Source organism: Mesorhizobium sp. M0166 (assembly GCF_040322255.1).
In the GTDB taxonomy this organism is placed as follows: Bacteria; Pseudomonadota; Alphaproteobacteria; order Rhizobiales; family Rhizobiaceae; genus Mesorhizobium.
The window spans coordinates 56,962-111,601 of sequence record NZ_JAMYTD010000017.1; the positions used below are offsets into that span (position 1 = coordinate 56,962).

At 61.9% G+C, this 54,640-nt stretch carries 60 protein-coding genes, 1 tRNA gene and 1 pseudogene (2 of these 62 running past the window's edge); 41 read left to right on the plus strand and 21 right to left on the minus strand.

Features of this window, described 5'->3' with window-relative positions:
* On the minus strand, positions 1-381 hold the 5' portion of the coding sequence (locus tag NKJ46_RS19250; protein ID WP_352666508.1) for a hypothetical protein. 15 nt of this gene lie to the left of the window's left edge; only the first 381 of its 396 coding nucleotides appear in the window; the start codon lies at positions 379-381; its stop codon lies off the left edge, out of view.
* Between the two features lie 301 nt (positions 382-682).
* On the opposite strand from NKJ46_RS19250, the gene urtA reads away from it, so the two are divergent.
* From urtA to NKJ46_RS19280, 6 genes are all read left to right on the plus strand, one after another.
* Positions 683-1,993 carry an urea ABC transporter substrate-binding protein gene (gene urtA, locus NKJ46_RS19255; protein ID WP_376704326.1) on the plus strand — a complete coding sequence of 437 codons (1,311 nt, stop codon included), beginning with the start codon at positions 683-685 and terminating at the stop codon, positions 1,991-1,993.
* A gap of 100 nt (positions 1,994-2,093) precedes the next feature.
* Entirely contained in the window at positions 2,094-3,710 is a 1,617-nt protein-coding gene (urtB, locus tag NKJ46_RS19260) for an urea ABC transporter permease subunit UrtB (RefSeq protein ID WP_352666510.1), read from the plus strand.
* Positions 3,707-4,939, plus strand: a complete 1,233-nt coding sequence (gene urtC / locus NKJ46_RS19265) for an urea ABC transporter permease subunit UrtC (protein ID WP_352666511.1) — start codon at positions 3,707-3,709, stop codon at positions 4,937-4,939. The genes urtB and urtC overlap by 4 nt, the downstream gene beginning before the upstream one ends.
* 7 nt (positions 4,940-4,946) lie before the next feature.
* A complete protein-coding gene (gene urtD / locus NKJ46_RS19270) occupies positions 4,947-5,693 on the plus strand; it encodes an urea ABC transporter ATP-binding protein UrtD (RefSeq protein ID WP_352666513.1) in 747 nt (248 codons plus the stop codon).
* A gap of 70 nt (positions 5,694-5,763) precedes the next feature.
* On the plus strand, positions 5,764-6,459 hold the full coding sequence (urtE, locus tag NKJ46_RS19275) for an urea ABC transporter ATP-binding subunit UrtE (protein WP_352491592.1): 696 nt from the start codon (positions 5,764-5,766) through the stop codon (positions 6,457-6,459).
* 217 nt (positions 6,460-6,676) lie between these two features.
* The gene (locus NKJ46_RS19280; RefSeq protein ID WP_352666514.1) at positions 6,677-6,877 is read left to right on the plus strand and encodes a hypothetical protein; all 201 of its coding nucleotides are present in this window, start codon (positions 6,677-6,679) and stop codon (positions 6,875-6,877) included.
* 46 nt (positions 6,878-6,923) lie between these two features.
* Here the strand turns inward: NKJ46_RS19280 and NKJ46_RS19285 are convergent, their stop codons facing one another.
* The 9 genes from NKJ46_RS19285 to NKJ46_RS19325 all read right to left on the minus strand — a co-directional run bounded on the left by NKJ46_RS19285 (position 6,924) and on the right by NKJ46_RS19325 (position 14,581).
* Positions 6,924-7,730, minus strand: a complete 807-nt coding sequence (locus NKJ46_RS19285) for a DUF72 domain-containing protein (protein WP_352666515.1) — start codon at positions 7,728-7,730, stop codon at positions 6,924-6,926.
* Between the two features lie 28 nt (positions 7,731-7,758).
* The gene (locus NKJ46_RS19290) at positions 7,759-8,229 is read right to left on the minus strand and encodes a GNAT family N-acetyltransferase (protein ID WP_352666517.1); all 471 of its coding nucleotides are present in this window, start codon (positions 8,227-8,229) and stop codon (positions 7,759-7,761) included.
* Entirely contained in the window at positions 8,226-8,636 is a 411-nt protein-coding gene (locus tag NKJ46_RS19295) for a DUF302 domain-containing protein (RefSeq protein WP_352666519.1), read from the minus strand. The genes NKJ46_RS19290 and NKJ46_RS19295 overlap by 4 nt, the downstream gene beginning before the upstream one ends.
* The gene (uvrA, locus tag NKJ46_RS19300) at positions 8,636-11,557 is read right to left on the minus strand and encodes an excinuclease ABC subunit UvrA (RefSeq protein ID WP_352666520.1); all 2,922 of its coding nucleotides are present in this window, start codon (positions 11,555-11,557) and stop codon (positions 8,636-8,638) included. Before uvrA ends, NKJ46_RS19295 begins: the two co-directional genes overlap by 1 nt.
* A 700-nt stretch (positions 11,558-12,257) precedes the next feature.
* A complete protein-coding gene (locus NKJ46_RS19305) occupies positions 12,258-12,554 on the minus strand; it encodes a hypothetical protein (RefSeq protein WP_352666522.1) in 297 nt (98 codons plus the stop codon).
* An 87-nt stretch (positions 12,555-12,641) separates the two neighbouring features.
* Positions 12,642-13,247 carry an ATP-dependent Clp protease proteolytic subunit gene (locus NKJ46_RS19310; protein WP_254817374.1) on the minus strand — a complete coding sequence of 202 codons (606 nt, stop codon included), beginning with the start codon at positions 13,245-13,247 and terminating at the stop codon, positions 12,642-12,644.
* Between the two features lie 26 nt (positions 13,248-13,273).
* On the minus strand, positions 13,274-13,798 hold the full coding sequence (locus NKJ46_RS19315) for an SRPBCC family protein (protein WP_352666524.1): 525 nt from the start codon (positions 13,796-13,798) through the stop codon (positions 13,274-13,276).
* A complete protein-coding gene (locus tag NKJ46_RS19320) occupies positions 13,795-14,109 on the minus strand; it encodes an ArsR/SmtB family transcription factor (protein ID WP_352666526.1) in 315 nt (104 codons plus the stop codon). The genes NKJ46_RS19315 and NKJ46_RS19320 overlap by 4 nt, the downstream gene beginning before the upstream one ends.
* An 82-nt stretch (positions 14,110-14,191) precedes the next feature.
* On the minus strand, positions 14,192-14,581 hold the full coding sequence (locus tag NKJ46_RS19325) for a cupin domain-containing protein (protein WP_352666528.1): 390 nt from the start codon (positions 14,579-14,581) through the stop codon (positions 14,192-14,194).
* A gap of 209 nt (positions 14,582-14,790) precedes the next feature.
* On the opposite strand from NKJ46_RS19325, the gene NKJ46_RS19330 reads away from it, so the two are divergent.
* Both NKJ46_RS19330 and NKJ46_RS19335 read left to right on the plus strand, forming a co-directional pair.
* Complete coding sequence (locus tag NKJ46_RS19330; RefSeq protein WP_352448761.1) at positions 14,791-15,303, plus strand: single-stranded DNA-binding protein; 513 nt, start codon at positions 14,791-14,793, stop codon at positions 15,301-15,303.
* Positions 15,304-15,426: 123 nt separating this feature from the next.
* The gene (locus tag NKJ46_RS19335; RefSeq protein ID WP_352666530.1) at positions 15,427-15,852 is read left to right on the plus strand and encodes an OsmC family protein; all 426 of its coding nucleotides are present in this window, start codon (positions 15,427-15,429) and stop codon (positions 15,850-15,852) included.
* 8 nt (positions 15,853-15,860) lie between these two features.
* Here NKJ46_RS19335 and NKJ46_RS19340 read toward each other — a convergent pair whose 3' ends face one another.
* The gene (locus NKJ46_RS19340) at positions 15,861-16,490 is read right to left on the minus strand and encodes a MarC family protein (protein ID WP_023674869.1); all 630 of its coding nucleotides are present in this window, start codon (positions 16,488-16,490) and stop codon (positions 15,861-15,863) included.
* 74 nt (positions 16,491-16,564) lie between these two features.
* Positions 16,565-17,095 (minus strand): hypothetical protein, encoded by a 531-nt coding sequence (locus tag NKJ46_RS19345; protein ID WP_352666532.1) that lies wholly within the window; start codon positions 17,093-17,095, stop codon positions 16,565-16,567.
* 86 nt (positions 17,096-17,181) lie between these two features.
* Between NKJ46_RS19345 and NKJ46_RS19350 the strand changes: the two genes are divergently transcribed.
* Positions 17,182-18,009 (plus strand): helix-turn-helix transcriptional regulator, encoded by an 828-nt coding sequence (locus NKJ46_RS19350; protein ID WP_352666534.1) that lies wholly within the window; start codon positions 17,182-17,184, stop codon positions 18,007-18,009.
* Positions 18,010-18,157: 148 nt separating this feature from the next.
* The gene (gyrA, locus tag NKJ46_RS19355) at positions 18,158-20,944 is read left to right on the plus strand and encodes a DNA gyrase subunit A (RefSeq protein WP_352666535.1); all 2,787 of its coding nucleotides are present in this window, start codon (positions 18,158-18,160) and stop codon (positions 20,942-20,944) included.
* A 56-nt stretch (positions 20,945-21,000) separates the two neighbouring features.
* On the opposite strand, the gene NKJ46_RS19360 is transcribed toward gyrA, so the two are convergent.
* Positions 21,001-21,153, minus strand: coding sequence for a hypothetical protein (locus NKJ46_RS19360; protein ID WP_254817366.1), 153 nt, complete (start codon positions 21,151-21,153; stop codon positions 21,001-21,003).
* A gap of 196 nt (positions 21,154-21,349) precedes the next feature.
* On the opposite strand from NKJ46_RS19360, the gene coaD reads away from it, so the two are divergent.
* The 8 genes from coaD (at position 21,350) to NKJ46_RS19400 (ending at position 26,742) form a co-directional block, all read left to right on the plus strand.
* Complete coding sequence (gene coaD / locus NKJ46_RS19365; RefSeq protein WP_352666537.1) at positions 21,350-21,850, plus strand: pantetheine-phosphate adenylyltransferase; 501 nt, start codon at positions 21,350-21,352, stop codon at positions 21,848-21,850.
* Between the two features lie 76 nt (positions 21,851-21,926).
* Positions 21,927-22,517 (plus strand): peptidylprolyl isomerase, encoded by a 591-nt coding sequence (locus tag NKJ46_RS19370; RefSeq protein ID WP_352491575.1) that lies wholly within the window; start codon positions 21,927-21,929, stop codon positions 22,515-22,517.
* Between the two features lie 29 nt (positions 22,518-22,546).
* Complete coding sequence (locus tag NKJ46_RS19375) at positions 22,547-23,059, plus strand: peptidylprolyl isomerase (RefSeq protein WP_254817363.1); 513 nt, start codon at positions 22,547-22,549, stop codon at positions 23,057-23,059.
* Positions 23,056-23,454 carry a hypothetical protein gene (locus tag NKJ46_RS19380; RefSeq protein ID WP_352666539.1) on the plus strand — a complete coding sequence of 133 codons (399 nt, stop codon included), beginning with the start codon at positions 23,056-23,058 and terminating at the stop codon, positions 23,452-23,454. The genes NKJ46_RS19375 and NKJ46_RS19380 overlap by 4 nt, the downstream gene beginning before the upstream one ends.
* Before the next feature lie 12 nt (positions 23,455-23,466).
* Positions 23,467-24,552, plus strand: coding sequence for a tRNA preQ1(34) S-adenosylmethionine ribosyltransferase-isomerase QueA (gene queA, locus NKJ46_RS19385; RefSeq protein WP_352666541.1), 1,086 nt, complete (start codon positions 23,467-23,469; stop codon positions 24,550-24,552).
* The gene (locus NKJ46_RS19390) at positions 24,542-24,811 is read left to right on the plus strand and encodes a hypothetical protein (protein ID WP_352448773.1); all 270 of its coding nucleotides are present in this window, start codon (positions 24,542-24,544) and stop codon (positions 24,809-24,811) included. The genes queA and NKJ46_RS19390 overlap by 11 nt, the downstream gene beginning before the upstream one ends.
* A gap of 8 nt (positions 24,812-24,819) precedes the next feature.
* Positions 24,820-25,950: a tRNA guanosine(34) transglycosylase Tgt gene (gene tgt / locus NKJ46_RS19395; RefSeq protein WP_352666542.1), complete on the plus strand. Its 1,131-nt coding sequence runs from the start codon at positions 24,820-24,822 to the stop codon at positions 25,948-25,950.
* Between the two features lie 66 nt (positions 25,951-26,016).
* Positions 26,017-26,742: an SDR family NAD(P)-dependent oxidoreductase gene (locus NKJ46_RS19400; RefSeq protein WP_352666544.1), complete on the plus strand. Its 726-nt coding sequence runs from the start codon at positions 26,017-26,019 to the stop codon at positions 26,740-26,742.
* A gap of 12 nt (positions 26,743-26,754) precedes the next feature.
* On the opposite strand, the gene NKJ46_RS19405 is transcribed toward NKJ46_RS19400, so the two are convergent.
* Positions 26,755-27,174 (minus strand): DUF4864 domain-containing protein, encoded by a 420-nt coding sequence (locus NKJ46_RS19405; protein ID WP_352666546.1) that lies wholly within the window; start codon positions 27,172-27,174, stop codon positions 26,755-26,757.
* 241 nt (positions 27,175-27,415) lie between these two features.
* Here NKJ46_RS19405 and NKJ46_RS19410 point away from each other — a divergent pair, with 241 nt between their 5' ends.
* The 15 genes from NKJ46_RS19410 to glpK all read left to right on the plus strand — a co-directional run bounded on the left by NKJ46_RS19410 (position 27,416) and on the right by glpK (position 43,834).
* Positions 27,416-27,652, plus strand: a complete 237-nt coding sequence (locus NKJ46_RS19410; RefSeq protein ID WP_023674883.1) for an Lrp/AsnC ligand binding domain-containing protein — start codon at positions 27,416-27,418, stop codon at positions 27,650-27,652.
* Between the two features lie 172 nt (positions 27,653-27,824).
* Positions 27,825-29,237, plus strand: a complete 1,413-nt coding sequence (locus tag NKJ46_RS19415) for a circularly permuted type 2 ATP-grasp protein (RefSeq protein WP_352666547.1) — start codon at positions 27,825-27,827, stop codon at positions 29,235-29,237.
* 152 nt (positions 29,238-29,389) lie between these two features.
* Complete coding sequence (locus NKJ46_RS19420; protein ID WP_352666548.1) at positions 29,390-30,331, plus strand: alpha-E domain-containing protein; 942 nt, start codon at positions 29,390-29,392, stop codon at positions 30,329-30,331.
* 61 nt (positions 30,332-30,392) lie between these two features.
* The gene (locus NKJ46_RS19425; protein ID WP_352666549.1) at positions 30,393-31,187 is read left to right on the plus strand and encodes a transglutaminase family protein; all 795 of its coding nucleotides are present in this window, start codon (positions 30,393-30,395) and stop codon (positions 31,185-31,187) included.
* 31 nt (positions 31,188-31,218) lie between these two features.
* Positions 31,219-31,950 (plus strand): proteasome-type protease, encoded by a 732-nt coding sequence (locus NKJ46_RS19430; protein WP_352448780.1) that lies wholly within the window; start codon positions 31,219-31,221, stop codon positions 31,948-31,950.
* A 58-nt stretch (positions 31,951-32,008) separates the two neighbouring features.
* Positions 32,009-33,421 carry a pyridoxal phosphate-dependent decarboxylase family protein gene (locus NKJ46_RS19435; RefSeq protein WP_352666552.1) on the plus strand — a complete coding sequence of 471 codons (1,413 nt, stop codon included), beginning with the start codon at positions 32,009-32,011 and terminating at the stop codon, positions 33,419-33,421.
* A 128-nt stretch (positions 33,422-33,549) separates the two neighbouring features.
* The gene (locus NKJ46_RS19440) at positions 33,550-34,317 is read left to right on the plus strand and encodes a DeoR/GlpR family DNA-binding transcription regulator (RefSeq protein ID WP_023674889.1); all 768 of its coding nucleotides are present in this window, start codon (positions 33,550-33,552) and stop codon (positions 34,315-34,317) included.
* A gap of 125 nt (positions 34,318-34,442) precedes the next feature.
* Positions 34,443-35,969 carry a glycerol-3-phosphate dehydrogenase gene (gene glpD / locus NKJ46_RS19445; protein ID WP_352666554.1) on the plus strand — a complete coding sequence of 509 codons (1,527 nt, stop codon included), beginning with the start codon at positions 34,443-34,445 and terminating at the stop codon, positions 35,967-35,969.
* A gap of 39 nt (positions 35,970-36,008) precedes the next feature.
* The gene (locus NKJ46_RS19450) at positions 36,009-37,088 is read left to right on the plus strand and encodes an ABC transporter ATP-binding protein (protein WP_352666556.1); all 1,080 of its coding nucleotides are present in this window, start codon (positions 36,009-36,011) and stop codon (positions 37,086-37,088) included.
* A gap of 9 nt (positions 37,089-37,097) precedes the next feature.
* Positions 37,098-38,165: an ABC transporter ATP-binding protein gene (locus NKJ46_RS19455; protein ID WP_352455722.1), complete on the plus strand. Its 1,068-nt coding sequence runs from the start codon at positions 37,098-37,100 to the stop codon at positions 38,163-38,165.
* A gap of 1 nt (position 38,166) precedes the next feature.
* Positions 38,167-39,033, plus strand: a complete 867-nt coding sequence (locus NKJ46_RS19460) for a carbohydrate ABC transporter permease (RefSeq protein WP_023674893.1) — start codon at positions 38,167-38,169, stop codon at positions 39,031-39,033.
* A 1-nt stretch (position 39,034) separates the two neighbouring features.
* Positions 39,035-39,949: a carbohydrate ABC transporter permease gene (locus NKJ46_RS19465; RefSeq protein ID WP_352666557.1), complete on the plus strand. Its 915-nt coding sequence runs from the start codon at positions 39,035-39,037 to the stop codon at positions 39,947-39,949.
* A gap of 173 nt (positions 39,950-40,122) precedes the next feature.
* Positions 40,123-40,389, plus strand: a complete 267-nt coding sequence (locus NKJ46_RS19470; protein ID WP_031193610.1) for a DUF2160 domain-containing protein — start codon at positions 40,123-40,125, stop codon at positions 40,387-40,389.
* Between the two features lie 78 nt (positions 40,390-40,467).
* Complete coding sequence (locus NKJ46_RS19475) at positions 40,468-42,195, plus strand: ABC transporter substrate-binding protein (protein ID WP_352471681.1); 1,728 nt, start codon at positions 40,468-40,470, stop codon at positions 42,193-42,195.
* Positions 42,196-42,340: 145 nt separating this feature from the next.
* The gene (gene glpK, locus NKJ46_RS19480) at positions 42,341-43,834 is read left to right on the plus strand and encodes a glycerol kinase GlpK (RefSeq protein ID WP_352666559.1); all 1,494 of its coding nucleotides are present in this window, start codon (positions 42,341-42,343) and stop codon (positions 43,832-43,834) included.
* Between the two features lie 78 nt (positions 43,835-43,912).
* Here glpK and NKJ46_RS19485 read toward each other — a convergent pair whose 3' ends face one another.
* On the minus strand, positions 43,913-44,386 hold the full coding sequence (locus NKJ46_RS19485; RefSeq protein WP_352666561.1) for a BA14K family protein: 474 nt from the start codon (positions 44,384-44,386) through the stop codon (positions 43,913-43,915).
* Between the two features lie 308 nt (positions 44,387-44,694).
* Between NKJ46_RS19485 and NKJ46_RS19490 the strand changes: the two genes are divergently transcribed.
* A tRNA-Lys gene (locus tag NKJ46_RS19490) sits at positions 44,695-44,770 on the plus strand.
* A 75-nt stretch (positions 44,771-44,845) separates the two neighbouring features.
* Here the strand turns inward: NKJ46_RS19490 and NKJ46_RS19495 are convergent.
* The 5 genes and pseudogenes from NKJ46_RS19495 to NKJ46_RS19515 form a co-directional block, all read right to left on the minus strand.
* Positions 44,846-45,148: a hypothetical protein gene (locus NKJ46_RS19495; RefSeq protein ID WP_352666562.1), complete on the minus strand. Its 303-nt coding sequence runs from the start codon at positions 45,146-45,148 to the stop codon at positions 44,846-44,848.
* A 139-nt stretch (positions 45,149-45,287) separates the two neighbouring features.
* Positions 45,288-46,411 (minus strand): annotated as a pseudogene (gene dprA, locus NKJ46_RS19500) (DNA-processing protein DprA).
* Positions 46,408-46,995: a glycerol-3-phosphate 1-O-acyltransferase PlsY gene (gene plsY / locus NKJ46_RS19505; protein ID WP_352666564.1), complete on the minus strand. Its 588-nt coding sequence runs from the start codon at positions 46,993-46,995 to the stop codon at positions 46,408-46,410. The pseudogene dprA and the gene plsY overlap by 4 nt, the downstream one beginning before the upstream one ends.
* Positions 46,996-47,053: 58 nt before the next feature.
* Entirely contained in the window at positions 47,054-48,340 is a 1,287-nt protein-coding gene (locus NKJ46_RS19510; protein ID WP_352666566.1) for a dihydroorotase, read from the minus strand.
* Entirely contained in the window at positions 48,340-49,302 is a 963-nt protein-coding gene (locus NKJ46_RS19515) for an aspartate carbamoyltransferase catalytic subunit (protein ID WP_352666568.1), read from the minus strand. Before NKJ46_RS19515 ends, NKJ46_RS19510 begins: the two co-directional genes overlap by 1 nt.
* A gap of 155 nt (positions 49,303-49,457) precedes the next feature.
* Between NKJ46_RS19515 and NKJ46_RS19520 the strand changes: the two genes are divergently transcribed.
* From NKJ46_RS19520 to NKJ46_RS19530, 3 genes are all read left to right on the plus strand, one after another.
* Complete coding sequence (locus NKJ46_RS19520) at positions 49,458-51,086, plus strand: DNA alkylation response protein (protein ID WP_352666570.1); 1,629 nt, start codon at positions 49,458-49,460, stop codon at positions 51,084-51,086.
* A 159-nt stretch (positions 51,087-51,245) separates the two neighbouring features.
* Positions 51,246-51,800 (plus strand): hypothetical protein, encoded by a 555-nt coding sequence (locus NKJ46_RS19525; protein ID WP_352666571.1) that lies wholly within the window; start codon positions 51,246-51,248, stop codon positions 51,798-51,800.
* The gene (locus tag NKJ46_RS19530) at positions 51,800-52,111 is read left to right on the plus strand and encodes a DUF6105 family protein (protein WP_352491551.1); all 312 of its coding nucleotides are present in this window, start codon (positions 51,800-51,802) and stop codon (positions 52,109-52,111) included. Before NKJ46_RS19525 ends, NKJ46_RS19530 begins: the two co-directional genes overlap by 1 nt.
* Here the strand turns inward: NKJ46_RS19530 and ruvX are convergent.
* The gene (ruvX, locus tag NKJ46_RS19535) at positions 52,078-52,563 is read right to left on the minus strand and encodes a Holliday junction resolvase RuvX (RefSeq protein ID WP_352624902.1); all 486 of its coding nucleotides are present in this window, start codon (positions 52,561-52,563) and stop codon (positions 52,078-52,080) included. The two genes, NKJ46_RS19530 and ruvX, sit on opposite strands and share 34 nt — an antisense overlap.
* Before the next feature lie 116 nt (positions 52,564-52,679).
* Here ruvX and NKJ46_RS19540 point away from each other — a divergent pair, with 116 nt between their 5' ends.
* From NKJ46_RS19540 to NKJ46_RS19555, 4 genes are all read left to right on the plus strand, one after another.
* Entirely contained in the window at positions 52,680-53,387 is a 708-nt protein-coding gene (locus NKJ46_RS19540; protein WP_352666573.1) for a metal-dependent hydrolase, read from the plus strand.
* A gap of 24 nt (positions 53,388-53,411) precedes the next feature.
* Positions 53,412-53,828, plus strand: coding sequence for a hypothetical protein (locus NKJ46_RS19545; protein ID WP_352666575.1), 417 nt, complete (start codon positions 53,412-53,414; stop codon positions 53,826-53,828).
* Between the two features lie 76 nt (positions 53,829-53,904).
* The gene (gatC, locus tag NKJ46_RS19550; RefSeq protein ID WP_352666613.1) at positions 53,905-54,192 is read left to right on the plus strand and encodes an Asp-tRNA(Asn)/Glu-tRNA(Gln) amidotransferase subunit GatC; all 288 of its coding nucleotides are present in this window, start codon (positions 53,905-53,907) and stop codon (positions 54,190-54,192) included.
* Between the two features lie 7 nt (positions 54,193-54,199).
* Positions 54,200-54,640, plus strand: the 5' portion of a protein-coding gene (locus NKJ46_RS19555) for a GNAT family N-acetyltransferase (protein ID WP_352666576.1). The gene runs 18 nt beyond the window's last position; 441 of the gene's 459 nt are visible here — the first part of the coding sequence; its start codon is at positions 54,200-54,202; its stop codon lies off the right edge, out of view.

The following is a 54,640-nucleotide window of genomic DNA, read 5'->3' on the forward strand; positions in this document are numbered from 1 at the left end:
GGTCGAGGCGGTAAAGGCGCCGTCTGGCTGCTTCATGATGATGTCGAAGGACGGGGTAGTTCCGCTTTCCAGCGTCGCCTGCGTAAGCGAGATCGAGTTGCCGCCACTGGTGTAGCCGCCCAGCGGACCTAGCCAGGTGATCACGCCGTCTGCATCCATCTGGTAATTGTAGCTTTGCGGCGCGATGCCGAAGCTCACCGGACCGCTATAGACGTTTCCCTTGATGGTGATGTCGCCGAGGCTGAGGAACATGCCAAGCAGATAGACTTCGCAATGATAGGAGCCGTCCGGCAGCTTGCCGTCGCTGAAGCCGGCGCGCGCTACGGTCGTCGTCGCCAGCAGAAGAATGGCGGTGAAAGTGCAAGAAGTTCTGAAGGCCATGGCGTCGCTCGCTTAAGGGTTCGAACTTGCCTCATTTCGCTGCGGCGCTGCAATCCTCGCCAGCGCTCATATGATGCTGCTCAAAACTCGGGCATTGGCCTGTATGTGAGTAAAACTTAGGCTGATATGGGTGATCCTTTCTCGTTTCGAACATGGCAGGCGAGGTTCATCTCCTGCGGCTAATACATTAACCGACTGACAGAGCTGGGAAATCTCAAATCCTCCGAGCTTGCTCCCGTGATTGGCACAGCCGTTGCATGGTCTGTTCCGATGCAGTTAACCAGCTTGGGAGTTTAAAAGTATGAGGGGCAGTTTCTCGACAATAGCAAAAATGTTTTCGGCCGGCGTGGTCACCGCCGGCCTGCTGATGAGCGTTCCCGCCAAGGCGGCCGACGACACCATCAAGGTCGGCATCCTCCATTCGCTGTCGGGAACCATGGCGATCTCGGAGACGACCCTGAAGGACGCCATGCTGATGCTCATCGAAGAGCAGAATGCCAAGGGTGGCCTGCTCGGCAAGAAGCTCGAGGCGGTGGTCGTCGATCCGGCTTCGAACTGGCCGCTGTTCGCCGAAAAGGCGCGCGAGCTGATCTCGAAGGACAAGGTCGCGGCGGTGTTCGGCTGCTGGACCTCGGTGTCGCGCAAGTCGGTACTTCCGGTGTTCAGCGAACTCGACAACATCCTGTTCTACCCGGTCCAGTATGAGGGCGAGGAAAGCGAGCGCAATGTGTTCTACACCGGTGCGGCGCCGAACCAGCAGGCCATTCCGGCCGTCGATTATCTGATGAGCGAGGATGGCGGTTCGGTGAAGCGCTGGGTGCTCGAAGGCACCGACTACGTCTACCCGCGCACCACCAACAAGATCCTCGAGGCTTATCTGAAAGCAAAGGGCGTTGCTGCGGAAGACATCATGGTCAACTACACGCCGTTCGGCTTTTCCGACTGGCAGACCGAAGTCTCGGCGATCAAGAAGTTCGGCTCGGCCGGCAAGAAGACCGCTGTCGTCTCGACCGTCAACGGCGACGCCAACGTGCCGTTCTATAAGGAGCTCGGCAACCAGGGCATCAAGGCCGAGGACATCCCGGTCATGGCCTTCTCGGTCGGCGAGGAAGAGCTTGCCGGTCTCGACACCGCGCCGCTGGTCGGCCATCTCGCCGCCTGGAACTATTTCGAAAGCGTCGATACGCCCGAGAACGAGAAGTTCATCGCCGACTGGCACAAGTTCATCAAGAACGACAAGCGCACCACCAACGATCCGATGGAAGCCCACTATATCGGCTTCAACATGTGGGTGAAGGCGGTCGAGAAGGCCGGTACCACCGATCCGGACAAGGTCATCGACGCCATGGTCGGCGTCTCGGTGCCGAACCTGACCGGCGGCTATTCGACCATGATGCCGAACCATCATATCACCAAGCCGGTGCTGATCGGCGAAATCCAGGCCGACGGCCAGTTCGAAACCGTCTCACAGACGCCGGGCCTCGTGATGGGCGACGAGTGGTCCGACTACCTGCCTGACTCCAAGGACCTGATCTCCGATTGGCGCGCGCCTCTGTCCTGCGGCAACTTCAACGTTGCCACCGGCAAATGCGGTGGCAAGGGAACCAACTGATCCTCCCGGTCTGTCCTCCCAGACCCGCAAGCCTCCGGGCAGGCTCCTCCTCCAGCCTGCCCGGAGGCGACATTCAACCTTCAACAGCCACCAGAAACCAATGATCCTGATCCGCGCGATTGGCCTGATGCTGCTGCTCCTCCTGGGGACGCTGGCGCCGTCGAACGCCAGCGAGGCAGATTTGCGCGCCGTCGTCGCCAAATTCGCCACCACCGCCAATTTTCCGGCGATCGAAGCCGTGGTGCGCGAGCTTGCGGCATCCGGCGATCCAGCCGTAGAACGGCCGCTTGCCGCGCTTGCGGAGGGCAGCCTTTACGTCCGCAAGGCCGATTCACTGGTCTTTGTCGGCAAGGAGAGCGGCGGCGGCATCGAGCTGCTCGATGCGCTCACCGGCGAAAGATCGGGCGAAGTTGCCAAGGCCGACATCACCAAGATTAAGGTCAACAATACGCTGCGCCGCGTCATTCGCGATGCATTGGGCACGCTGACGCTTGGCTCCAAGGACCCGGCCGTGCGCATTGCCGCCGCCGACACCATGTTCAAGACGCCGGACGCGGCGAACATCGAGCCGCTCGACACCGCGATCGCCAATGAGAGCGTGGCAAGCGTCAAGGCGCTGCTCGAACAGGCACGCGCCGCCTCGGTTCTCGTTTCAGACAGGCCGGAGGCCGACAAACTGGCGGCGATCGCGCTCATCGGCGCGCGCGGCGACCGCGATGCGGTGTCGCTGCTCACGTCGGTGGAGGCCAATTCCGAAGGTGCGGTGAAGGACGCGGCGACGGCGGCGATCGCCAACATCAATTCGACGCTGGCGCTGTGGGATGCCGGCCAGAATGTCTGGTACGGCATATCGCTCGGATCGGTGCTGCTGCTGGCGGCGATTGGCCTGGCCATCACCTTCGGCGTCATGGGCGTCATCAACATGGCGCATGGCGAGATGGTCATGCTCGGCGCCTACACGACCTTCGTTGTGCAGGAGGTGATCCGCAATTCCTTTCCCGGCCTGTTCGACTGGTCGCTGGTCATTGCCCTGCCGCTGGCCTTCCTGGTGGCGGCGCTCGTCGGCCTTGTCATCGAGCGCGGGCTGATCCGCTACCTCTACGGTCGGCCGCTGGAAACCCTGCTGGCGACGTGGGGGGTCTCGCTGATCCTGCAGCAGGCCGTGCGCACGATCTTCGGGCCGACGAACCAGGAAGTCGGCAATCCGTCATGGATGTCCGGTTCGTTCGATATCGGCCAGCTTGCAGTGACCTGGAACCGGCTCTGGATACTGGTATTCGCGCTCTGCGTGTTCGCGGTGCTGCTTTATGTGATGAAGCGCACGCCCTGGGGCCTGCAGATGCGCGCCGTCACCGCCGACCGCCGCATGGCCGCGTCGATGGGCATCAGGACGCCATGGGTCGATGCGCTGACCTTTGCATTGGGGTCCGGCATAGCTGGCATTGCCGGCGTCGCGCTCAGCCAGATCGACAATGTCTCGCCCAATCTCGGCCGCGGCTACATCATCGACAGCTTCATGGTCGTCGTCTTCGGCGGCGTCGGCAATCTCTGGGGCACGCTGGTCGGTGCCTTCTCCCTTGGCATCGTCAACAAGTTCCTCGAACCCTACGCTGGGGCAGTCCTCGGCAAGATCGTCGTCCTGGTTCTCATCATCCTGTTCATCCAGAAACGCCCGCGCGGCCTGTTCGCGCTCAAGGGCAGGTCGGTGGAAGCATGATCACGGGACGCTTCTTTGCCGCCGGCGCCGACCGCCGCGTCGCCATCACCATCTTCATCCTGCTGGCGGTCGCCATCATCGTGCCGCTGCTCAATCTTGCGGTCTCGCCGACAAGTGCGTTTTACGTGCCGTCCTATATCGTCGCGCTCACCGGCAAATACCTCTGCTACGCGCTGCTCGCCTTGGCGCTCGATCTCGTCTGGGGCTATTGCGGCATCCTCTCGCTCGGCCACGGCGCTTTCTTCGCGCTCGGCGGCTATGCGATGGGCATGTATCTGATGCGCCAGATCGGCTCGCGCGGCGTCTACGGCAATCCGCTGCTGCCGGATTTCATGGTGTTCCTGAACTACAAGGAATTGCCATGGTTCTGGTATGGTTTCGACCATTTCTGGTTCGCGGCGATCATGGTGCTTGCGGTACCTGGCCTGCTCGCCTTCGTCTTCGGCTGGTTCGCCTTCCGCAGCCGCGTTACCGGCGTCTATCTGTCGATCATCACCCAGGCGATGACCTATGCGCTGCTGCTTGCCTTTTTCCGCAACGATATGGGCTTCGGCGGCAATAACGGCCTGACTGATTTCAAGGACATTTTAGGCTTCAACGTGCAGGCCGACATGACACGGTCGGCGCTGTTCGCGGCCAGCGCCGTCATGCTGGCGTTTGCCGTCTTCGTCACCTGGGCAATCGTCGGTTCCAAGTACGGCAAGCTTTTGATGGCGGTGCGCGACGCCGAAAGCCGCACACGCTTCCTCGGATGGCGGGCGGAGAACGTCAAACTGTTCGCATTCACCGTGTCGGCGGTGATGGCCGGCATCGCCGGTGCGCTTTACGTGCCGCAGGTCGGCATCATCAACCCTGGCGAATTCGAGCCGTCCAATTCGATCGAGGTGGTGGTGTGGGCGGCCGTCGGCGGGCGCGGCACCATCGTCGGGCCGATCATCGGCGCGCTTCTGGTCAATGCCGGTAAATCCTGGTTCACCGGTGTGCTGCCGGAATTCTGGCTGTTTGCGCTAGGCGGACTGTTTGTCGCCGTCACGCTGTTCCTGCCCAAGGGCATCATCGGCATGTGGGATTCCTGGCGCGGCAACGCCAAGGCGCTGCGGGCGGCCTCGGTCGCCGAGGAAGCCGGCATCGATCCTGACACGCCGGTGCCGCCGAAAACCGATCGCTCGGCGGCGAGAAGGCCGGGCGACTGGTCGGCCTCCGGCGCCGAACCGCAGCCGGCGGAGTGATGGCCTGATGTCGAAGAGCAACACCATCCTCTATCTCGACGGCGTGTCGGTTTCCTTCGACGGGTTTCGCGCCATCAACAACCTTTCGCTGGTGCTCGACAAAGGCGAGATGCGGGCGATCATCGGCCCCAACGGCGCCGGAAAGACGACGATGATGGACATCGTCACCGGCAAGACGCGACCCGATGCTGGCGAGGTTTTCTTCGACGGTGAGGTCGACCTGACCAAACACGACGAGGCCGAAATCGCCATGATGGGCATCGGCCGTAAATTCCAGAAGCCGACCGTCTTCGAAAGCCACACGATCGAGGACAATCTGATGCTGGCGCTGAAAGGCCCGCGCTCGATCTTCCCGGCACTGTTCCATCGTCGCTCGGCCGCGGACGTGCGGCAGATCAACGACATTCTCGGCATCATCCGGCTTGGCGACAAGCGTGACGAGCTCGCCGCCAATTTGAGCCACGGCCAAAAGCAATGGCTCGAGATCGGCATGCTTCTGGCGCAGGATCCGAAGCTGCTGCTGGTCGACGAACCGGTTGCCGGCATGACCGACGCCGAGACCGAGGAAACCGCGCGGCTGCTCAGAGACATCGCGCGCGACCATTCGGTCATCGTCGTCGAGCACGACATGCATTTCGTGCGTGAGCTCGGCGCCAAGGTTACCTGCCTGCACGAAGGCTCGGTGCTTTCCGAGGGCAGCCTCGACTTCGTCTCGGCCGACGAACGCGTCGTCGAAGTCTATCTGGGGAGATGAGCATGGTCTGGCGCGTTCCGTTCCATCATTTCGACCTTTCGTTCTTCACGCGTTGGAGAAAGCGCTGACCATGCTCGAAGTTTCCAATGCCACGCTGCACTACGGCGCTGCCCAGGCGCTGCGCGGCGTCTCGCTGAAGGCCGGGGCGGGCAAGATCACCTGCGTGCTCGGCCGCAACGGCGTCGGCAAGACCAGTTTGATGAGATCGATCGTCGGCCATCATCGGCTGACGAGCGGAAGCGTTGCCTTCGAGGGGAAGGCGCTCGACCGGAGCGCGGCGTATGATCGCGCCCGGTCGGGCATCGCATTCGTGCCGCAAGGCAGGGAGATATTTCCGCTGCTTACGGTGCGGGAAAACCTCGAATCAGGTTTTGCGCCGTTGAAGCGCTCCGATCGCAACATTCCCGGTCACGTCTTCGAATTGTTTCCGGTGCTGAAGCAGATGCTCGCGCGCCGCGGCGGCGATCTTTCCGGCGGCCAGCAGCAGCAGCTTGCTATCGGCAGGGCGCTGGTGATGCGGCCGAAGCTGCTGGTGCTCGATGAGCCGACCGAAGGCATCCAGCCGTCGATCATCAAGGATATCGGCCGCGCCGTCCGCTATCTGCGCGACCAGGCCGGTATCGCCGTGCTTTTGGTCGAACAATATCTCGATTTCTGCCGGGAATTGGCCGACGAGGTCAACATCATGGACCGCGGCCAGATCGTCCATACCGGCCCCGCCGAGGATCTCGACCGGGCGGACGTCCGCAAATTCCTGACTGTCTGAATTCTTATTGATTCCATTACTTTGCAACTCTGGCGCGCTGCAGATTGCGTGCTAGATTTTGCTTGGCCTTGGTGAGTCGGCCGCTTTCCGTACCAGTTTCAACTTGGCAGATCAGGGGAAGGCGCGGCTCGCGTCGGCATGCTTGCGCGCAAGCCGTTCCCTTCCAGCGGTCTGTTGTCGTCTAACATTTCGGGTGCTTGGGAGCCAGGGCCAGTCGATGGAGCGCTATGTCGAGGACTACCAGAAACGACGGCTCACGGAGCGCGTCGACATCCTGACAGCCATTAACATTCTGAAATCGCAAGGATATGAACACGACGAACTCATCGCGGAGATCACCAAGGTCTTCTATGTCGATCTTGATGCCTTTAACGAGATCCTCAGGGTTGATCGCCGTCCGGACGAGCGCGCCGCATAGCCGGTAGTTTCGGACCCGGCCAGGCAGACCACCGACAGCGGGGGCGTCAGCCGGCGACCCGCTTCATCAGCGCGATGGCGCCGAATGGAGCGCGGACTTTGCCCTCTGTGATGAAGTAGACGAACACATCGCGTGGCTTGACCGGCGCGTCGGTTGAAGGATCGGCGCGTGACAGGTCGGCCGGCACCTTGCCTTCCGCCCAGGTTTTTGCGCGCGCCGCCCATTCGTCGAGCGCCTTTGGCGTGTAGCAATCGGGATTGTCGTCGCTGCCGGTCTGCAGCCGCGCATAGATGAAATCGCCGGTGACGTCGGCAATCCCCGGATATTTGGCGTGGTCGGCATAGACGATGGCGGCCTTGTGCTTTCGCGCCAAGGCGGCGAACTCCGGCACGACGAAGCTGTCGTTGCGCACCTCGACCGCGTGGCGCAGCGCAACGCCGTCCTGCTTTTCCGGCAACAGCTTGAGGAAGGCCTCGAAGTCGTCCGGGTCGAATCTCTTGGTCGGCGCGAATTGCCACAGGATCGGCCCGAGCTTGTCGCCAAGTGCCGCGACGCCCGACCCGAGGAAGCGCATAATCGATTCCCCGGCCTCGCCGAGCACCCGGCGGTTGGTGACGAAGCGGTTGCCCTTCAGCGAATAGACGAAACCATCCGGCGCCTCGTTGGCCCATTTGACGAAGGTCGGCTCCTTGAAGCTCGAATAATAGGTGCCGTTGACCTCGATAGTGGGCACCTGCCGGCTGGCATAATGCAGTTGCTTGGCCTTCGACAATTTGTCCGGGTAGAAGGACGTGTCCCACGGCTCGAAGGTCCAGCCGCCCATGCCGGCGCGGATTGTTCCTGATTGAGTCATGGTCGTCCTCCCGGTTTGCAGAAAAGGATCACGCGATGGCGGTCGTCTCGATAGCTTTCGCCATGTCGACGACCGTCCATCCCGGCCGATATGGATTGGGCCGGCGACCCGTTTCGCGAAAGCCGTAGGCCTTATACAACGAAACGTTCCGTTCCATTTTGGTATTGGTGTAGAGTCGGATTTCAGGCAAGCTCCACAGGCGCGTCTGTTGCTCGGCCCAGTCGAGCAGCCCGATGCCGAAACCCTTGCCCTGAAAGGCGGGCGCAACGGCGACGCTGAAGATCATTGTATGGTCCGCATGTCGTTCGAGAACGATCAAGCCGGCCGGCTGTCCGTCCTGCTCCGAAAGCCAGACCTCGCCGCGTTCTATGCGCGGCGCATAGTCTTCGGTGACGGGGATCGGCGGCGCTTCGAACAGGGCAGTGTAGGGCGCGTAGGCGTCGGTGGTGAGCGAGATCACCGTGAGGAGATCATCGGCCCGAGCGGCTCTCATGATCAAAACTGGCCCGCGCCGGCAGCGGCCGCAATCACCTTGTCCATGCCGGCCGCTATCGCGGCAACGGCATTGCGACTGCTGTCGCCCAAGCCGTGGCGCTCAGCGAGCCGGTGTGCGTCATTGTAGGAGAGCCAGACCTTGCCTTGCTCGTCCTCCCAGGCCAGTGCCTTGACCGGCAGATCGATACCGGCAAGCTGCCGGTCCTGCATCAGTGGCGTACCGCCTTTCGGATTGCCGAAAATCAGGAGCTGGGTCGGACGCAGGGAAGCTTCGACACTGCGCGCACCAGCGGCGTGATCGATGCGGGCGAAGACCAGCAATCCTGCACGTTCCACAGTCTCGACCAGGCGATCGATGGTTTCGGTCACGCCGAAATGGCTTTCGACCGTGATGAGACCGTTCTTTGCCATCACTCCGCCGCTTCGCGCTTGCCTCCGGGGCGCCGCTCCAGCAATTCCCTCAGGAACTGCCCGGTATAGCTGCGCTTTTCGCGGACGATGTCCTCAGGCGTGCCGGACGCCACCAGCTCGCCGCCGCCGTCACCACCTTCGGGGCCAAGATCGAGAACCCAGTCAGCGGTCTTGATCACCTCTAGATTGTGCTCGATGACGACGACCGTGTTGCCCTGGTCGACCAGCTCGTGCAGCACTTCAAGCAGCTTGGCGACGTCGTGGAAATGCAGGCCGGTGGTTGGCTCATCGAGAATGTAGAGCGTCTTGCCCGTCGCCTTGCGCGACAGTTCCTTGGCAAGCTTGATGCGCTGCGCCTCGCCGCCCGACAAGGTCGTTGCCTGCTGGCCAACATGGATGTAGCCGAGGCCGACCCGTTTCAGCGTCTCCAGCTTGTCGCGCACGCCGGGCACGGCAGCGAAAAAATCGACGCCTTCCTCGACCGTCATGTCGAGAACGTCGGCGATCGACTTGCCCTTGAACAGGACGTCCAGTGTCTCGCGGTTGTAGCGCTTGCCGTGGCAGACGTCGCAGGTAACGTAGACGTCGGGCAGGAAGTGCATCTCGATTTTGATGACGCCGTCGCCCTGGCAGGCCTCGCAGCGGCCGCCCTTGACGTTGAACGAGAAGCGGCCCGGCTGGTAGCCACGCGCCTTGGCCTCCGGCAGGCCGGCGAACCAGTCGCGGATCGGCGTGAAGGCGCCGGTATAGGTGGCGGGATTGGAGCGCGGGGTGCGCCCGATCGGCGACTGGTCGATATCAATGACCTTGTCGAGGAATTCCAGCCCCTCGACGCGGTCGTGCTCGGCCGGATGCTCGCGCGAGCCCATGATACGGCGCGACGCCGCCTTGAACAACGTCTCGATCAGGAAGGTCGACTTGCCGCCGCCGGATACGCCCGTGACGGCGGTAAACGTGCCGAGCGGGATTTCGGCGGTGACGTTCTTCAGATTGTTGCCGCGCGCGCCGACGACCTTCAGCCGGCGGTTCTTCCTGGCCTCACGCCGCGCTGCCGGCGTTGCCACTTCGAGCTCGCCCGACAGATATTTGCCGGTGATCGAAGCGGGCGTCGCCATGATCTGCTGCGGCGTGCCCTGGGCGATGATGTGGCCGCCATGAATGCCGGCGGCCGGGCCGATATCGACGACGTAGTCGGCATGCAGTATGGCGTCCTCGTCGTGCTCGACGACGATCACCGTGTTGCCGATGTCGCGCAGATGCTTCAGCGTATCGAGCAGGCGGGCATTGTCGCGCTGGTGCAGACCGATCGATGGCTCGTCCAGCACGTAAAGCACGCCGGTCAGGCCGGAGCCGATCTGCGAGGCAAGACGGATGCGCTGGCTCTCGCCGCCCGAAAGCGTGCCGGAGTTGCGCGACAGCGTCAGATAATCGAGCCCGACATCGTTGAGGAAGCGCAGCCGCTCGCGGATTTCCTTGAGCACGCGCACCGCGATCTCGTTCTGCTTGTCGTTGAGCGAAGCGGGCAGATCGGTGAACCACTGGTCGGCCTTGCGGATCGACAGCTCGGTGACCTCGCCAATGTGCTTGCCGGCGATCTTGACCGCGAGCGCCTCGGCCTTCAGCCGATAGCCGCGGCACGCCGGGCACGGTGTGGCCGACATGAAGCGCTCGATCTCCTCGCGCATCCAGGCGGATTCGGTTTCTTTCCAGCGGCGCTCGAGATTGGGGATGACGCCCTCGAAGGTTTTCGTCGTCTTGTAGGAGCGCAGGCCGTCATCGTAGTGGAAGGTGATTTCGCGCTCGCCGGTGCCGTGCAGGACGGCTTGCTTTGCCTCGTCGCTCAGATCCTTGAACTTGTCGCCGAGCTTGAAGCCATAGGCAACGCCCAGCGCTTCCAGCGTTTGCGCATAATAGGGCGAGGTCGACTTCGCCCACGGGCTGACGGCGCCGGCGCGCAGCGAGACATTCTCGTCGGGCACGACCAGGCTGGCATCGATGGCGCGCTGGCTGCCGAGCCCGTCGCAGGTCGGGCAGGCGCCGAACGGATTGTTGAAGGAGAACAGCCTGGGCTCGATCTCGGGAATGGTGAAACCGGATACCGGGCAGGCGAACTTTTCCGAGAACAGCATGCGTTCATGCGTCTCGTTCTTCGATTTGTTGACCGAATCCTCGCCGGTCTGGCTGGCGTCGAGCGGCTTGTCGGCAAATTCCGCTACCGCCAGTCCGTCTGCAAGCTTCAGCGCGGTCTCGATGGAATCGGCGAGCCGCGTCGCCAGATCGCCGCGCACGACGATGCGGTCGACGACAACGTCGATGTCATGCTTGTACTTCTTGTCCAAGGCCGGCACGTCGGCGATCTCGTAGAAGACGCCATCGACCTTGACGCGCTGAAACCCCTTCTTCTGCAGCTCCAGCAGTTCCTTGCGGTACTCGCCTTTGCGGCCGCGCACCATCGGCGCCAGGATGAACAGCCGGGTGCCTTCCTCGACTGCAAGCACCCGGTCGACCATCTGCGAAACCGTCTGGCTCTCGATCGGCAGGCCGGTGGCCGGTGAATAGGGTACGCCGACGCGGGCGAACAAAAGCCGCATATAGTCGTAGATCTCGGTGACGGTGCCGACCGTCGAACGTGGGTTCTTCGAGGTGGTCTTCTGCTCGATGGAGATGGCCGGCGACAGGCCGTCGATCTGGTCGACGTCCGGCTTCTGCATCATTTCGAGGAATTGCCGTGCATAGGCCGAAAGGCTCTCGACATAGCGGCGCTGGCCCTCGGCGTAGATGGTGTCGAAGGCAAGCGACGACTTGCCCGACCCCGACAGGCCGGTCATGACGATCAGGCTGTCACGCGGCAGGTCGAGATCGACGTTCTTCAGATTGTGTTCGCGTGCCCCGCGAATGGAGAGATATTTATGGTCGGCCATCGCCGGTCGCCGCCTCAGAATCTGGAATTCGTGGGATGGGCGGGTTTTCCCGACCATCCCCTATGTAGGTAATTTCGCCGCCTTTTCGAGAGACGCCACAACTCTCGACCAAAGCGTTTAACCGCCTTTCGCGCGAACGGGCAAGCGGAAAGAACAAAGGCCGAACACGCTCCTGACAAAAGCTGCCCGTACAGCCGGCTTCACAAAGCGCGTCTCGCGATCACATTTTTCGGTAATCGGCTATTCAAGGTTGACGTCAATGCGTCACGGGGGCAGACTCCAGACGTCAACGAAGCCGGCCGTCTTTCGATGGCCTCGCGGCCTGGGGCTAGCCTGCGAGACGCCGCGGGTTTGCGATGAGCGCTTCGACGACGACAGTCGCAACGAACAGAAGGAGAGCAGAGGCATGACTCCACCGGATAGTTCCTTGAGGCTCCACGTGTCGCTGGAGCCGCGGCAGGTATAAGTGGCCAGGTCAGGCGTTTTGCGCGCTACCTGCCAACGTTGACTTGCCGATCCCCACAACAATCAGAGACTGCTAGTCGGATCGTCGGCTGAACGCCGCGAAGCATCCGAAATGAAAAGCCGGCATGAAACTCCCGGCAATTTGGATTTCAGATCCAAGAAGCCCCGTCAGTTGCACAAGCAATGGCGGGGCTGTTCGTTTGAAGCGCACATTTGTGGTGCATACCAGGCGAACTTACCGGCTGGGGGGCCTGATCCCGCCGGTAGCGACGTCGATGGTTATGCTGCCGGAAATGCGAACGTCGGTATCGCCGATCTTGAACGTGCCGTTGCCGCTGCTTGGAACCGCGTCGTCTGGCTCAGGCTGCGGGGTAGGCTCGGCGATGCGATAGTCGCCGGTCACGCCGGGCAGGGCGCCCTTTTGCGAAGACGTCGAATTATCTTGGGCAAATGCCATGTCCACCAGCATGTTCGTGCCGGCCACGGTAGCGATAGCAAGGCATAACAGGCTGGATGAACGGCTGGCAGTCATCGCCGGAGTATAGTGCCGTGATAGCGGCAAGACCAGACCGATGGCGCTGAAATTGCAGGCGCCCGATCGTCCGCCGGCCCGGCTCGTTCATGCGGCCTGCTTGCGAGTGTCGAAAACATGGTCGACGAGGCCCCAATCCTTGGCCTCCTGCGCAGTCATGAAAAAGTCGCGGTCGAGCGTGCGTTCCACTTCTTCGTAGGTGCGGCCGCAATGGTGGGCGTAAAGATCGGTCATGCGCCGCTTGGTGCGAAGGATGCCCTCGGCATGGCGCTGGATATCGGAGGCTTGGCCCTGGAAGCCGCCGAGAGGCTGATGCAGCACGATGCTGGTGTTGGGTAGCGCGATGCGCCGCCCCGGTGTGCCGGCCATCAAAAGGAACGAGGCCATCGAGGCGGCGAAACCCATACAAACGGTGGAGACCGGGCAGCTGATATACTGCATCGTATCATAGATGGCGAAACCGCTGGTCACCACGCCGCCCGGCGAGTTGATGTAGAGCGAGACCTCCTTGTCGGGATTGTCGGATTCCAGCGACAGAAGCTGGGCGCAGACTAGCGCCGAGGTGCCGTCGTCGATCGGCCCGTTGATGAAGACGATGCGCTCGCGCAGCAGCCGCGAAAATATGTCGAAGGCACGTTCGCCGCGGCTCGACTGCTCGATCACCATCGGAACCAAATTGGCAAGGCCGCTCATTATTTTTCTCCGTAGGCTGATCGTGTTCAGGCCGCGCGCAGAAGGAGGCGCGGGGTGTTTGCGGCGATCTGCTTGTGCCTGGGAGCACGCGCTTCAAACGAGAGTCGGCAACCGGCGCATGCCATCGCGATCTCCGGCACTGCTGCCCGAGCAAAACCATCATGGACGATGCGCAGATGCGTGCCGCCGGAAACGGTGCGGTCGAGGGTAAAGGTGACGATGCTGTCCACTGGGTTGTCGCTCATTGGGCTGTCCAGGGGGCTGCCGGGCGGCACCTGCGTATCGCCGGGCGCCGGCCGCTCCCGCCAGGAATAGCGCAGCAGCCGTCCTGGATCTGCGTCGAGGATTTCGCACTCGATCGGCGCATTCGGCGCTTTAAAGGCAAAGCGGTTGCCGATTTCGGGCTTGATGTCGTTCGGCATCATCCAGGCCGCGAGCAGGTCCGGCACCGTCAGCGCCCTCCACACTTTTTCCGGCGGCTCGGGCAGTTCGCACTCGAACTCGATCTTGTCTGCGGCCATTTCCGCGCGTTCTTTGCCTCGGCTGGTCATTGGTCCATGTCCTTCAACACCGTCTTGAGCCTTTCGATGCGCTCTGGCCAGAACGCACGGTAGCGTTCGATCCAGCCGAGCAGCGGCGCAAGCCCCTTCGGATCGGCGCGGTAATAGGCGTTGCGGCCGGCCCGCCGCTCGATGACGAGGCCGGCGCCGCGCAGCACGGCGAGATGCTGCGATACCGCCGGCTGCGATACCGGCATGTCAGTGCGCAGTTCAGACACCGTCATCTCGCCGTCGGCGAGCCGCTCATAGACGGCGCGACGCGTTGGATCGGCCAGTGCCCGAAAAATGTCTGCTTCGATCATGCTAAAAGCATAAGTCGATACTTATCGGTTTGGCAAGTCGCGTTTCGAGGACAGGCAGTGTTTTTTTACGACGGGCGAGATTTTACAAACGCGTCGGAAGCCAGCGTCTCACCATGTCTGGAGATCCGTTAAATGTCGCCTCGAAAACGGGTGACGCGAGCACGGCACGGATATGAAGCAGTTCGGAGCCGACGTTTCGGAAGCCATGTTGCCTGTGCGCGGCAACAACAAGCGACTGTCCGGCAGTCAAGACGAGATGCTCATCATCGATCCACATCTCGGCCCTGCCGGCGATGACGGTAAGCACTTCCTCGACCGGGTGCCAATGTGTCGGGGCGCCAACCGTGGGTTCGACCCATTGTTCAAATATGCAAAGTTGAGTTGCGCCGTTGCAGGCCGAGACATGCATGCGGGTCTTTACTCCCGTTCGCCATTCTTCTTGCGGCTGATCGTCATGCTCGACCATCTTCATTGAGTTCGCCTCGATCTCAGGGTTCGTGGAAATTCGACGCCAGGACACTACTTGTTACTGACATCTATTGACAGTGCAGGGCCTTTAACCTAGAACGAATAGAGAACAAAAACCTTGTGGGAAAAGGCAGCCACATCAGGCAGGGATTATCCATAGCCTGTAAGGTGCAGCGACAAAATTTTGGTTTCGGATGAGCGCGGAGAAGTGTCATGGCGGGTAGTGTCAACAAGGTCATTCTGGTGGGCAATCTCGGGGCGGACCCTGAAATCCGCCGCCTGAATTCGGGTGACCCGGTCGTCAACATCCGCATCGCGACGTCGGAAAGCTGGCGCGACAAGACATCCGGAGAGCGCAAGGAAAAGACCGAATGGCACAATGTCGTGATCTTCAACGACCAGATCGCCAAGGTGGCCGAGCAGTATCTGAAGAAGGGCATGAAGGTCTATGTCGAGGGCCAGCTGCAGACGCGCAAATGGCAGGACCAGACCGGCAATGACCGCTATACGACCGAAATCGTGTTGCAGAAATTCCGCGGCGAGCTGCAGATGCTCGATGCGCGGGGCGAGGGCGGCGGCCAGGTCGGCAACTATGCCGGTGGTGGTGCGAGCCGCGGTTCCGATTTCGGCCAGTCCGGCCCGGGCGAAAGTTTCAATCGCGGTGGCGCCAACAAGGGCGGCGGCGGTGGTTCGTCGCGCGAGCTGGACGACGAAATTCCGTTCTGATTTCTCGGGGCGGACTGCCCTTGCGGCGAAAAGCGCCGGCATCTTGGCCACGAAATGGCGTCCCGAAAATCTGTCTTGGATTTTCGGGACGTTGTGCGTTTGAGCGGTGAAAGGACGTATCAGTTGAAAGCAAGGGTCAAATGGGTCGAGGAGCGCACTTTCATTGGCGAGTCCGCCAGTGAGCACAAGCTGGTGCTAGGCACTGCGTTTGGGCCGGAGGGCAAGACACCGGGGCCGAGCCCAATGGAACTGGTGCTGATCGGCACCGGCGGCTGCTCGGCCTATGACGTGGTCCATATCCTGGAAAAGGGGCGCGAGGCAGTTGAAGATTGTGTGGTCGAACTCGATGCCGACCGTGCAGAAGCCGATCCCAAGGTGTTCACCCGCATCCACATGCATTTTGTCGTCAAGGGCCGGGCGCTGTCACACGACAAGGTGAAGCGGGCAATCGGGCTTTCGATCGAGAAATACTGCTCGGCCTCGGCAATGATGGCCAAGACTGCCGAGATTACCCACGACTTCGAAGTCATTGAAACGACGGCGAAGTAGGGCAGCTCCTAAGTCGCCATCAGCGCCTTGATGCCGTCGGCGACGAACTGTACGGCGAGCGCCGCCAGGATGACGCCGAGCAGCCGCGTCAGGATCGAACGGCCGGTTTGGCCGAGGATACGGTCGATGCGCTCTGACAGCACGAACACCAGGTAAGTGATGACGAGGCAGATGGCGATGATGCCGACAAGGGCTGTCTGCGCGCCCAAACCCTGAAACGAGCTTGAGAGCAGGACGGTCGCCGAAATCGCGCCGGGACCGGCAATAAGCGGGATCGCCAGCGGAAAGGCGGCGATGTTGTGGATCATGTCCCTGGTGATGGCGACGTCGCCGATCTTCTCCTTGCGGTCCTGCCGGCGCTCGAACACCATTTCGAAGGCGATGAAGAACAGCAGAAAGCCGCCGGCGACGCGGAAGGCCGGCAGGGTGATGCCGAAGACCGACAGGATCGACGCGCCGGCGATTGCGAACAACGCCATCACCAGGAAGGCGATGACCGAGGCGCGCACGGAGACCTGGTTGCGTTCCTCGCGGTTCATGCCGCGGGTCACGGCGAGGAAGAGCGGCGCCAGGCCGGGCGGATCGATCGTCACAAGTATGGTGACGAAGGCGTTGAACAGGCTGTCGAAGCTCGGCATGCTGACCCTCCCCGCCGGCAATGCCGGATATCGGGATTGGTAGAGCAAAGCGGAGCCAGTGGAAACCGTGCGGATCACGGGCTCGCGGCGCGCCGCGCCAGGAACTCGACTTCGAGACGCCAGGTGGCGCCGTCGTCCTGTGAGCGTTCGCCCAGCCAGCGGAACGAATTTTCGGTGATGCGCGAAAAGCTCCAGCGCACAGCAGATCCAGTGCCGTCTGCGCCTTGCTGGATGATGGTGTCGCCCTCGGCACGGCCGAGCTGGCGGCTGTAGTACTGGCTGCGCGGATCGCTCCAGAAGATGTGCCAGGCGTCGACGTCGGGGTCGTAGACGCGCAAAGTCGTGCCATAAAAGGTCCATTTGCCGAGCGACGGCGAGGCGCCAGCGTCACGGGCGGGCAGAATCCATACGTCCTGGATGGCCCGGCCTTCGAGCACCCAGCCGAAATGCACCTCGCCGCGCCCGGTCAGCACCTGGCCGTCCTCGAGATGGCGCGTGGCGTCGAACGTCCAGGCGCCGACGAAGCGGCCGTAAAGGTTCAGTTTCTCGGCAAGGGCCGGTACGGGTCCATCGCTGTGCAGGGCCTTGGCAAAGGAATTGGACATGGCTTCGCTCTCATCTTGTCAGGAGACCGGCAAGCATAGAGGCCGACAGGGGTTCTGCGCTTGGGAAAAATTGCTATATTTCGGCGATGGCGACGAGCGCGCACAGGCTTGCGTCGGGCCGAGGCTGGCAGGTGTCGGATGTCATCTGCACCGCCAGCGCCGCCGACAGGCCATTCGAGGAGGAGCATCGGGATTTCTGCATTGCCGCCGTAACCAGCGGCACCTTCCGCTATCGTGCGCGCCAGGGCACGGCGATGCTGGCGCCGGGCGCGCTCCTGCTCGGCAATCCCGGCACATGCTATGAATGCGGGCATGAGCATTGCGCTGGCGACCGCTGCCTCTCCTTCCATTTCGGACCGGCCTATATGGAGCGGATCGTCGCCGACGTGCCGGGCGCGAAGACGCTCGATTTCGGCACGCCACGCCTGCCGCCCTCGCCGGCGCTGGTGCCGCTGCTCGCCGAAGCGGAGGCGGCGCGCGAGATGGCTGACACCGGCTCGTTCGAGGAACTCGCGCTGCGCATTGCCGGTGCAGCGGTAACAGCGGCTTGCAGCGCCACGGATCGGGGACGGACGCCGAGCCGCCGTGACCAGAAGCGTGTTGCCGAAGCGGTGCGGCGACTCGAACTCGATGCCGACCGGCCGATCTCGCTTGCCGAACTCGCCGACGAGACCGCTACCAGCCCCTACCATTTCCTGCGCACCTTCCGGCACGTCGCCGGCATGACGCCCTACCAGTTCCTGCTGAGAGCGCGGCTGCACAGGGCAGCCGTGGGGCTGCGGACGTCGGATCAGACGATTTCGGCGATCGCCTTTGCAGCGGGATTCAACGATCTATCAACCTTCAATCGTCGTTTCCGGCGGCTGATGGGCGAGGCGCCGGGTACTTATCGCGCCCGCCGGCGACGCCCGTGAAAGGGTGCCACGGCCATATCGTCGCAATTGGTTTATCCTTTTGAATTTGCCGCTAAAAACCACACTGGAAAACGGCCGCGATTGTTGGAGTTTCGGGCCGGCTTCCTATATAAGCACCAAGTGATTCCTGATTAGATTGTGATCCGATTTGACCGACCAAAAGACACCGCGCGGCGCCGACGGCGGCCCCACCGGCATCGAGCCGATATCCATCATTGAGGAGATGCAGCGCTCCTATCTCGATTACGCCATGAGCGTGATCGTCAGCCGTGCGCTGCCGGACGTGCGCGACGGCCTCAAGCCGGTGCATCGCCGCATCCTCTACGCCGCCTATGAGAGCGGCTATCACTGGAACCGCAAATATGTGAAATCGGCACGCCCGGTCGCCGACGTGATGGGTAAATACCATCCGCACGGCGACGCCTCGATCTACGACGCTTTGGTGCGCATGGCACAGGATTGGTCGCTGCGCGTGACGCTGATCGACGGGCAGGGCAATTTCGGCTCGATCGACGGCGATCCTCCGGCGGCGATGCGCTACACGGAATCGCGGCTGACCAAGGTCGCGCATGAGTTGCTGGAAGACATCGACAAGGACACCGTCGATTTCCAGGACACTTACGATGCGTCGGGCAGCGAACCGAAAGTCCTGCCGGCGCGCTTCCCGAACCTGTTGGTCAACGGCTCCGGCGGTATAGCAGTCGGCATGGCCACCAACATCCCGCCGCACAATCTGGGCGAGGTCTGCAACGGCGCCATTGCCCTCATCGACAATCCGGCGATCGACCTTCCGGCGCTGATGGAGATCATTCCGGGGCCGGATTTCCCGACCGGCGGCATCGTGCTTGGCCGTTCCGGCATCTACAGCGCCTATTCGACCGGCCGCGGCTCCATCGTCATGCGCGGCCGCGTCAACGTCGAGGCGCGCGGCAACGACCGTGAATCGATCGTCATCACCGAGGTTCCCTATCAGGTGAACAAGGCGTCGATGATCGAGAAGATGGCCGAACTGGTGCGCGACAAGCGCATCGAAGGCATTTCCGACATTCGCGACGAGAGCGACCGCCAGGGCTACCGCGTCGTCATCGAGCTGAAGCGCGACGCGGTCGCCGATGTCATCCTCAACCAGCTTTACCGCTTCACGCCGCTGCAGACGTCGTTCGGCGCCAATATGGTGGCGCTGAACGGCGGCAAGCCGGAATTGCTGACGCTGACCGACATGCTGAAGGCGTTCGTCGCCTTCCGTGAAGAGGTGATCAGCCGGCGCACGAAATTCCTGCTGCGCAAGGCGCGCGACCGTGCCCATGTGCTGGTCGGCCTTGCCATCGCCGTTGCCAACATCGATGAAGTCATCAAGCTGATCCGCACGGCGCCAGACCCGCAGACGGCGCGCGAGCAGTTGATGGAGCGTCGCTGGCCTTCGGGCGACGTGGAATCGCTGATTCTGTTGATCGACGATCCGCGCCATCGCATCAACGAGGACGGAACCTACAATCTCTCCGAGGAGCAGGCCCGCGCCATCCTCGAACTGCGCCTGCAGCGCCTGACCGCGCTCGGCCGCGACGAGATCGCCGACGAGCTGAATACGATCGGCGACGAGATCAAGGATTACCTGGACATCCTGTCGTCCCGCGCCCGCATCCAGCAGATCGTCAAGGACGAACTCATCGCCGTGCGCGACGAGTTCGGCACACCGCGCCGCACCGAGCTCGCCGAGGGCGGGGCGGACATGGAAGACGAGGACCTGATCCAGCGCGAGGACATGGTCGTCACGGTCAGCCATTCCGGCTACATCAAGCGCGTGCCGCTGTCGCTCTACCGGGCGCAGCGCCGCGGCGGCAAGGGCCGCTCCGGCATGTCGACCAAGGAAGAGGATTTCGTCACCCGGCTGTTCGTCGCCAACACGCACACGCCAGTGCTGTTCTTCTCCTCGCGCGGCATCGTCTACAAGGAAAAGGTCTGGCGCCTGCCGATCGGCAATCCGCAATCGCGCGGCAAGGCGTTGATCAATATGCTGCCGCTCGAACAGGGCGAGCGCATCACCACGATCATGCCGCTACCGGAGGATGAGACGAGTTGGGGCGAACTCGACGTCATGTTTGCCACCACGCGCGGCACCGTGCGTCGCAACAAGCTGTCGGACTTCGTCCAGGTCAACCGCAACGGCAAGATCGCCATGAAGCTGGACGAGGAAGGCGACGAGATCCTCGGCGTCGAGACCTGCACCGACAATGATGACGTGCTTTTGACGGCAAGTTCCGGCCAGTGCATCCGCTTTCCGGTCAGCGACGTACGCGTCTTCCAGAGCCGCAATTCGGTCGGCGTGCGCGGCATTGCGATGGCCGATGGCGACCGGGTGATCTCGATGGCGGTGATCGAGCATGTCGATGCGCCGCCGGCGGAGCGTGCCGCTTACCTCAAGCGGCTGGTGGCCGAACGCCGGCTCGCTGCCGACATCGCGGCCGGCGAGGAGGAAGAAATCCAGCTCACCAATGAAGAGGTCGGCGAAGAGGCGGAGCTGTCCGACGAGCGGTATGAATTCCTCAAGGCGCATGAGCAGTTCGTGCTGACGGTGACGGAATATGGCTACGGCAAGCGTTCGTCGTCCTACGATTTCCGCCTGACCGGTCGCGGCGGCAAGGGTATCCGCGCCACCGACGTCTCGAAAACGGCTGAAATCGGCCGCCTGGTGGCGACCTTCCCGGTCGGCAATGACGATCAGATCATGCTGGTTTCGGATGGCGGTACCGTTATCCGCGTTCCAGTGAACGGTATTCGTTTCGCCAGCCGCGCCACCAAGGGCGTTACCATTTTCAATACCGCAGAGGGCGAGAAGGTCGTTTCGGTGGAGCGAATTTCAGAACCGCAAGCGGATGAAGAGATCGAAGAGAGTGTCGATGCCGAAGGTGGGGAGTCTGACGCTACCGTCGAGTGAGTTTGCCACGACGACGCCAGCCCTATGGGCCGGCGCTGTGAAGAAACCCCCGCAATCTAGAAGTGGCGATAAGGCTTGCGGTTGCCGAAGCCTTCGAACCGCTTGGTATTGGCCTTGGCGCGGACGCGCTGTGCTTCCTGATGCAACCCGAATACGGTAGCGATCAGCATGGCGACGGTCATTGCGGTGGCGAGCATGTAGATCAGCATGTGCGTGTTCTCCTGCGCCTAACAACGATTAGATGGGTGTTTGGTTTCATCTTCTGCAGCTGCAACTTAGTGAACACTGCGTGAAGCCGTTGTGAGCGGCACATTCATCTGTCGTTCACGTCGGCCAAAAGGTTCATGGGGAGGGCCTGCCGATCGGATTTGCCTTTAGGGGAGAGGCTCGCTAGAAGCACCTGCCATGACCGAACGCATCGCCCTCTATGCCGGCTCTTTCGACCCGCTGACCAACGGCCATCTCGACGTGCTGAAGGCGTCGCTGGCCGTGGCGGACACCATCTATGCGGCGATCGGCATCCATCCCGGCAAGAAGCCGTTGTTTTCCTTCGAGGAACGGGTCGATCTGATCGAAACGGCAACGAAGGCAGAATTCGGCAGCGACGGTGCGCGCATCAAGGTTGTCGCCTTCGACGGGCTGGTCATCGACGCGGCCAGGAAGCATGGCGCGTCGATCATGATCCGCGGCCTGCGTGACGGTACCGATCTCGACTACGAGATGCAGATGGCCGGCATGAACGAGACCATGGCGCCGGAGCTGCAGACGGTTTTCCTGCCGGCCAGCCCTTCAGTGCGCACCATTACCGCCACACTTGTACGCCAGATAGCTTCGATGGGAGGCGACATCCGCCCCTTCGTGCCGGCGGCCGTGGCCGGCGCGCTCACCGCCAAATTCGCGAAATAAATGCATGTCACCCCAAAAGTGGAACCCGGCTTTGGGTAACGCCATGCATGAACGAAGATATTCGGAGAAAGATCCCATGCAGCTGAAAAAGCTTGCCTTCTTGCTTGCCGTGCTCGCCGGTCTTGTGACCGCATCCGTCTCGGCCTTTGCCGCCGATCCGGAAAACACCATGATCGTAACGTTGAAGGACGGTGACGTGACCATCGCGCTGAGGCCCGACCTTGCGCCGAAGCACGTCGCGCAGATCAAAAAGCTGGTGCGCCAGGGCGCCTACGACAACGTCGCCTTTCACCGCGTCATCGACGGCTTCATGGCGCAGACCGGCGATGTCAAGTTCGGCAACATGAAGAGCGGCTTCAATGCCGACGCCGTCGGCACCGGCGGCTCCGATCTTCCCGACCTGCCGGCCGAATTCTCCAGCACCGAGCACTACCAGCGCGGCGTGGTCGGCATGGCCCGCTCCGACGATCCGAATTCCGCCAATTCGCAATTCTTCATCATGTTCGCGCCGGCACCGCCGCTCGATGGCCAGTACACCATCGTTGGCAATGTCGTCAGCGGCATGGAGCTGGTGGACCACATCAAGAAAGGCGAAGCGGCGCAGAACGGGACGGTGACCGACCCCGATCGCATGATCAAGGTGCGTATCGCCGCCGACGGCAAGTAACCCCAATTGTTCAAAAGGATATTTCTGACATGGCCGAAATCAAGGACCGCGAGAACGCGCTTATCATGGACACGACCAAGGGCAAGGTCGTCATCGAATTGTTTCCAGACCTGGCGCCCGGCCATGTCGGCCGTATCAAGGAGCTGGCGCGCGAAGGCGCCTATGACGGCGTGGTCTTCCACCGCGTCATCGACGGCTTCATGGCGCAGACCGGCGACGTCAAGTTCGGCAATTCCAACAAGCCGTCTTTCGCGCCGTCGCGCGCCGGCACTGGCGGTTCCGACAAGCCCGATCTGAAGGCGGAGTTCTCCAACGCCAACCACGGCCGCGGTACCTGCTCGATGGCGCGCTCGCAGAACCCGAACTCGGCCAATTCGCAGTTCTTCATCTGCTTCGACGACGCCGCCTTCCTCAACCGCCAGTACACTGTATGGGGCCAGGTTATCGAAGGCATGGACAATGTCGACAAGATCAAGCGCGGCGAACCGGTGCAGGATCCCGACAAGATCGTGTCGCTCAAGGTCGCGGCCGACGTGAAATGACCGGCCGGGCTGTCGCGGCCATCGCATTTGTCCTCGTCGCGGCGGCCACACCGGCGCTGGCGACGGAATCGATCGTTTGCAGCGCCGACGGCGGCGCGGCATCGATCGACGTTTTGATGGGACACACGGCCGTCATTGCTGTGGCGCGTGTGTGGCTGGATGCCGGCGGCAAGACATGGACCACGGACGGACAGCCAGGCTCAACGAAAGTCATCGTTGGACAGGCATTCGAAGACGACGAGCGTATGCTTATCGACCTCACCGACGAAGGCATCAGCTCGATCGTCGCCAAGTTGCGGCTGGTCAAAGCCAGCGAGCAGTCCAGTTTCGCGATGGGCGGCACATTGAGTATAGACGGTGTTGGCGCCTGGGCGGTGAACTGCCCGGAACCTTGAGGCGGGGATTCCTTGCGCGTCGACCTTTTCGACTTCGATCTGCCGGAGGAGCGCATCGCGCTTCGCCCAGCCGAGCCGCGCGACAGTGCCAGGATGCTGGTGGTCAGGCCGGGTGAGGGGCTCGAGGACCGGACGGTGCGCGACCTGCCGGGCCTGCTCAAGGCCGGTGATGTGCTGGTCTTCAACGACACCAAGGTCATTCCGGCGCAACTGAAGGGCATCAGGCGGCGCGGGGAGGCGGCGGCGCAGGTCGAAGCCACGCTGCATATGCGGATGGCGCCCGACCGCTGGCTCGCCTTCATGCGTCCCGGCAAGCGCATCTCCGCCGGCGATCGCGTCCATTTCGGCCATGACGCCAATTCCTGCTTTCTCGGCCAACTCGACGCGACCGTGATCGAGAAGGGAGAAGGTGGCGAGGCGCTGCTCGGCTTCGACCTGTCAGGTCCGTTCCTCGACGAGGCGCTGCACGCCGTCGGCCACATTCCGCTGCCGCCCTACATCGCCTCCAAGCGTGACGACGACGAACGCGACCGCAGCGATTACCAGACCATTTATGCGAGGGAGGACGGTGCCGTCGCCGCGCCGACGGCAGGGCTGCATTTCACGCCGGAGCTGTTTGCGACGCTCGACCCCAAGGGCATAGAGCGCCGTTTCGTCACGCTGCATGTCGGCGCCGGCACTTTTTTGCCGGTGAAGGCGGACGACACCGCCGACCACAAGATGCACGCCGAAACCGGTTCGGTCAGCCCCGAGACCGCCGAGTCGCTGAATGCGGCGAAGGCAAAAGGAGGGCGCATTATCGCCGTCGGCACGACATCGTTGCGCTTGTTGGAGAGCGCGGCTGGCGATGACGGCAGGCTGGCCGCGTGGTCGGGCCCGACCGACATCTTCATCACCCCCGGCTATCGCTTCAAGACCGCCGATATGCTGATGACCAATTTCCATCTGCCGCGTTCGACGCTGTTCATGCTGGTTTCGGCCTTCTGCGGTTTGCAGACGATGCGCGCGGCCTATGCGCATGCCATCGAGAACCGCTACAGGTTCTATTCCTATGGAGACGCAAGTCTTCTGTTCAGGGAGGATAATGATGGACGATGACCTGGAAACCTTCGACCGCGAAGCCTTGATCGCCGAGGTCAGGAAACTGCGCGCCGGCATCCGCCAACACCGCGACGCCACCGGCCATGATCTGTGCTGGCATCATCCCGACCTGTGGTCGCTTTTGCCCGAAAAGACGGAGCCGGCGATTGCCGTGCCGCCGTGGCCAAAATTCATGCGCGGCTGCATCCGCTACCGGCAATCACTCGACAAGCAGGCTCCAGATGCGCCGGTATTCGACAAGGAGTTCGATGGCTAGGGAATTCAATGACTGCCGCATTCACCTTTAACGTGCTGGCGACCGACGGCAGGGCGCGGCGTGGCGCAATCACCATGCCGAGCGGGGAAATCCGCACGCCCGCCTTCATGCCGGTCGGCACGGGCGGCACGGTGAAGGCCATGTATATGGATCAGGTGCGCGGCGTCGGCTCGGACATCATCCTCGGCAATACCTACCACCTGATGCTGAGACCCGGCGCAGAGCGCGTGGCGCGGCTCGGCGGCCTGCATGAATTCGCCCGCTGGCCGTATCCGATCCTGACCGACAGCGGCGGCTTCCAGGTGATGTCGCTGTCGAAGCTGCGGAAACTGACCGAGAACGGCGTGACCTTTCGCTCGCATATCGACGGCGGCGCCTACGAGATGTCGCCGGAGCGTTCCATCGAGATCCAGGGGTTGCTCGATTCCGACATCCAGATGCAGCTCGACGAATGCACAGCGCTGCCGGCCAAGCAGAACGAGATCGAGCGTGCCATGGAGTTGTCGCTGCGCTGGGCCGAGCGTTGCAAGACGGCATTCGGCGAGCAGCCCGGCAAGGCGATGTTCGGAATTGTGCAAGGCGGCGACGTGCCTGATTTGCGGCTGCGCTCGGCGCAGGCGCTGAAGGCAATGGAGCTGAAGGGCTATGCGATCGGCGGGCTGGCTGTCGGCGAGCCGCAAGCGGTGATGCTGGAGATGCTCGACATCACTTGCCCGGAGCTGCCGGCTGACCGGCCGCGCTACCTGATGGGCGTCGGCACGCCGGACGATATCTTGAAGTCGGTGGCGCGCGGTATCGACATGTTCGACTGCGTGATGCCGACGCGAGCAGGGCGCCATGGCCTTGCTTATACACGGCGCGGCAAAGTCAATCTGCGCAACGCCCGCCATGCCGACGATCTGCGCCCGCTCGATGAGGAAAGCGACTGCCCGGCCGCACGCGACTATTCGCGCGCCTATTTGCACCATCTGGTGCGCTCGCAAGAGGCGCTTGGGGCGATGCTCCTGACCTGGAACAATCTTTCCTACTATCAAAAGCTGATGCAGGACATTCGTGCCGCCATCGAAGCCGGCACCTTCGAAGCGCGCGCGGCGGAAATTTCTGAGGGCTGGGCGCGAGGCGATATTCCAGCCCTTTGAGCAATGCCTTGCCAGCATGATTGACCGACTGGTTCGCGGGGCGCAGTGTCACGCAGAGGGCGTGTCATGACCGTGACATACGACTTTGGTGGCAAGACCGCGATCGTAACAGGCGGTGCAAGAGGCATCGGCAGGGCCGTGGCCACGAAATTGGCACAGGCAGGAGCCGACGTGTGGATATGGGATACCGATCCTATACCGGCAGACGGGACTCATAGTCAGATGGTCGACGTAGCCAAGGCGGGCGACGTAAGAAAGGCCCTGACCGAGATTGTCGCCAAGGCCGGACGGATCGACATTCTCGTCAACAATGCGGGCTATCTTGGACCTTACCTCGGCTTCGAAGCCTTCGACCCGGCCGAGTGGCAGCGCATTATCCGCGTGAATCTCATCGGCATGTTCGAGTCTACACACCAGGTTTTGCCAGTCATGCGAAGGGCAGGCAGTGGCCGCATCGTCAACATGGGGTCGCTCGCGGGCAAGGAAGGATTGCCGAACCTTGCGGCCTATTCGGCGGCCAGCGCAGGCGTCATCGCTTTCACCAAAGCCCTCTCGCGGGAAGTTTGCGACACCGACATCCGCGTCAATTGCGTCGCGCCCGGCCCAATCGATACAGATCTTATCAGGCGTCTCGGAAATGAAGTCGTCAGCAACATGATCGACGCCAGTCCCCTGAAACGGCTCGGGTCGGTACATGAGGTAGCGGCGTTGGTGTTGTGGCTCTGCTCCGACGCCAGCAGTTTCAACACTGGAGCGGTGTTTGACATCTCGGGAGGCAGAGCACGCTATTGAAGTCAGCCGGTCTCAGGTGCTGAGCGACGTGGACGCTCGCAGGCTGCAGCCGGTGATCCGAAAGCTGCCGTCAGGCTGTAGTTCGAGCGTGTAGACCGCCTCATAGTCCATGCCATCCGGGCCGACGATCAGCACCTGCTGGACGATCGAGGTCGGGCTCGTCTCGCGAACCTTGCCGAAGGAGTAGGTCTGCGGTTGGCGCACCGGCGGATAGCCTTTTGTCACCATGTTCATGAAGGTATCGACCGTCGGAAAGATGCGTTTCACATTCGGTGCGGCAAAGCTGTAGGCCGTCATTCCGTCATTGGCGATGAAGGCCCTCAACTGCCCATCGATGACCGTCTGCGCCGCTTTGACTTCGGCGTCGCCAGCAAAGGCCTGGGATGCGAAAATGAATGGAACGACTGCGAATGCGAAAAACGCGCCGCGCATGGCCTTTCTCCGTTGTCCCTGAGAAATCGCTGCCTGAAGGTACATGATACCATACGCTTTGCAGTGCTTCAGGGTTTCAGCCGAGCGCAAACATTCGGCGTGGCAGTCCGTGTCCAGACCGAGACGCATTGTCGAGGCGAGAACAGCCGGAGCGATTGCCGATGCTTGAAAGGCGAACGGCAGTCTGCCACAAGGGCCGCTCGATTATACCTAGAGCGTGCGATGTGAGCAGGACCAGGCAATGAAGGCATTTTTCGTGCAAATAAAGTGCGATCTGGGCAAGGCCTACGACGTTGCCAGCGCTTTGGCCGATGCCGAGATTGCTTCGGAAATCTACTCGACAGCCGGAAACTATGACCTGCTCGCCAAATTCTATGTCGACGACGAGGAAGACATCGGCCACTTCGTCAACGAGAAAGTGCAGATTCTTCCCGGCATCAAGGACACGTTTACGGTCGTCACCTTTCGCGCGTTTTGATCCGCATCCGGCATCTGCCCGGACACCAGGCAAAGCCTGATCAAGGCCCTATTGGTGCTGCCTTAATTTTAGGCAAGAGCGATATACTGATCGCCGGCGCCCAACAAATCACCGATTGCGCTTGATTTTCTCCAGCGAGGCCAGTGAAATGGCGCCACAGGGGAGTATGCGATTGGCAGCGTTCGACGAAATGCTTCCGGAAGTTTCCGGGCTGAGAAAACCGTATTCGGCTTACGATCGCTGGCTGAAGGAACAGGACCCGGCCAGGCTTACCGAGAAGATGCAGGACGCCGAACGCGTCTTTCGCAAGACAGGCATCACTTTCGCCGTCTATGGCGAGCAGGAAGCATCGGAGCGGCTGATACCCTTCGATATCGTTCCGCGCATCATTTCGGGCAATGAATGGCGACGGCTAACGCAAGGCATCGAGCAGCGCGTCCAGGCGCTGAACGCCTTTCTCGACGACATCTACCATCGCCAGGAGATCTTGCGCGCCGGCCGCGTGCCGAAGGAGTTGATCGCCAGGAACGAGGCGTTCCTGCCCGAGATGATTGGGGTGCGGCCGCCGGCCGGCGTCTATACCCACATCATCGGCGTCGACATCGTGCGCATCAGCGAGAACGAGTTCTACGTGCTGGAGGACAATGCGCGCACGCCGTCCGGCGTCTCTTACATGCTGGAGAACCGAGAGACGATGATGCAGCTCTTTCCCGAGCTGTTCCAGCAGATCAAGGTCCGGCCGGTGGAGAATTATCCGCAGCTCTTGCGCCAGTCGCTGGCGGCAGTGCGGCCGCAAAGCACCAAGGGCGCGCCGACCATTGCCGTGCTGACGCCGGGCAGCTTCAACTCAGCCTATTTCGAACATGCCTTCCTTGCCGACCAGATGGGCGTGCAGCTTGTTGAAGGACAGGATCTGCGCGTCGTCGATGGCCATGTCGCGATGCGCACGACCGAGGGCTACAAGCAGATCGATGTACTCTACCGGCGTGTCGACGATTCGTTTCTCGATCCGCTGACCTTTCGCCCCGACTCGGCACTTGGCGTGCCGGGCATTATGGACGTCTACCGCGCCGGCAATATCACGATCGCCAATGCGCCGGGAACCGGCATCGCCGACGACAAGGCGATCTATTCCTACATGCCCGAGATCGTCGAATTCTACACCGGCCGCAAGGCGATGCTCGGCAACATCCCGACCTGGCGCTGCTCGGAGCCGGACAGCCTGAAATACGTGCTCGAACACATCGACGAATTGGTGATCAAGGAAGTCCATGGGTCCGGCGGTTACGGCATGCTGGTCGGTCCGGCGGCGACTAAGAAGGAATGCGAGGAGTTTTCCAAAAAGCTCGCGGCAAAACCGTCGAACTACATCGCCCAGCCGACGCTGGCACTGTCGACCTGCCCGATCCTGACGGACAAGGGGCTGGCGCCGCGCCATGTCGATCTGCGCCCCTATGTTCTGGTTTCCGACCGTATTCAGATCGTGCCCGGCGGGCTGACCCGAGTAGCGCTCAAGGAAGGCTCGCTAGTCGTCAATTCCTCGCAAGGCGGCGGCACGAAGGATACGTGGGTGTTGGACGATTAGAGTGAGTGAATAGTGAATAGTGAATAGATAAGGGTATGTGTCGTTGATGTTGGTGAAATACCCCGAAGTGAAGCACGCGGCATCGTGCCCTGGAATCTGGACAGTCACCATTCACTATTCACCATTCACTATTCACCGCAGGACCGCCTGACATGCTTCTCGGCCGCACCGCCAACGGGCTTTACTGGATGAACCGCTATATCGAGCGGGCGGAAAACATGGCGCGGCTGGTGGATGCCGGCCTGCGCATGGCGCTGACTCGAACTCAGAACGCTTCGGAGGAGTGGAATTCGGTGCTGCTCAGCGCCGGTTCGGACACCACCTTCACGCAGAAATATTCTGACTACACCGCCGCCAATGTCGCCGATTATCTGCTGCGCGATACATCGAACCCGTCGAGCACGATGTCGTCTATCGAAACGGCCCGTAACAATGCCCGCATGGTGCGTACCGCACTGACGCGTGAAACCTGGGAAAGCATCAACGAAGCCTGGATGTCGCTGAAGCGGATGCTGGCCAAGCCGATCGACGAGCGCGACCTGCCCAACGCGCTCGACGCAATCAAACGCGAGACGGCGCTGATTCGCGGATCGTTCTACGGTACGATGCTGCGCAACGAGATTTTCGATTTTTCGCAGCTCGGCACGTATGTCGAACGCGCCGACAACACCGCGCGCATCCTGGATGTGAAATACTACGTGCTGTTGCCGTCGATCTCCTGGGTCGGCTCGACGCTCGACAACTACCAGTGGGAATCGATCTTGCGCTCGGTGTCGGCGCACCGTTCCTATCGCTGGGTCTATGATGCCGACTACAAACCGAGCAACATCGCCGATTATCTGATCCTCAACGTCCGCATGCCGCGCTCGCTGACCTTTTGCTACCGCTTCCTGACGGAGCATCTCAAATTCCTCGGTGACGATTATGGGGAGCGCCACGCCTGTCATGCAACGGCTGCCAAGACCCAGGCCATGCTGACGGCCGGGTCGATCAAGGATATTTTCGACGCCGGCCTGCATGAATTCCTGGCCAATTTCATCCGCGACAACACGAGGCTCGGCGACGAGATCGCGCAGGATTACAGGTTCTATTGAGCATGACCCCAAAAAGCGGAGACCGGTTTTCGGAAAAGCTCATGCTCCAGGGACGAGTGCGATGCGGCTGAAGATCACCCACCGGACCGAATACCGCTACGATGCGCCGGTGCATTATTTGTTGCAGCGTTTGCGGCTGCTCCCGGTGAACGGGCGCACCCAGACGGTACTGTCCTGGGCGCTGAAGATTGAAGGCGCACGCGAGGAAGTGCGTTTCACCGACCATTTCGGCAATGATACCCGGCTGTTGAGCGTCGAGGGCGAGCGCGACTTCATCACCGTCGAAGCTGCCGGCGAAGTGGTGACGCGCGACACTGCCGGCGTCTGCGGACCGCACCAGGGTTTCGCGCCGCTCTGGCTGTTCGGCCAGGAAACGCCGCTGACGACGATCGGCAGCGGCATTCGTGAGCTTGCTGCCTCGGTGGGCAAGGGCACCGACATTGAGAGGCTGCACCGGCTAATGGCCGTAATCGGCGAGCGTGTCGCTTATATACCCGGCACCACCAACGCGACGACGCCGGCCGAAGAGGCCCTGGCGCTCAAGACCGGCGTTTGCCAGGACCACAGCCATATCTTCGTTGCCGCGGCGCGTGCCATGGATTTCCCGGCGCGCTATATCAGCGGTTATCTGATGATGGATGCAGCGATCGAGCAAGCGGCAAGCCATGCCTGGGCAGAAGCGCATGTCTCGGGCCTCGGCTGGGTCGCCTTCGATGTCGCCAACGGCATTTCTCCCGACGAGCGTTATGTGAAGGTGGCGACCGGCCGCGACTATCGCGACGCCACGCCGGTGTCGGGAATTCGGCAGGGACAGGCGGAAGAACAGCTTGCGGTCACCGTCACCGTGGAGCAGTAATCCCCGGCAAGATTGTTGCCAAAGAGATTCGATGACCTATTGCGTCGGCCTGAAGATCGATCGCGGGCTCGTGTTCATGTCGGACACGCGCACCAATGCCGGCATGGATTCGATCTCGACCTTCAGGAAGATGCATGTCTGGGAAGAGCCGGGCGAGCGCGTCATTGTTTTGATGTCGGCCGGCAATCTGGCGACGACCCAGGCCGTGGTCAGCCTGCTCGACGAACGCACCAAGGCCGTGGCGGAGCGCCGTGCCACGCTGCTCGAAACGCCTTCCATGTACCAGACAGTGCGGTTGGTCGGAGACACCGTCAAGGAGGTCATCGCCAGCTCGTCGCCGGCTGGCGAAAAGGCGGATTCCTACTTCAACGCCTCCTTCATCCTCGGCGGTCAGATCAAGGGCAGCGCGCCGCGCCTGTTCATGATCTATCCGGAAGGCAATTTCATCGAATCCACCGACGACACGCCGTTCTTCCAGATCGGTGAGACCAAATACGGCAAGCCGATCATTATCCGCGCTTATGAAAAGACGATGAGTTTCGCCGAGACGGTGAAGTTGCTGCTGGTGTCGTTCGACTCGACGCTGAAGTCGAACCTGTCGGTCGGCCTGCCGCTCGACCTGCTGTTCTATGAAAAGGACACTTTCAAGGTCGGCCTCAAAAAGCGAATAACCCAGGACGATCAATATTATCGCACGATCTCGGATAGCTGGTCGAACGCGCTGAAGACCGCCTTTGCCAGTTTGCCTGATTTTCCCGAATGAAAACCTACGTTTTTCGTGCTCTTTGATGGCGGCTCGATGAGGCGCTACGGAGGCGAAGATGAATAGCGACGAATTCCGCGAATGGTCGCTGCGAGCGGCTGAATGGGGCGTCGACTACAGAAACAGCCTTCGGGAGAGACCGGTGCGGCCGCTTGTCGAGCCCGGCGAAATCTTCAAAAGCATCGATGCCGCGCCGCCGGAAGACGGTGAAACGATGCAGGCAATTTTCGCCGATTTCAAGCAAAAGATCCTGCCAGGCATGACGCACTGGCAGCATCCGCGTTTCTTCGCCTATTTCCCCGCCAATGCGGCACCGGTCTCCGTCGTGGCCGAGTATCTGGTTTCCGCGATGGCTGCGCAATGCATGCTCTGGCAGACCTCGCCGGCGGCAACCGAGCTCGAGACGCGGGTCGTCGACTGGATGCGGCAGGCGCTTGGTTTGCCGGAGGGATTTTCCGGCGTCATGCAGGATTCGGCTTCATCGGCGACGCTTGCCGCCGTGCTGACCATGCGCGAGCGCGCGCTCGACTGGCAAGGCAACAAGAGCGGCCTGCAAGGCCAGTCGGTGGTGCGGGTCTATTCTTCCGACCAAGTCCATACTTCCATCGACCGGGCGATCTGGGTGTCGGGCATCGGGGAGGCGAACCTCGTGCGCATTCCGGTCGCGGGACGCTTCCGCGCTATGGAGACGGCGGCTCTGGAAGCGGCGATCGTCGCCGACCGCGAAAACGGCATGCTGCCGGCCGGCATTATCGCCAGCGTCGGCGGCACCAGTACCGGCGGCACCGACGATGTCGCGGCTGTTGCCGCGGTGGCGAAGCGGCACGGGCTCTACCTGCATGTCGATGCCGCATGGGCCGGCTCCGCCATGATCTGCCCCGAGTTCCGGCATTTCTGGGCCGGCGCCGAACATGCGGATTCGATCGTCTTCAATCCGCACAAATGGCTAGGCGCACAGTTCGATTGCTCGATGCAATTCATCCGCCAGCCGGAAGACCTCGTGCGCACGCTGGCGATCAAGCCCGAATTCCTCAAGACGCATGGCCGCGACGGGGTCATCAACTACTCCGAATGGTCGGTGCCGCTCGGCCGAAGATTCCGCGCGCTGAAACTTTGGTTCCTGCTGCGTGCGCATGGCTTGGAAAATCTGCGGAACATGATCCGCAACCATGTCGCCTGGAGCGAGAGCCTCGCCGCGCGGCTGGCTCGGGAACCGGATTTCGAGATCGTCACGGAACCGATGCTGTCGCTATTCTCATTCCGCCATCTCGCGGCTGCGGGAATCGACCTTGACGAGCACAATTTGCGACTGGTCAGCGCGATCAACGATGACGGCCGCATCTACCTGACGCAGACCCGGGTGGACGGGCAGGTGGCGATCCGGTTTCAGGTCGGGCAGTTCGAAACGACTGCGGCGGACGTCGACACTGCTTTCGAGGTCATCACTGAGATCGCGCGGGGCCTGAGTTGATAGCCTCGTCGAGATAGCGCCGGAGCTTTTCTCTCTGCAGTCGCCCGATTTTCATTAGCCGGCTCATACCTGTTCATGGCTTTCGTTTTCAGCTATAGACGAGAAAAACGAAAATGAGAGGTTGCTAGATGTATCTGTCGCCGCGTCATTCCGAAATCATCCAGATGGCCAAGGACCATGGCCGCGTACTGGTCGAGGAGTTGGCGACGCATTTCAACGTGACGCCGCAAACGATCCGCAAGGATCTCAACGATCTCTGCGACCAGCGGCTTTTGTCCCGCATCCATGGCGGGGCGTTATTCCCGTCCGGCATCGAGAACATGGAATATGAGGCTCGGCGTAAGATCGCCGCCGAGGAGAAGGAGGCGATCGGTCGCGCAGCAGCCCGGCTGATCCCTGACAACGCGTCTCTGTTCATCAATATCGGGACAACGACGGAAGCTGTCAGCAAGTCGCTGCTCGATCACAGCGGCCTGATGGTCATCACCAATAACATCAATGTCGCCAACAGGATGCGCATATATCCTTCGATCGAGGTGGTGATCGCCGGCGGTGTCGTGCGCGGTTCCGACGGCGGTGTGGTCGGCGAGGCGGCGGTCGATTTCATCAGGCAGTTCAAAGTTGATTTTGCGGTGATCGGCGCCTCGGCCATCGACCATGACGGCGCACTGCTCGACTTCGATTTTCGCGAGGTGAAGGTGGCCCAGGCGATCATCGCCAACGCCCGGCATGTGATCCTGGTGTCGGACCAGACCAAATTCGAGCGAACCGCGCCCGTCCGCATCGGCCATCTGTCGCAGGTCAACACCTTTATCACCGATCGTTGCGACATCCCGTCGGTGCGTAAGATCTGCCAGGAGGCAGAAGTTCAGCTGATCGAAACGTCGCTCTCCTAGAGATGCCGTCGCGGCATCTTCCGCCCAATATATTTCGTTTGACATTCGTTATCATTTCGAAATAATTCCGCTACGGTTTCGCAAGATCCCAAAAATGCTGCAATGCGAAATCGAGGGAGGATTCTTTGAGCGCATCACCGATTCATGACATTTTCGTCATCGGTGGCGGCATCAATGGCTGCGGCATCGCCCGCGATGCTGTTGGACGTGGCTTTTCGGTCTTTCTTGCCGAGATGAACGATCTGGCCAGCGGGACCTCTTCCGGCTCAACTAAACTGATCCATGGCGGCTTGCGCTATCTCGAATTCTACGAATTCCGCCTGGTACGCGAAGCGCTGATGGAACGCGAGGTCCTGTGGAGGAACGCGCCGCACATCATCTGGCCGATGCGCTTCGTGCTGCCATACGCCAAGGGGCTGCGTCCGGCCTGGCTGATCCGGCTCGGGCTTTTCCTCTACGACCATATTGGCGGGCGCAAATTGCTGCCGCCGACGAAAACGCTGGACATGGCCAAGGATCCGGCCGGCAAGCCGCTGAAGCCGCTGTTTCGAAAGGCGTTCGAATATTCGGACGGTTGGGTCAACGATGCCCGGCTGGTTGTGTTGAACGCCCGTGACGCTGCCGAGCGCGGCGCAACCATTCGAACCCGAACAAAGGTCGTCAGCGCACGCCGCGAAGGCAATCTCTGGACGGTCAGGCTTGAAAATGTGCGGACCGGCGATACCGAGGAGGTCAAGGCGCGGCTGCTGGTCAATGCCGCCGGCCCGTGGGTCGATCAGGTGCTGTCGGCCACCGTGGGCTTGAACGACGTGCACAATGTCCGCCTCGTACAAGGCAGCCACATCGTCGTTGGCAAGAAATTCGACGACCCACGCGCATATTTCTTTCAGAACAAGGACGGGCGCATCATTTTCGCCATCCCTTACGAGGACGAATTCACGCTCATCGGCACCACCGATCGGGACTATCCCGGCGATCCGCACAACGTCAGGATCAGTGACGCCGAGATCGACTATCTCTGCGCTGCGGCAAGCGAATATTTCGCGCAGCCGGTCAAGCCGTCGGATATTGTCTGGACCTATTCCGCGGTGCGGCCGCTCTACGACGATGGCGCCTCAAAGGCGCAGGAAGCTACCCGAGACTATGTGCTGAAGGCCGATGGAGGCGAGGGTGCCGCCCCGATCGTCAACGCCTTTGGCGGCAAGATCACGACCTACCGCCGATTGTCGGAATCAATGCTTGAGAAGATCGAGGGTTTTCTCGGCAAGCGCGGGAAGCCATGGACGGCAAACGCGCCGCTGCCCGGCGGTGACTTTCCCGTCACCGGCTTCGATGCCGAGGTGGCGAAACTGAAAACGGCATACCCGTTCCTCGATGCGCGGCTGGCCCGCCGGTTGACCCGGCTCTACGGCACCCGCACAAGGAAGCTGCTGGGCCTCGCTAAGTCGAACGTCGATCTTGGCCGCAACTTCGGCGCCGATCTCTACGAAGCCGAGGTGCGCTACCTCGTCGAAAACGAATGGGCGATGACTGCCGAGGATGTATTGTGGCGCCGGACCAAGCGCGGCCTGCGTCTCAGCCGTGAGCAGGCGGCAGTGCTCGACGAGTTCATGCGCGGAATAAGCCGGCAGCACGTAGCGGCTGCCGAATAGGGACGGCCGACTGATGCAGAAAGCCTGGGAGGAGGCATCATGCTTGAACTGAGAAACGTGACGAAGACGGTGGGTGCGGCGGAACATATCCGCGACGTCTCAATGACGCTTCAGCACGGCTCGCTCAACGTCCTGCTCGGGCCGACGCTCTCCGGCAAGACCAGCCTGATGCGGCTGATGGCGGGCCTCGACGTGCCGACCTCCGGCTCGGTCTGGTTCGATGGCAAGGATGTCACCGGCATGCCGGTGCAAAAGCGCAACGTCGCCATGGTCTACCAGCAATTCATCAATTATCCGGCGATGACGGTCTACGAGAACATCGCCTCGCCGCTGCGGGTGGCCGGCACGGATCAGGCAACGATCGACAGGGAGGTGCGCAATGCCGCCGCCCTTCTCAAACTCACGCCCTATCTCGATCGGACGCCTCTCAGTCTGTCGGGCGGCCAGCAGCAGCGCACCGCGCTGGCCCGCGCCATCGTCAAGAATGCCAGCCTCGTGCTGCTCGACGAGCCGCTTGCCAATCTCGACTACAAGCTGCGCGAAGAATTACGCGCGGAACTGCCGAAAGTCTTCGCGGCCGCCGGCACAATCTTCGTTTATGCCACGACCGAGCCGCACGAGGCCTTGCTGCTCGGCGGCAACACGGCGACGCTTTCCGAGGGCAGCATCACCCAGTTCGGGCCGACCATCGAAGTGTTCCGCAAGCCGGTCGATCTGGTGACGGCGAGAACCTTCGCCGATCCGCCGCTCAACACCATCGTGCTTGCCAAGAAGAGCCTGGATTTCCTGCTCGAGGGAGGCGTGAAATTGCCGGTGCCGGCCGAGCTCTTCGGCATTGCCGATGCGATCTATACGATCGGCTTCCAGCCCCATCATCTTTCCCTCGATCGGCCCAACGCCGCCGCAGTGCCGGTGCGCGCAAAGGTGACGATCACCGAGATCACGGGATCGGAAAGCTTCATCCATCTCGATTTTGCCGATGCCCGCTGGGTCATGCTGACCCACGGCATTCGCGACTTCGAGCCGGACGAGGAAGTCGAGGTGTTCATCGACCCGCGCCACATCATGGTCTTCGACGAGCACGGCCGCGCCGTGGCCGCGCCGAAGCTGGCGGCTTAGGAGGAAGCGATGGCGCGCATCGACGTCAATCATATCCGCCACTCCTATCTGCAGAACCCGCGCACGGATGCCGATTTCGCGCTGAAGGAAGTGCACCACACGTTCGAGGATGGCGGTGCTTATGCCCTGCTCGGCCCGTCCGGCTGCGGCAAGACCACGCTGCTCAACATCATTTCGGGATTGCTGCATCCCTCGCATGGCCAGCTGCTGTTCAACGGCAGGGACGTGACCAATCTGTCGACCCAAGAGCGCAACATTGCCCAGGTCTTCCAGTTCCCGGTGATCTACGACACGATGACCGTCTACGACAATCTGGCATTCCCGCTGCGCAATCGCGGCGTGCCGGAGGCCGACGTCGACCGCAAGGTGCGCGAGACGCTGGAGATGACCGGGCTGGCCGACATGGCCAAACGAAAGGCGCGCGGACTGACCGCCGACCAGAAGCAGAAAATCTCGCTCGGACGCGGGCTGGTGCGGTCCGACGTCAATGCCATCCTGTTCGACGAACCTTTGACCGTCATCGACCCGCATATGAAATGGGTGCTGCGCTCGCAGTTGAAGCAGCTTCACCGCCGCTTCGGCTACACCATGGTCTATGTCACGCACGACCAGACCGAGGCGTTGACCTTCGCCGACAGGGTGGTCGTCATGTATGACGGCGAAATCGTGCAGATCGGCACACCGGCGGAGCTGTTCGAGCGCCCGCGCCACACCTTTGTCGGCTATTTCATCGGCTCGCCCGGCATGAATGTCATGCCGGTGGCGATCGACGGCAAGACCGCGAAGCTGGGCTCGCAGCAGATCGAACTGCCGGGCGTGCCCAAGGCGGGCGGCGGCGCCATCGAGCTCGGCATCCGTCCCGAATATGTGCGCCTGGGCAGCCAAGGCATGGCCGTCCGGGTCAGCAAGGTCGAGGACGTCGGCCGCCACAAGGTGGTCCGTGCCAATCTCGAAGGGCGCGAGATCGCCGCCGTCATCGGCGAGGACGAGACAGTTCCGGCCGATCCGAAGGTGCGGTTCGACCCGGCCGGCATCAACATCTATGCCGATTCCTGGCGCGTCGAGATGGGAGCCTGAAGTGGAAAAGACCTGGAACAACAGAGCCTGGTTCCTGGTGCTGCCGGTGCTGCTGCTGGTGGCGTTCTCGGCGGTCATACCGCTGATGACGGTCGTCAATTATTCGGTGCAGGACACTTTCGGCAATAATGTCTTCTTCTGGGCCGGCACCGAGTGGTTCGAGGAACTGCTTTCCTCCAGTCGCTTCTGGCAGGCGATGATCCGCAACCTTGTCTTCTCCTTCATCATCCTGGCGATCGAAGTGCCGCTCGGCATCTTCATTGCGCTCAATATGCCGAAGAAGGGTTGGGGCGTGCCTGTTTGCCTTGTTTTGATGGCGTTGCCGCTGCTGATCCCATGGAACGTCGTCGGCACCATCTGGCAGGTGTTCGGGCGCAACGACATTGGCCTGCTCGGCTATTACGTCAACGCGCTCGGCATCGACTATAATTATGTGCAAGACCCTTATGACGCCTGGGTCACGGTCATCATCATGGACGTCTGGCATTGGACCAGCCTCGTCGTTCTGCTCTGCTACGCCGGCCTGGTCTCGATCCCGGATGCCTTTTATCAGGCGGCCAAGATCGACGGCGCCTCACGCTGGGCGGTGTTCCGTTACATCCAGCTGCCGAAGATGAACCGCGTGCTGCTGATCGCCGTGCTGCTGCGCTTTATGGATAGCTTCATGATCTACACCGAACCGTTCGTGGTGACCGGCGGCGGACCCGGCAACTCGACGACCTTTCTTTCGATCGATCTCGTCAAGACGGCGCTCGGCCAGTTCGACCTCGGCCCGGCGGCGGCGATGTCGCTGGTCTACTTCCTTATCGTCCTGCTGTTGTCGTGGGTGTTCTACACCGTGATGACCAATTACGACGCGGAGCGTTGAGATGAGCCGCACCGAAGAGAGAGCCGATAGGGTGAGCGAGACGACGGCTTCGGAAGGGCTCGCCAGCGCGCTGCGGCAGGACGAGATCGCACGGCTGATGCGCCGTCGCGGCGAGGAGTCGCGCTGGTGGTGGATCGTGCCGACGCTCTACATCGTCGTTCTGCTTTTGCCGATCTACTGGCTCATCAATATGAGCTTCAAGACCAATGGCGAGATCGTCTCGTCGCTGACGCTCTACCCGCACGCGCCGACATTGGCGAATTACCGCACCATCTTCACCGACGCGTCCTGGTATTCTGGCTACATCAACTCGATCACCTATGTGGTTATGAACATGGTGATTTCGGTGGCTGCGGCACTGCCTGCTGCCTATGCCTTTTCGCGCTATCGCTTCCTCGGCGACAAGCACCTGTTCTTCTGGCTGCTGACCAACCGCATGGCGCCGCCGGCGGTGTTCGCGCTGCCATTCTTCCAGCTTTATTCGGCCTTCGGCCTTATCGATACCCATATCGCCGTGGCTCTGGCGCATTGCCTGTTCAACGTGCCGCTGGCGGTGTGGATCCTAGAAGGTTTCATGTCGGGCGTGCCCAAGGAGATCGATGAGACCGCCTATATCGACGGCTATTCGTTCCCGCGCTTCTTCATCAAGATCTTCATGCCGCTGATTGCGAGCGGCATCGGCGTGGCGTGCTTCTTCTGCTTCATGTTCTCGTGGGTCGAGCTGCTGATCGCCCGCACGCTGACGACCACGGACGCCAAGCCGATCGCCGCGACCATGACCCGCACCGTTTCGGCCGCCGGCATGGATTGGGGGCTGCTCGCCGCAGCCGGCGTGCTGACGCTGATCCCGGGCGCGCTCGTCATCTGGTTTGTGCGCAACTACATCGCCAAGGGCTTTGCCCTGGGGAGGGTATGATGGAGCAGGTCGACAGAAGCCCATGGTGGTGGGCCGTGCTGTTTCTCGCCCTGGTCGTCGTGGCCTGGGTGGCACTTCAAATCGATTTCGTGGCAATAACGGTAGGCTTCAGCGATCCGGCCAATATCCGCCTGTGGGGATTTAACCTCTCGTCCAATCTCGATTTTTCGTGGATGGCCTGGACGTGGCCGACCGCGGCCTTCTTTGGAACCATCTTTCTGCTGCTTTGCGGCATGGCGGTGTGGGAATACGTCTCGCCGGGCGGCAATCCGCGCGTCGGCGTGCTGCGCTTCGAAACGACACGCGGCGACCGCCTGTTCCTGTCGCTGCTTGGCAGCGCCTTTATCCATCTCGCTTGGCTGGGTCTAGTCGGACCCAATCTGTGGTGGGCTCTCGCTCTCTCCGTGGTCTACGCCGTCGGCGTGTTCCGCTACGTATAGAGGGGGAAACTGTTGGAACGGCGGCGTGCCGGCCGCCGATCCAGATCGCACTTTGAACTTTAACAGTGGAGGAAATACATGCGACGGCAATTCTTGACATCAACAACTGCGCTTGTCCTGTTGCTCGGGGCAAGCAATGCCTATGCCGGAATGGACGAGGCCAAGGCCTTCCTCGATAAGGAAATCGGGCCCCTTTCGACGCTTTCGCGCGCCGACCAGGAAGCCGAGATGCAATGGTTCATCGATGCCGCGAAACCTTTCGCCGGCATGGATATCAAGGTGGTTTCCGAAACCATCGCCACGCATCAGTATGAATCGCAGGTGCTCGCGCCGGCCTTTACGGCCATCACCGGCATCAAGGTTACGCATGACGTCATCCAGGAAGGCGACGTCGTCGAGAAGATCCAGACCCAGATGCAGACCGGCCAGAACCTCTATGACGGCTGGGTCAACGATTCGGATCTGATCGGCACGCACTGGCGCTACCAGCAGGTGCGCAACCTGACCGACTGGATGGCAGGCGACGGCAAGGATGTCACCAACCCGAATCTCGACCTGAAGGATTTCATCGGCACCTCGTTCACCACCGCGCCCGACAAGAAACTCTACCAGCTTCCCGACCAGCAGTTCGCGAATCTCTACTGGTTCCGTTACGACTGGTTCAACGACGAGAAGAACAAGGCGGACTTCAAGGCCAAATACGGCTACGACCTCGGCGTGCCGGTCAATTGGTCGGCCTATGAGGACATCGCCGAGTTCTTCACCGGCCGCGAGATCGATGGCAAGAAGGTCTACGGCCATATGGATTATGGCAAGAAGGACCCGTCGCTCGGCTGGCGGTTCACCGACGCCTGGCTGTCGATGGCCGGCAATGGCGACAAGGGCATTCCAAACGGTCTGCCCGTCGACGAATGGGGCATCAAGGTCGATGAGAATTCGCGTCCGGTCGGTTCCTGCACGGCGCGCGGCGGCGACACCAATGGTCCGGCTTCCGTCTACGCCATCCAGAAGTACCTCGATTGGCTGAAGGCCTATGCACCGGCGGAAGCCCAGGGCATGACCTTCTCCGAGTCAGGGCCGGTGCCGGCGCAAGGCGCGGTTGCCCAGCAGATCTTCTGGTATACCGCCTTCACCGCCAGCATGGTCGACGCCAGCGCCAAGGCGGTGCTGAACGACGACGGCACGCCGAAGTGGCGCATGGCGCCGTCGCCGCATGGCGTCTACTGGAAGGACGGCATGAAGCTCGGCTATCAGGACGTCGGTTCCTGGACGCTGATGAAGTCGACGCCGACCGACCGCGCCAAGGCCGCTTGGCTGTACGCGCAGTTCGTCACCTCGAAGACGGTCGACGTGAAGAAGAGCCATGTCGGCCTGACCTTCATCCGCGAGAGCACGATCCACGACAAGAGCTTCACCGAACGTGCGCCAAAGCTCGGCGGCTTGATCGAGTTCTACCGCTCGCCGGCGCGCGTCCAGTGGTCGCCGACCGGCACCAACGTGCCGGACTATCCGAAGCTGGCACAGCTCTGGTGGCAGGCGATCGGCGATGCTTCGTCGGGTGCCAAGAGCGCGCAGGAAGCAATGGACTCGCTCTGCGCCGAGCAGGAAAAGGTGATGAGCCGCATCGAGAAGTCGGGCGTCCAGGGCGATATCGGCCCGAAGATGGCCGAAGAGCATGACCTCGCCTATTGGAACGCCGACGCGGTCAAGAAGGGCAATCTCGCTCCTCAGCTCAAGATCGAGAACGAGAAGGAAAAGCCGGTCACCATCAACTACGACGAGCTGGTGAAGAGCTGGCAGCAATAGGACCGTTTGATGCGGGCGTTCGCGCCCGCATCGCCATACTCAGGGGAGGCGGCATGTTGCCGTCTCCCCTGTTTGCGTGAACGGCTCCGCGCCATCTGGCGTCGAGACACCGTTGCACCTTGAATTCGCTTCGACGGGAGAGAGAATGACCGGATATATCCTTGCAATCGACCAGGGGACGACATCGAGCCGGGCGATCCTGTTCGACGACAAGATGAAGGTCGTCGGCAGCGGGCAAAAGGAATTCACCCAATATTATCCGGCCTCCGGCTGGGTCGAGCACGATCCCGAAGAGATATGGGCAAGTGTCGTGGAAACGGTGAAGGCCGCACTGAAGACAGCCGGCCGCAACGCGGCGGAAGTCGCCGCGATCGGCATCACCAACCAGCGCGAAACCGTCGTCATCTGGGACAAGGAGACCGGCAAGCCGATCCACAACGCGATTGTCTGGCAGGACCGCCGCACCGCGCCGCTATGCCAGAAACTGAAGCAGCTGGGGCTGGAGAAGAAGTTCACGAAAAAGACCGGCCTGCTGCTCGATCCCTATTTCTCCGGCACCAAGATCGCCTGGATGCTGGACAAGGTGAAGGGCGCCAGAAAACGCGCCGAGAAGTGCGAACTGCTGGCTGGCACCATCGACAGTTTCCTGATTTGGCGCCTGACTGGCGGCAAGGTCCACGCCACTGACGCCACCAATGCCTCGCGCACACTGGTCTACAACATCGAACAAAACGCCTGGGATGACGAGCTGCTGGCCATACTCGGCATACCTGCAAGAATGCTGCCGCAGGTGAAAGATTGTGCCGATGATTTTGGAATCACAGACAAAAGCCTGTTTGGTGCAGAGATCAGAATCCTCGGTGTGGCCGGCGACCAGCATGCGGCGGCGATCGGCCAGGCCTGTTTCGAGCCAGGCATGATGAAATCTACCTACGGCACCGGTTGCTTCGCACTGCTCAACACCGGCAGCGATCTAGTGCGTTCGAAGAACCGGCTTTTGACCACCATCGCCTACAGGCTGAACGGCAAGACCACCTATGCACTGGAGGGCTCGATCTTTATCGCCGGCGCCGCCGTGCAGTGGCTGCGGGACGGCATCAAGGTGATCGGCAAGGCCGAGCAGAGCGGCAAATTGGCGGCGGACGCCGATCCGACGCAGAACGTCTATCTGGTGCCGGCTTTCGTCGGGCTCGGCGCACCGCACTGGGATGCCGAGGCGCGCGGCGCCATCTTCGGGCTGACCCGCAATTCGGGGCCGGCGGAATTTGCCCGCGCGGCACTGGAATCCGTTGCGTTCCAAACGCGCGATCTGCTTGACGCCATGCGGAAGGACTGGAAGGGCGCCTCGGTCAAGACCGTGCTCAGGGTCGATGGCGGCATGGTGGCGTCGGACTGGACCATGCAGCGGCTGGCCGACATTCTCGATGCGCCTGTCGACCGGCCGACAATTCTCGAGACGACCGCGCTTGGTGCGGCATGGCTGGCCGGCTCGAAGGCCGGTGTCTGGCCGAAGGCGCGGGAATTCGCCAGGAGTTGGGTGCTCGAGCGCCGGTTCAAGCCGGACATGGATGCTTCGACACGTGCCGCCAAGCTGGCCGGTTGGCGCCACGCTGTGCGCAGGACGCTAAGCGTGCAATAAGCAGGAATGGCACCGGCTTCGCACTCATGAAAAACCCGCGCCGTTTCGGGCGCGGGCTTGTAGCCTCTAATCAAACACTCAGTAAGGCGACCGGCACTGCCGACGCGGACCGTAGTTGGGCTGATACGTATTGTCGGAGGCACGATAGCTTCGATAATGGTCGTAGCACCACTGCACGTGTGCATCGCCACGATAGACACGATTCTGGTTGACAATCGCGCCGGTGATCAGCGCTCCGGTAGCAAACGCGGCCAGCGGGAACCAGAAGTCGCCGTGGCGGCGGTAGCCCGGACGGTAGTAGCGATAGCCGCGATGGCCACGCCAGTACATGCCGTCGTCACGCGAAAAATTGCGGCGGAAATCGCGACGCGAGAAATCGCGATTGAAATTCCGGTGCCTCCGCCACGGCTCGTACTGGATAGTCTGGACATTCGAGGTGAGCCCCTGGGCAGGGGGCGCATAGCTGGGCTGAGCGTTGACTGGCACGATCTCCGCGGCAGCGAATGAGATCGAAAGGGTGGTCGCCAGCAGGCCCGACATGATCCTATTCATGATCTTCTCCTTGAAACGCGTGTCCCTTGTCGCGGAAAAACGGGCAGGCTGCGCAAATTGTTCCGCCAAAAATCCCAAGTTGCTGATCTGTAAAGGTTCTCCCGATTGGTTGCTTGCGCTTGTCCCGCAAAGCACGAGCTTCGGCCTTGCGCCAGAGGGAGGCAGTTCCGTCAATGCCTAAGCGGACCGCACGGCATGATGACACAGCAGGAAAGTCCGGTTTGGGAGCCGTCTTTTTCCGGTTGACCGGCAGAGGCACTCTCCCTATGTTCCGCGCAATTTCGAGGGCGGCCTTTCTGAGCCCGCGGGAGCGCGTAGCTCAGCCGGTAGAGCAACTGACTTTTAATCAGTAGGTCATGGGTTCGAATCCCATCGCGCTCACCAATCCAGATTGTGTACGGCCCGGAGACATGGGTAACAGTTTGTACTTAAACCTCGTGCCGAACGCATGCGGTGGCCTTAGCCGCCCGCGCCATCGTCCATCATCGTGCCGGTGAGCGCCTCATAAGCTCTGCTGCATAGCTGTGAATGCGGACAATCCTTCACGATAAGCACTGGCACCACGGTAAGAACCGCTGCGGCAAGGATTTGTAGGCAAAGACCGACGGCGCTTACCTTCCTGCCGAACACACCGGCCAGGAAAAAGTAGAGACCCTGGGCCATGCAGGCTGCCGCCAGAATGCCCAGAAGCGTGCTGGTCGCTCTTGCGAAGGGCGTTATGTAGCCGTCGGGAAACCCAGCATGCCGAGATCCATCGACCATTGCAGCGCCAGCATGAGGCTCAGCGCTGACCAGACAAGGGTCGTCGTACGAGCGAACAGCGTCTGCTTTGGTTTGTTGCTCGGATCGGGCCATCGGGATCACGTCGGAATTGCTTGCCGGGGCATGCGCAAGCTCTCGGTCAGATCAGCGAGACGTTGCCGCCGGCATGGCGTTCGAGCCGGCCGGCTAGGTCGAGCTCCAGCAGCACCATGAACACTTGGGCGGGATGCAGGCCGGTGTGGCGGATGATCTCGTCCACTGCTACCGGCGTCGGGCCGAGCGCCTCAACGACGCGGTCGCGGTCGTCCTCGCGCGGCGGCGGTGTTGCCGAAAAGTCGGGCGGCTCTTCAAGCGGCGATGTCCTTGGCGCCCAGTCGCCGACCAGCGGCGCGATCGCACTGGTGACATCGGCGGCCTCGGTCACAAGGGTGGCGCCATCCTTGAGCAGGCCATTGGTGCCGGCGGCGCGCGGATCGAGCGGCGAACCGGGAACGGCGAAGACCAGGCGGCCCATCTCGCCCGCCAGCCGGGCGCTGATCAGCGAGCCGGAGCGCTGTGCGGCCTCGACCACCACCAATCCCAATGCAGCGCCGGCGACGAGCCGGTTGCGGCGCGGAAAATCCTGTGCGCGCGGCTGCCAGCCAAACGGCATTTCGGAGATGATGGCGCCACCGCGCTCGGCGATCTCGTCGCACAGGCCGGCATTTTCGGGCGGGTAGGGCAAATCGAGGCCGCCGGCGAGCACGCCGAGCGTGCCGGTCGAAAGGCGGCCCTGGGGCGCGGCCGTATCGATGCCGCGCGCCAAACCGGAGACGATGCCATAGCCGTCACGGCCAAGGTCCGTCGCCAGCGTCCGCGCCATCTTGATGCCGGCCAGCGATGCGTTGCGCGCGCCGACGATGGCGACCGCTGGCAAGCGGAACACCGCGCTATTGCCCTTGACCGCAAGCAGCGGCGGCGGATGATCCATGCTTTTCATCAGCGGCGGATAATCCGCCTCGCCGATGCCGACGAAACGGGCGCCGGCCCGCCGGGCCGTCTCCAGCTCGGCCTCGGCCTCCGCAATGGACGGGATGCGGACGACTTTTTTGGCGCCACCCGAAATCATCAGCTCGGGCAGCATCGATAACGCTGCTTCGGCCGAACCGAACCGGTTGATCAGGTCGCGAAAGGAAGCCGGGCCGACATTCGGCGTGCGGATCAACGAAGCCAGCTCAGCCGCTGCCGGTCGCTGAGGCGCGGCCCGGCGTCGGGCTCGCTCACTCCTTGGCCCCGATCTTACCCTCGGTGCCGGCAAGCAGCCGCGCAATGTTGGCGCGGTGCTTTACGATGACGATGAGGCTCATCGCCGCAAAAAGCCCGGCAATCTGCTGCGTGCTCAGGAAATACAGGGCTACGGGCACGACGACCGCTGCCGTCAGTGCCGCAAGCGAGGAGAAGCGGAACAGGATGGCCACCGCCAGCCAGACGACGGCGAAGATCAGCGCCACCTGCCAGGCAAGGCCGATAAGCACGCCAAGGTAAGTGGCGACGCCCTTGCCGCCCTTGAAGCCGAGCCAGACCGGAAAGAGATGACCTAAAAACGCGCCGAACCCGGCCCAAAGTCCGAGTTCGGGCGCAAAGCGGCCTGCGATCAACACCGCCGCGGTGCCCTTCAGCGCATCGAGCAGAAGTGTGGCCGCGGCCAAGCTCTTGTTGCCGGTGCGCAGCACGTTGGTGGCGCCGATGTTGCCGGAGCCTATGTTGCGCACGTCGCCGAGGCCGGCGGCACGGGTGATCAGCAGGCCAAACGGGATCGAGCCGAGAAGATAGCCGAACACCAATGCCAAGACGGGACTGTAAGCCATTGTTCCCCCGAACTTTCCTTGGCTAAGCGGATTCTAAGGCGTGACGCCTGTTTTCGTCCTACGCCGAAAACACTGTGCGGCCCGCCACCATCGTTTGCAAGACCTTGCCTTGCAGTCGCGCGCCTTCGAAACAGGTGTTTTTCGAGCGTGAGCGGATGCCGCTCTCGCTGACGACCCATGGTTCGTCCAGATCGATGAGCGCAAGGTCGGCCAATGCCCCCGGTTTCAGCGTGCCGCCGGGCAGTCCGAACAATCTTGCCGGCGCGGTCGACAGTGTCTCGACCAGCCGGAGCAGCGTCACGTCGCCATTGTGATACAGCCGCAGCGCTGCGCCCAATAATGTTTCCAGCCCGATGGCGCCGGCCGCGGCATCGGCAAAGGGCAGGCGCTTGGTGTCGACGTCCTGCGGGTCGTGCGAGGAGACGATGAGGTCGATGGTGCCGTCCTTGACCGCCTCGATCATCGCCAGCCGGTCTTCCTCGGCGCGCAGCGGCGGCGTCAGCCGGAAGAAGGTGCGGTACTCGCCGACATCGTTCTCGTTGAGTGACAAATTGTGGATCGACACGCCTGATGTGACATTGGCGCCATCGGCTTTCGCGCGCGCTACCGCGCTTGCCGCCATAGCCGTCGAGATCTTGGCAGCGTGATAGGCGCCGCCGGTCAGCCGAGCCAATGCGAGATCGCGCTCCAGGGGGATCGATTCGGCTTCGCGCGGAATGCCGGCAAGGCCAAGCCAGCTTGCGTAAAGGCCTTCGTTCATGACGCCGGCCGAAGCGAGGTCGGCGTCCTGGGTTTCATGCGCGATGACGCCGCCGAAATCGCGCGCATAGGTCAGCGCGCGGCGCATCACCAGCGCGCTGGCAATAGAATGGCGGCCGTCGGTGAAGGCGACCGCTCCAGCCTCGCGCAGCAGGCCGAATTCGGTCATCTCGCGGCCTTCCAGCCCCTTGGTGATCGCTGCCGCCGGAAAGATGTTGACGATTGCGGTGTCCTTGGCGGTGCGCAGCACGAACTCGACCAATGCGACATTGTCGATCACCGGGTCGGTATCGGGCATCATAACGACTGAGGTGACGCCGCCGGCCGCCGCAGCGATGCTCGCGGAAGCAATGGTTTCGCGGTGTTCGCCGCCCGGTTCGCCGATGAAGACACGCGCATCGATCAGGCCGGGAATGATAGTCTTGCCGGCGCAGTCGATGATGGCGGCGCCTTCGGGCGTGCCCTGGTTCAAGGCCGCCTTGCCGGCCGCAACGATTTTGCGGCCTTCGACTATGACGGTGCCGACCTCATCGATGCCGCGCGACGGGTCGACGATGCGGGCGCGGCTGAAGACCGTTATGCTCATCAGCCGCGGCCCTCGTGGTTTCGACGGGGGTCGAGCAGCGCTTCCATCACCGCCATGCGCACGGCGACGCCCATCTCAACCTGTTCCTGGATGACGCTTTGCGGGCCGTCGGCGATCTCCGAGGCGATCTCGACGCCGCGGTTCATCGGCCCGGGATGCATGACCAGCGCGCCGTCCTTGGCTGCTTTCAGCTTCTCGGCGTCGAGGCCGAAATAGCGGAAATATTCGCGCACCGACGGTACGAAAGCGCCTTCCATGCGTTCGCGCTGCAGGCGCAGCATCATCACCACGTCGGCGTCCTTCAGACCCTCGGCCATCGAGCGGGTGACGATGACGCCCATCTTCTCGATGCCGGCGGGCAAAAGCGTCGAAGGGGCGACGACCCTGACCTGGGCACCAAGCGCGTTGAGCAGAATGATGTTGGAGCGGGCCACGCGCGAATGCAGGATGTCGCCGCAGATCGCCACGATCAGCTTCGACAGCGGACCCTTGGCGCGGCGGATGGTCAGTGCGTCGAGCAGCGCCTGGGTGGGGTGCTCATGGGCGCCGTCGCCGGCGTTGACCACCGAACAGCCGACCTTCTGGGCAAGAAGTGCTGCCGCGCCGGCCGATTGATGGCGGATGATCAATATGTCGGGGCGCATGGCGTTCAGCGTCATTGCGGTATCGATCAGCGTCTCGCCCTTCTTCACCGAAGAGCTCGCCACCGACATGTTCATGACGTCGGCGCCGAGCCGTTTGCCGGCCAGCTCGAATGACGATTGCGTACGCGTCGAGGCTTCGTAGAAGAGATTGATCTGGGTGCGGCCGCGCAGCGTCGATGTCTTCTTGTCCGATTGCCGCGAGATGGCAACGGCCCGGTCCGCCCGGTCGAGCAGAAGCTCGATGTCGGCGGGGGAAAGATCGCGGATGCCCAGAAGATGGCGGTGGGGATAAAGCGGCAGGGACGATGCGTCGGTCATCTCAAGTCGCTGCTATAGGGGGGAGGCTCCGCGGCTGCAAGCACCGGCTTTGGAATGGATTGGTTCTCCCCGGTATTTTCGTCGCGCGCCGCTGGCCATAGGCTATAAACCGCCTTGGCTTTGGATTCGCAGCCTTCAGGTGATAAGGACGAAGCGTGACTGACGACGTGACCAACCAGCCGCCGCCGCTGGCCGGCGGCAACGCCTGGCGGGGCGATCCGTTGCTGATCCAGCTTGCCGAGCGCTTTTCCGATCCGGTGCGCAAGGACCTCGACGGGCTTGGCCGTTTCGTTCTGACCCATGAGGCGCAGGAACTGGCCCGTCTTGCCAATGTCGAGACGCCGAAGCTCAGGACCCACGACCGCCAGGGCCGGCGCATCGACCAGGTCGAGTTCCATCCCGCCTATCACGCGCTCATGCGCCGCTCTGTTGCCAACGGGCTGCATTCGTCGGTCTGGGAGAATGGCGACGCCGAGATCGGCCGACGCCACCAGGTGCGCGCTGCACGCTTTTACCTCACGGCTGAGCTCGAGACCGGACATCTCTGCCCGATCACCATGACCAGCGCTTCGCTGGCAGCGCTGATGGCCAGCCCGAAGCTGTTTCGCGAGTGGGCGCCTCGGGTGACGACGCGCAAATACGATCAAAGCCAAAAGCCTCCGGTCGAAAAAGCCGGGCTGACACTCGGCATGGGCATGACCGAGAAGCAAGGCGGCACCGATGTCCGTGCCAACGTCACCAGGGCCGAGCGCGCCGGCAGCGGGTTTTATCGCCTGACCGGCCACAAATGGTTCATGTCGGCGCCGATGTCGGATGCCTTCCTGGTGCTCGGACAGGTGCCGGAGGGACTGTCATGCTTTCTCGTGCCCCGCTTGCTCGGCGACGGATCTGGCAACGGCTTCCGTTTTCAACGGCTGAAGGACAAGCTCGGCAATCGATCCAACGCCTCGTCGGAGGTGGAATTCGTCAATGCCATCGGCGAGATGGTCGGCGAGCCCGGCGCCGGCGTGAAGACGATCATGGACATGGTAACCCTGACGCGGCTCGACTGTGCCGTCGCCTCGTCGGCGATCATGCGGGCCGGACTGGCCGAGGCCGTCCACCACACGCGCAACCGCAAGGTGTTTGGAACCAATCTGATCGAGCAGCCGCTGATGCAGCGTGTGCTGGCCGATATGGCGCTCGACGTTGCCGCCGCTACCGCGCTGTCGTTCCGGCTGGCGCGCTCCTTCGACGAGGCGGCCGGCGACCGCGGCGAGGCGGCCTTCGCCCGCGCCATGACGCCGGTGGTCAAATACTGGGTCTGCAAGATTGCGCCGCCGCTGCTCTATGAAGCGATGGAGTGCCTCGGCGGCAATGGCTATGTCGAGGAGGGACCGCTCGCCCGCTACTATCGCGAAGCTCCGGTCAACGCGATCTGGGAAGGTTCAGGCAATGTCATGGCGCTCGACGTGTTGCGCGTGCTCGGCCGCGCGCCAGGCCTGTTCGACGACGTGCTGGCCGGCATCGACCGCGATCTCGGCGCCGGCGGACGCGGCACCGTCGGCGTGCTCAAGGCGGCAATGCAGGTCGCAGCAACCGACGAGGGCTCGGCGCGGCTCTTGACCGAGCAATTGGCATTGTCGGCGGCGGCGGCAGAGCTTCGCAGGCTGGGGGCAGGGCGGATCGCCGACGCCTTCGTCGAAACGCGCCTCGCCGGCCAGTGGCGCAATACCTATGGCATGATCGATTCGCGCCATGATGCGCGCATGATCATCGATACGCTCTACCCGCCGATCAACTAAGGGCCGTCGCCCTATTCGCTGCCGCTCTCGCGACCCTGTGGATGGCCGTTAACCTTAACGAATGGTTTCCATTGCGGCGGCCGGTGGCAAAGCCCACTGTTATGGTTAAGGCAAGGATTGTTCAGCTTGAGCGGCTTTGCCCTGCGAAGCAGGAGCGTCATGCGGCATATTCTGAGCTCTTTTCTGGCATTGCATTGGGCGGCCGTTTTCGCCCTGCTGGCGTTCATCTGCATCGACGGGAATCGAGGCGTGGCGACGGCCCTTGGCGTGCTGGGCGTTCCAGTCCAGAACACTCGATTTGCCGATCTCGAAAACGCCGTCGTCGTGGCGCCGCTCGCCGTGGCACTGCTTGTCGTCGCGGTGCTGTTCTGCTGGGCCTTTGTTGAAGCACTGACCAGCGACACGACCAACCCGGATCCGGCCGACAGCGTCGTGCGAATCGCCTTCATCTCCGCCTTGGGCGTGCTGTCGCTGATAGTCATCGGCGGCGCCGCGCAAGGCATCAATGGGCTGTTCATGGTTGTCGCGGTGCAATTGGCGGCACTTCTGGCGTCCTATGTCGCGATGCTCGCCGAGCGGCGGTCGGCCGTTGCCGCGGCAGTTCCCGGAACCGGCGAAATCCGAGCGGCCGCGCATGTCATGGCCAAGGCAGCGGCGCATAATTCCTCGCTTGCCCGCATTTCCGGCCGGCTGGATTCGAGGGATGACCGCTGATGCGCACCTTGTTCGCGCTGTGGGCGGCTCCGCTCCTCTTGTTTTGGGGCTGGTTCTTCCTGTCGCTCAACGACATCAATTTCGGCTATGTCATGCTGAGCCGCCAATTGCACGATCTCGTCTTCCAGCTCTATGGACAGATGCTGGGCGTCGATCCGGCGCTTATTCCGGGCATGGTGGCGAAAGCTTGCGTATTCGACGGGCTGCTGCTGATGGCGTTCTGGGCATTTCGCCGCCGCAAGGCAATTGGCGGCTGGATCACGGCGATGCGCAACCGCTATTTCGACCAGGCATCGACGCCGAGCGCCTGAAGCCGGTCGAGAACGCCCTGGAGGATGAAGGCGGCCGCCGCTGAATCGATCTTGCCGGCGCGTTTCTTGCGGGAAAAATCCATCTCGATCAGCGTCCGCTCGGCCGCCACCGTCGACAGCCTTTCGTCCCAAAAGACGAACGGCAGATCGGTCAATCCAGCCATGTTGCGGACGAAAGCGCGGGATTTTTGGGCGCGCGGGCCTTCCGAGCCGTCCATGTTGATGGGGAGGCCGATCACCACGGCGCCGGCATTTTCCTTCTGTAGCAGAGCGAGCAGCACTGCGGCATCGAGCGAGAATTTTCTGCGCATGATGACAGGGCGCGGGTGCGCGAAGGACAAGCCGCGGTCGGAAACCGCCACGCCGATCGTCTTGTCGCCGAGGTCGAGACCAGCCAGGGTCTTGCCGCCGCCGAGCCGGGCCGGCAACTCTTCGATGGTGATGATGCCCAACGGCTTTTCCTTTGACCGCGACGCCGCACGTCCTATACGCGCAAAGCGTGCGTGGCGCTTTAATTTCGCCGTCGGCGTTCTATCCTCTACCGAAGCAAAAATCGAGGAAAGCATTGATGAAACTGACCTGGTACGGACATTCGGCATTCCGAATTGAAATCGAAGGCGCGAAAATCCTCATCGACCCCTATCTGGTCGGCAATCCGTCATGGACAGGCGGCTGGGAAGGGCCGGCCGAAGGGGTCACGCACGTGTTGCTCACCCATGGCCACAGCGACCACATCAGCGGCGCCATCGAAGTGCTCAAGAAGACCGGCGCGATGCTGGTCGCCAATTTCGAGATTTGCATGTACCTGGTCGGCAAGGGCGTCGGTGACAAGCAGATCAATCCCGGCAATATCGGCGGTACGGTCGATTGCGGCGGCTTCACCACCACCTTCGTTCAGGCCCTGCACTCATCGTCCTTTTCGGGCGAGGGCGGCCAGAATACCTATCTCGGCAATCCGGGTGGGCTCGTCCTGCACTTCCCCGAGGACCAGACGCTTTATCATATGGGCGACACCGACATTTTTTCCGACATGGCGCTGATCAACGAATTGCATGAACCGAAGATCGGCATCGTGCCGATCGGCGACCGCTTCACCATGGGTGGGGCGGTAGCAGCCCTTGCCTGCCAGCGTTTCTTCAAGTTCGAGACCGTCGTTCCCGCCCACTTCGGCACGTTTCCGATGATCGACCAGACCGCCGACAAATTCGTGGCCGGGCTGGACGGATCGGGCGTGAAAGTGGCGTTGCCGAAGATCGGCGAGACGATTACGCTGTAAAGAAAGCTGATCCGGAACGATACGATGCGCTTGAGAAATTCTCTTTGCATTTCCATGCTGGTTGCCGCGTCGCCGGCGCTGGCGGCGGAGGATTTCATCGAGGGCATCTATCTGCAATCGGAGGACCTCTGCGCGCAGGCCAAAAAGGATACGCTGCAGACGGTGATCGAGGGCGGCAATATCGTGCTGTCGGCAAATGGCCTGGAAAGCATCGAATATAATTGTGAATTCCTGCAAATCACCAAAGCGACACGTTCACCAAGCTGGGCGGTGACCGCCATATGCCAGGAGCCGGGCTACGTCTTTCCGGATGTGCTCTCACTGACACAGATGAGCCCGAAGCAGATCGACCTGGTATCGGTTCGGCCTGCCACCGACGAAGGCGAGCAGAGCGGCAACGGCGGCAGTTATTTCCTCTGCGACGGCGTGGCGATGCCATAGGGCAGTTGTCGGCACGATGCATGTTGCGCGGCACGCGCTACGTCGCTATAGCGCTGGTTTTCCCCGAGGCACGAACATGTCCGTTGATATTAAAACCGTGAAGCGCGTTGCGCATCTTGCCCGCATTGCGGTGAGCGAAGAGGATGCAGAGCGCATGACCGGCGAACTGAACGCTATTTTGGGCTTTGTCGAGCAGTTGAACGAGGTCGATGTTTCCGGCGTCGAGCCGATGACCTCGGTCACGCCGATGGCAATGAAAAAGCGCCAGGACATCGTCACCGACGGCGGCAAGGCAGCCGACATCGTCGCTAATGCACCGGCGACCGAAGAGAATTTCTTCCTTGTGCCGAAGGTCGTGGAGTAGCAGGCCGATGGCAATCGAGATCGCCGCGGAGACGCCGCTGCAGGACGACGTGCGCGGGCTGGTCGAGGAGCTCAATGCCACATTGCTGGAGCTGACGCCGCCGGAGCATTGCTACCATTTGACGGTCGAGCAGATGGCGGACCGCGACACGACCGTCTTCATCGCCCGCGATAACGGTCTTGCCATCGGTTGCGGCGCACTGAAGCGCCACGATGCCACGGTGGGCGAGGTCAAGCGTATGTATACGCGACCTTCGCATCGCGGCCGCAAGATCGGCGCAAAGATTGTCGAGCGTATCGAGGCGGCGGCGCGCCAAGACGGGCTTAAGCGTCTGGTGCTGGAGACGGGGGACCGTCATCCCGCCGCCTGGACCGTCTACGAACGCGCCGGTTTTTCGCGCTGCGGCCCGGTACTGGATTATCCCGATTCCGAGTGGTCGGTGTTTTAC

Excerpts from the sequence above, each read along its gene's own strand:
- urtA (WP_376704326.1), top strand. The coding sequence starts at position 683 with ATGAGGGGCAGTTTCTCGACAATAGCAAAAATGTTTTCGGCCGGCGTG.
- urtB (WP_352666510.1), top strand. The coding sequence starts at position 2,094 with ATGATCCTGATCCGCGCGATTGGCCTGATGCTGCTGCTCCTCCTGGGG.
- urtC (WP_352666511.1), top strand. The coding sequence starts at position 3,707 with ATGATCACGGGACGCTTCTTTGCCGCCGGCGCCGACCGCCGCGTCGCC.
- urtD (WP_352666513.1), top strand. The coding sequence starts at position 4,947 with ATGTCGAAGAGCAACACCATCCTCTATCTCGACGGCGTGTCGGTTTCC.
- urtE (WP_352491592.1), top strand. The coding sequence starts at position 5,764 with ATGCTCGAAGTTTCCAATGCCACGCTGCACTACGGCGCTGCCCAGGCG.
- NKJ46_RS19280 (WP_352666514.1), top strand. The coding sequence starts at position 6,677 with ATGGAGCGCTATGTCGAGGACTACCAGAAACGACGGCTCACGGAGCGC.
- NKJ46_RS19285 (WP_352666515.1), bottom strand. The coding sequence starts at position 7,730 with ATGACTCAATCAGGAACAATCCGCGCCGGCATGGGCGGCTGGACCTTC.
- NKJ46_RS19295 (WP_352666519.1), bottom strand. The coding sequence starts at position 8,636 with ATGGCAAAGAACGGTCTCATCACGGTCGAAAGCCATTTCGGCGTGACC.
- uvrA (WP_352666520.1), bottom strand. The coding sequence starts at position 11,557 with ATGGCCGACCATAAATATCTCTCCATTCGCGGGGCACGCGAACACAAT.
- NKJ46_RS19305 (WP_352666522.1), bottom strand. The coding sequence starts at position 12,554 with ATGACTGCCAGCCGTTCATCCAGCCTGTTATGCCTTGCTATCGCTACC.
- NKJ46_RS19310 (WP_254817374.1), bottom strand. The coding sequence starts at position 13,247 with ATGAGCGGCCTTGCCAATTTGGTTCCGATGGTGATCGAGCAGTCGAGC.
- NKJ46_RS19315 (WP_352666524.1), bottom strand. The coding sequence starts at position 13,798 with ATGACCAGCCGAGGCAAAGAACGCGCGGAAATGGCCGCAGACAAGATC.
- NKJ46_RS19320 (WP_352666526.1), bottom strand. The coding sequence starts at position 14,109 with ATGATCGAAGCAGACATTTTTCGGGCACTGGCCGATCCAACGCGTCGC.
- NKJ46_RS19325 (WP_352666528.1), bottom strand. The coding sequence starts at position 14,581 with ATGAAGATGGTCGAGCATGACGATCAGCCGCAAGAAGAATGGCGAACG.
- NKJ46_RS19330 (WP_352448761.1), top strand. The coding sequence starts at position 14,791 with ATGGCGGGTAGTGTCAACAAGGTCATTCTGGTGGGCAATCTCGGGGCG.
- NKJ46_RS19340 (WP_023674869.1), bottom strand. The coding sequence starts at position 16,490 with ATGCCGAGCTTCGACAGCCTGTTCAACGCCTTCGTCACCATACTTGTG.
- NKJ46_RS19345 (WP_352666532.1), bottom strand. The coding sequence starts at position 17,095 with ATGTCCAATTCCTTTGCCAAGGCCCTGCACAGCGATGGACCCGTACCG.
- NKJ46_RS19350 (WP_352666534.1), top strand. The coding sequence starts at position 17,182 with ATGGCGACGAGCGCGCACAGGCTTGCGTCGGGCCGAGGCTGGCAGGTG.
- NKJ46_RS19360 (WP_254817366.1), bottom strand. The coding sequence starts at position 21,153 with ATGCTGATCTACATGCTCGCCACCGCAATGACCGTCGCCATGCTGATC.
- coaD (WP_352666537.1), top strand. The coding sequence starts at position 21,350 with ATGACCGAACGCATCGCCCTCTATGCCGGCTCTTTCGACCCGCTGACC.
- NKJ46_RS19370 (WP_352491575.1), top strand. The coding sequence starts at position 21,927 with ATGCAGCTGAAAAAGCTTGCCTTCTTGCTTGCCGTGCTCGCCGGTCTT.
- NKJ46_RS19375 (WP_254817363.1), top strand. The coding sequence starts at position 22,547 with ATGGCCGAAATCAAGGACCGCGAGAACGCGCTTATCATGGACACGACC.
- NKJ46_RS19380 (WP_352666539.1), top strand. The coding sequence starts at position 23,056 with ATGACCGGCCGGGCTGTCGCGGCCATCGCATTTGTCCTCGTCGCGGCG.
- NKJ46_RS19390 (WP_352448773.1), top strand. The coding sequence starts at position 24,542 with ATGGACGATGACCTGGAAACCTTCGACCGCGAAGCCTTGATCGCCGAG.
- tgt (WP_352666542.1), top strand. The coding sequence starts at position 24,820 with ATGACTGCCGCATTCACCTTTAACGTGCTGGCGACCGACGGCAGGGCG.
- NKJ46_RS19400 (WP_352666544.1), top strand. The coding sequence starts at position 26,017 with ATGACCGTGACATACGACTTTGGTGGCAAGACCGCGATCGTAACAGGC.
- NKJ46_RS19405 (WP_352666546.1), bottom strand. The coding sequence starts at position 27,174 with ATGCGCGGCGCGTTTTTCGCATTCGCAGTCGTTCCATTCATTTTCGCA.
- NKJ46_RS19410 (WP_023674883.1), top strand. The coding sequence starts at position 27,416 with ATGAAGGCATTTTTCGTGCAAATAAAGTGCGATCTGGGCAAGGCCTAC.
- NKJ46_RS19420 (WP_352666548.1), top strand. The coding sequence starts at position 29,390 with ATGCTTCTCGGCCGCACCGCCAACGGGCTTTACTGGATGAACCGCTAT.
- NKJ46_RS19425 (WP_352666549.1), top strand. The coding sequence starts at position 30,393 with ATGCGGCTGAAGATCACCCACCGGACCGAATACCGCTACGATGCGCCG.
- NKJ46_RS19430 (WP_352448780.1), top strand. The coding sequence starts at position 31,219 with ATGACCTATTGCGTCGGCCTGAAGATCGATCGCGGGCTCGTGTTCATG.
- NKJ46_RS19435 (WP_352666552.1), top strand. The coding sequence starts at position 32,009 with ATGAATAGCGACGAATTCCGCGAATGGTCGCTGCGAGCGGCTGAATGG.
- NKJ46_RS19440 (WP_023674889.1), top strand. The coding sequence starts at position 33,550 with ATGTATCTGTCGCCGCGTCATTCCGAAATCATCCAGATGGCCAAGGAC.
- NKJ46_RS19450 (WP_352666556.1), top strand. The coding sequence starts at position 36,009 with ATGCTTGAACTGAGAAACGTGACGAAGACGGTGGGTGCGGCGGAACAT.
- NKJ46_RS19455 (WP_352455722.1), top strand. The coding sequence starts at position 37,098 with ATGGCGCGCATCGACGTCAATCATATCCGCCACTCCTATCTGCAGAAC.
- NKJ46_RS19465 (WP_352666557.1), top strand. The coding sequence starts at position 39,035 with ATGAGCCGCACCGAAGAGAGAGCCGATAGGGTGAGCGAGACGACGGCT.
- NKJ46_RS19470 (WP_031193610.1), top strand. The coding sequence starts at position 40,123 with ATGGCCTGGACGTGGCCGACCGCGGCCTTCTTTGGAACCATCTTTCTG.
- NKJ46_RS19475 (WP_352471681.1), top strand. The coding sequence starts at position 40,468 with ATGCGACGGCAATTCTTGACATCAACAACTGCGCTTGTCCTGTTGCTC.
- glpK (WP_352666559.1), top strand. The coding sequence starts at position 42,341 with ATGACCGGATATATCCTTGCAATCGACCAGGGGACGACATCGAGCCGG.
- NKJ46_RS19485 (WP_352666561.1), bottom strand. The coding sequence starts at position 44,386 with ATGAATAGGATCATGTCGGGCCTGCTGGCGACCACCCTTTCGATCTCA.
- NKJ46_RS19495 (WP_352666562.1), bottom strand. The coding sequence starts at position 45,148 with ATGGTCGATGGATCTCGGCATGCTGGGTTTCCCGACGGCTACATAACG.
- plsY (WP_352666564.1), bottom strand. The coding sequence starts at position 46,995 with ATGGCTTACAGTCCCGTCTTGGCATTGGTGTTCGGCTATCTTCTCGGC.
- NKJ46_RS19510 (WP_352666566.1), bottom strand. The coding sequence starts at position 48,340 with ATGAGCATAACGGTCTTCAGCCGCGCCCGCATCGTCGACCCGTCGCGC.
- NKJ46_RS19515 (WP_352666568.1), bottom strand. The coding sequence starts at position 49,302 with ATGACCGACGCATCGTCCCTGCCGCTTTATCCCCACCGCCATCTTCTG.
- NKJ46_RS19525 (WP_352666571.1), top strand. The coding sequence starts at position 51,246 with ATGCGGCATATTCTGAGCTCTTTTCTGGCATTGCATTGGGCGGCCGTT.
- NKJ46_RS19530 (WP_352491551.1), top strand. The coding sequence starts at position 51,800 with ATGCGCACCTTGTTCGCGCTGTGGGCGGCTCCGCTCCTCTTGTTTTGG.
- NKJ46_RS19540 (WP_352666573.1), top strand. The coding sequence starts at position 52,680 with ATGAAACTGACCTGGTACGGACATTCGGCATTCCGAATTGAAATCGAA.
- NKJ46_RS19545 (WP_352666575.1), top strand. The coding sequence starts at position 53,412 with ATGCGCTTGAGAAATTCTCTTTGCATTTCCATGCTGGTTGCCGCGTCG.
- gatC (WP_352666613.1), top strand. The coding sequence starts at position 53,905 with ATGTCCGTTGATATTAAAACCGTGAAGCGCGTTGCGCATCTTGCCCGC.